The 55,512-nt window shown below is 67.1% G+C and carries 55 protein-coding genes and 1 pseudogene (2 of these 56 only partly in view); 31 read left to right on the plus strand and 25 right to left on the minus strand.

The features are described from left to right. From nikA to BWR60_RS01060, 7 genes are all read left to right on the plus strand, one after another. Positions 1-473, plus strand: the 3' portion of a protein-coding gene (gene nikA / locus BWR60_RS01030) for a nickel ABC transporter substrate-binding protein (RefSeq protein ID WP_088149137.1). Its footprint begins 1,162 nt before the window's first position; only the last 473 of its 1,635 coding nucleotides appear in the window; its start codon lies beyond the left edge, outside the window; the stop codon is at positions 471-473. Then, complete coding sequence (gene nikB, locus BWR60_RS01035; protein ID WP_088149138.1) at positions 470-1,411, plus strand: nickel ABC transporter permease subunit NikB; 942 nt, start codon at positions 470-472, stop codon at positions 1,409-1,411. The genes nikA and nikB overlap by 4 nt, the downstream gene beginning before the upstream one ends. Further along, the gene (nikC, locus tag BWR60_RS01040) at positions 1,408-2,226 is read left to right on the plus strand and encodes a nickel ABC transporter permease subunit NikC (protein ID WP_218823265.1); all 819 of its coding nucleotides are present in this window, start codon (positions 1,408-1,410) and stop codon (positions 2,224-2,226) included. The genes nikB and nikC overlap by 4 nt, the downstream gene beginning before the upstream one ends. Further along, positions 2,223-3,032, plus strand: a complete 810-nt coding sequence (locus BWR60_RS01045) for an ATP-binding cassette domain-containing protein (RefSeq protein ID WP_088149139.1) — start codon at positions 2,223-2,225, stop codon at positions 3,030-3,032. The genes nikC and BWR60_RS01045 overlap by 4 nt, the downstream gene beginning before the upstream one ends. Beyond that, the gene (locus BWR60_RS01050; protein ID WP_088149140.1) at positions 3,029-3,823 is read left to right on the plus strand and encodes an ATP-binding cassette domain-containing protein; all 795 of its coding nucleotides are present in this window, start codon (positions 3,029-3,031) and stop codon (positions 3,821-3,823) included. The genes BWR60_RS01045 and BWR60_RS01050 overlap by 4 nt, the downstream gene beginning before the upstream one ends. A 372-nt stretch (positions 3,824-4,195) precedes the next feature. After that, positions 4,196-5,203, plus strand: a complete 1,008-nt coding sequence (locus BWR60_RS01055) for an NAD-dependent epimerase/dehydratase family protein (protein WP_088149141.1) — start codon at positions 4,196-4,198, stop codon at positions 5,201-5,203. An 18-nt stretch (positions 5,204-5,221) separates the two neighbouring features. Beyond that, positions 5,222-6,001 carry an FkbM family methyltransferase gene (locus BWR60_RS01060; RefSeq protein ID WP_088149142.1) on the plus strand — a complete coding sequence of 260 codons (780 nt, stop codon included), beginning with the start codon at positions 5,222-5,224 and terminating at the stop codon, positions 5,999-6,001. A 3-nt stretch (positions 6,002-6,004) separates the two neighbouring features. Here BWR60_RS01060 and BWR60_RS01065 read toward each other — a convergent pair whose 3' ends face one another. Then, on the minus strand, positions 6,005-7,018 hold the full coding sequence (locus BWR60_RS01065) for a Gfo/Idh/MocA family protein (protein ID WP_088149143.1): 1,014 nt from the start codon (positions 7,016-7,018) through the stop codon (positions 6,005-6,007). Positions 7,019-7,196: 178 nt separating this feature from the next. Here BWR60_RS01065 and BWR60_RS01070 point away from each other — a divergent pair, with 178 nt between their 5' ends. From BWR60_RS01070 to BWR60_RS01085, 4 genes are read left to right on the plus strand one after another with little or no spacing between them, the layout of a single operon-like run. Then, the gene (locus tag BWR60_RS01070; RefSeq protein WP_088149144.1) at positions 7,197-8,003 is read left to right on the plus strand and encodes a glycosyltransferase family 2 protein; all 807 of its coding nucleotides are present in this window, start codon (positions 7,197-7,199) and stop codon (positions 8,001-8,003) included. Continuing rightward, positions 8,000-9,475: a B12-binding domain-containing radical SAM protein gene (locus BWR60_RS01075; RefSeq protein ID WP_088149145.1), complete on the plus strand. Its 1,476-nt coding sequence runs from the start codon at positions 8,000-8,002 to the stop codon at positions 9,473-9,475. Before BWR60_RS01070 ends, BWR60_RS01075 begins: the two co-directional genes overlap by 4 nt. Beyond that, complete coding sequence (locus BWR60_RS01080; protein ID WP_179221578.1) at positions 9,472-10,113, plus strand: sugar transferase; 642 nt, start codon at positions 9,472-9,474, stop codon at positions 10,111-10,113. The genes BWR60_RS01075 and BWR60_RS01080 overlap by 4 nt, the downstream gene beginning before the upstream one ends. Next, positions 10,103-11,149, plus strand: coding sequence for a radical SAM/SPASM domain-containing protein (locus BWR60_RS01085; protein ID WP_088149147.1), 1,047 nt, complete (start codon positions 10,103-10,105; stop codon positions 11,147-11,149). Before BWR60_RS01080 ends, BWR60_RS01085 begins: the two co-directional genes overlap by 11 nt. A gap of 17 nt (positions 11,150-11,166) precedes the next feature. Here BWR60_RS01085 and BWR60_RS01090 read toward each other — a convergent pair whose 3' ends face one another. Both BWR60_RS01090 and BWR60_RS01095 read right to left on the minus strand, forming a co-directional pair. After that, positions 11,167-12,282 (minus strand): DegT/DnrJ/EryC1/StrS family aminotransferase, encoded by a 1,116-nt coding sequence (locus BWR60_RS01090; RefSeq protein WP_230982907.1) that lies wholly within the window; start codon positions 12,280-12,282, stop codon positions 11,167-11,169. 472 nt (positions 12,283-12,754) lie between these two features. Continuing rightward, on the minus strand, positions 12,755-13,636 hold the full coding sequence (locus BWR60_RS01095) for an AraC family transcriptional regulator (RefSeq protein ID WP_088149149.1): 882 nt from the start codon (positions 13,634-13,636) through the stop codon (positions 12,755-12,757). 161 nt (positions 13,637-13,797) lie between these two features. Between BWR60_RS01095 and BWR60_RS01100 the strand changes: the two genes are divergently transcribed. Further along, the gene (locus BWR60_RS01100; RefSeq protein WP_230982908.1) at positions 13,798-14,565 is read left to right on the plus strand and encodes an SDR family NAD(P)-dependent oxidoreductase; all 768 of its coding nucleotides are present in this window, start codon (positions 13,798-13,800) and stop codon (positions 14,563-14,565) included. A gap of 75 nt (positions 14,566-14,640) precedes the next feature. Here BWR60_RS01100 and BWR60_RS38850 read toward each other — a convergent pair whose 3' ends face one another. From BWR60_RS38850 to BWR60_RS01130, 6 genes are all read right to left on the minus strand, one after another. Further along, positions 14,641-14,880, minus strand: a complete 240-nt coding sequence (locus BWR60_RS38850) for an SDR family NAD(P)-dependent oxidoreductase (RefSeq protein WP_218823267.1) — start codon at positions 14,878-14,880, stop codon at positions 14,641-14,643. Between the two features lie 42 nt (positions 14,881-14,922). Then, positions 14,923-15,882 (minus strand): quinone oxidoreductase family protein, encoded by a 960-nt coding sequence (locus BWR60_RS01110; protein WP_088149150.1) that lies wholly within the window; start codon positions 15,880-15,882, stop codon positions 14,923-14,925. A gap of 61 nt (positions 15,883-15,943) precedes the next feature. Then, positions 15,944-17,719, minus strand: a complete 1,776-nt coding sequence (locus BWR60_RS01115; protein ID WP_088149151.1) for a monovalent cation:proton antiporter-2 (CPA2) family protein — start codon at positions 17,717-17,719, stop codon at positions 15,944-15,946. After that, a complete protein-coding gene (locus BWR60_RS01120) occupies positions 17,719-18,771 on the minus strand; it encodes an LLM class flavin-dependent oxidoreductase (RefSeq protein WP_088149152.1) in 1,053 nt (350 codons plus the stop codon). The genes BWR60_RS01115 and BWR60_RS01120 overlap by 1 nt, the downstream gene beginning before the upstream one ends. A 72-nt stretch (positions 18,772-18,843) precedes the next feature. Further along, complete coding sequence (locus BWR60_RS01125) at positions 18,844-20,367, minus strand: alginate export family protein (RefSeq protein ID WP_088149153.1); 1,524 nt, start codon at positions 20,365-20,367, stop codon at positions 18,844-18,846. A 29-nt stretch (positions 20,368-20,396) separates the two neighbouring features. Further along, positions 20,397-21,050, minus strand: coding sequence for a hydrolase (locus BWR60_RS01130; protein WP_088149154.1), 654 nt, complete (start codon positions 21,048-21,050; stop codon positions 20,397-20,399). 152 nt (positions 21,051-21,202) lie between these two features. On the opposite strand from BWR60_RS01130, the gene BWR60_RS01135 reads away from it, so the two are divergent. The 4 genes and pseudogenes from BWR60_RS01135 to BWR60_RS01145 form a co-directional block, all read left to right on the plus strand. Then, complete coding sequence (locus tag BWR60_RS01135) at positions 21,203-22,096, plus strand: LysR family transcriptional regulator (RefSeq protein ID WP_088149155.1); 894 nt, start codon at positions 21,203-21,205, stop codon at positions 22,094-22,096. 208 nt (positions 22,097-22,304) lie between these two features. Further along, entirely contained in the window at positions 22,305-23,240 is a 936-nt protein-coding gene (locus tag BWR60_RS01140; protein WP_088149156.1) for a pirin family protein, read from the plus strand. A gap of 45 nt (positions 23,241-23,285) precedes the next feature. Further along, complete coding sequence (locus BWR60_RS38590) at positions 23,286-23,408, plus strand: hypothetical protein (protein ID WP_275542359.1); 123 nt, start codon at positions 23,286-23,288, stop codon at positions 23,406-23,408. 30 nt (positions 23,409-23,438) lie between these two features. After that, positions 23,439-23,816 (plus strand): annotated as a pseudogene (locus tag BWR60_RS01145) (hypothetical protein); the annotation flags it as partial. Here the strand turns inward: BWR60_RS01145 and BWR60_RS01150 are convergent. Then, entirely contained in the window at positions 23,813-24,802 is a 990-nt protein-coding gene (locus BWR60_RS01150) for a LysR substrate-binding domain-containing protein (RefSeq protein ID WP_179221579.1), read from the minus strand. The pseudogene BWR60_RS01145 and the gene BWR60_RS01150 sit on opposite strands and share 4 nt — an antisense overlap. Before the next feature lie 168 nt (positions 24,803-24,970). Here BWR60_RS01150 and BWR60_RS01155 point away from each other — a divergent pair, with 168 nt between their 5' ends. The 7 genes from BWR60_RS01155 to BWR60_RS01185 are packed head-to-tail and all read left to right on the plus strand — an operon-like array spanning position 24,971 to position 32,010. Continuing rightward, positions 24,971-25,462 carry a tripartite tricarboxylate transporter TctB family protein gene (locus BWR60_RS01155; protein WP_088149158.1) on the plus strand — a complete coding sequence of 164 codons (492 nt, stop codon included), beginning with the start codon at positions 24,971-24,973 and terminating at the stop codon, positions 25,460-25,462. A 15-nt stretch (positions 25,463-25,477) separates the two neighbouring features. Beyond that, complete coding sequence (locus tag BWR60_RS01160; RefSeq protein ID WP_088149159.1) at positions 25,478-26,986, plus strand: tripartite tricarboxylate transporter permease; 1,509 nt, start codon at positions 25,478-25,480, stop codon at positions 26,984-26,986. Between the two features lie 47 nt (positions 26,987-27,033). After that, the gene (locus tag BWR60_RS01165; RefSeq protein ID WP_088149160.1) at positions 27,034-27,873 is read left to right on the plus strand and encodes a TauD/TfdA dioxygenase family protein; all 840 of its coding nucleotides are present in this window, start codon (positions 27,034-27,036) and stop codon (positions 27,871-27,873) included. A gap of 36 nt (positions 27,874-27,909) precedes the next feature. Further along, complete coding sequence (locus BWR60_RS01170) at positions 27,910-28,932, plus strand: Bug family tripartite tricarboxylate transporter substrate binding protein (RefSeq protein ID WP_088149161.1); 1,023 nt, start codon at positions 27,910-27,912, stop codon at positions 28,930-28,932. Positions 28,933-28,974: 42 nt separating this feature from the next. Further along, positions 28,975-29,883: a sulfurtransferase gene (locus tag BWR60_RS01175; RefSeq protein WP_088149162.1), complete on the plus strand. Its 909-nt coding sequence runs from the start codon at positions 28,975-28,977 to the stop codon at positions 29,881-29,883. Continuing rightward, complete coding sequence (locus BWR60_RS01180) at positions 29,880-31,025, plus strand: alpha-hydroxy acid oxidase (protein ID WP_179221580.1); 1,146 nt, start codon at positions 29,880-29,882, stop codon at positions 31,023-31,025. Before BWR60_RS01175 ends, BWR60_RS01180 begins: the two co-directional genes overlap by 4 nt. Before the next feature lie 10 nt (positions 31,026-31,035). After that, the gene (locus BWR60_RS01185) at positions 31,036-32,010 is read left to right on the plus strand and encodes a ketopantoate reductase family protein (protein WP_088149164.1); all 975 of its coding nucleotides are present in this window, start codon (positions 31,036-31,038) and stop codon (positions 32,008-32,010) included. A 105-nt stretch (positions 32,011-32,115) separates the two neighbouring features. Here the strand turns inward: BWR60_RS01185 and BWR60_RS01190 are convergent, their stop codons facing one another. From BWR60_RS01190 to BWR60_RS01215, 6 genes are all read right to left on the minus strand, one after another. Continuing rightward, a complete protein-coding gene (locus BWR60_RS01190; protein WP_088149165.1) occupies positions 32,116-32,799 on the minus strand; it encodes a peroxiredoxin-like family protein in 684 nt (227 codons plus the stop codon). 15 nt (positions 32,800-32,814) lie between these two features. Beyond that, positions 32,815-34,809, minus strand: a complete 1,995-nt coding sequence (locus tag BWR60_RS01195) for an ABC transporter ATP-binding protein (protein WP_088149166.1) — start codon at positions 34,807-34,809, stop codon at positions 32,815-32,817. Positions 34,810-34,814: 5 nt separating this feature from the next. Beyond that, positions 34,815-35,717 carry an ABC transporter permease gene (locus tag BWR60_RS01200; RefSeq protein WP_088149167.1) on the minus strand — a complete coding sequence of 301 codons (903 nt, stop codon included), beginning with the start codon at positions 35,715-35,717 and terminating at the stop codon, positions 34,815-34,817. A gap of 9 nt (positions 35,718-35,726) precedes the next feature. Beyond that, positions 35,727-36,641, minus strand: a complete 915-nt coding sequence (locus BWR60_RS01205; RefSeq protein ID WP_088149168.1) for an ABC transporter permease — start codon at positions 36,639-36,641, stop codon at positions 35,727-35,729. 12 nt (positions 36,642-36,653) lie between these two features. Beyond that, complete coding sequence (locus tag BWR60_RS01210) at positions 36,654-38,258, minus strand: ABC transporter substrate-binding protein (RefSeq protein WP_088149169.1); 1,605 nt, start codon at positions 38,256-38,258, stop codon at positions 36,654-36,656. A gap of 146 nt (positions 38,259-38,404) precedes the next feature. After that, on the minus strand, positions 38,405-39,259 hold the full coding sequence (locus BWR60_RS01215) for a TauD/TfdA dioxygenase family protein (protein ID WP_088149170.1): 855 nt from the start codon (positions 39,257-39,259) through the stop codon (positions 38,405-38,407). A 180-nt stretch (positions 39,260-39,439) separates the two neighbouring features. Between BWR60_RS01215 and gcvA the strand changes: the two genes are divergently transcribed. Beyond that, positions 39,440-40,447, plus strand: coding sequence for a transcriptional regulator GcvA (gcvA, locus tag BWR60_RS01220; protein WP_088149171.1), 1,008 nt, complete (start codon positions 39,440-39,442; stop codon positions 40,445-40,447). Here gcvA and BWR60_RS01225 read toward each other — a convergent pair. Genes BWR60_RS01225 through BWR60_RS01250 form a run of 6 tightly spaced genes read right to left on the minus strand, consistent with a single transcriptional unit; the run spans position 40,384 to position 46,162 of the window. Next, the gene (locus tag BWR60_RS01225) at positions 40,384-41,187 is read right to left on the minus strand and encodes a sulfurtransferase (RefSeq protein ID WP_179221581.1); all 804 of its coding nucleotides are present in this window, start codon (positions 41,185-41,187) and stop codon (positions 40,384-40,386) included. The genes gcvA and BWR60_RS01225 overlap by 64 nt on opposite strands. Positions 41,188-41,201: 14 nt before the next feature. Beyond that, complete coding sequence (locus BWR60_RS01230; RefSeq protein WP_088149173.1) at positions 41,202-42,074, minus strand: TauD/TfdA dioxygenase family protein; 873 nt, start codon at positions 42,072-42,074, stop codon at positions 41,202-41,204. Positions 42,075-42,098: 24 nt separating this feature from the next. Then, a complete protein-coding gene (locus BWR60_RS01235) occupies positions 42,099-43,514 on the minus strand; it encodes an MFS transporter (RefSeq protein WP_088149174.1) in 1,416 nt (471 codons plus the stop codon). Then, positions 43,511-44,284, minus strand: a complete 774-nt coding sequence (locus BWR60_RS01240) for an ABC transporter ATP-binding protein (protein WP_088149175.1) — start codon at positions 44,282-44,284, stop codon at positions 43,511-43,513. The genes BWR60_RS01235 and BWR60_RS01240 overlap by 4 nt, the downstream gene beginning before the upstream one ends. Then, a complete protein-coding gene (locus BWR60_RS01245) occupies positions 44,277-45,134 on the minus strand; it encodes an ABC transporter permease (protein ID WP_088149176.1) in 858 nt (285 codons plus the stop codon). Before BWR60_RS01245 ends, BWR60_RS01240 begins: the two co-directional genes overlap by 8 nt. A gap of 20 nt (positions 45,135-45,154) precedes the next feature. Beyond that, positions 45,155-46,162: an ABC transporter substrate-binding protein gene (locus tag BWR60_RS01250; protein ID WP_179221582.1), complete on the minus strand. Its 1,008-nt coding sequence runs from the start codon at positions 46,160-46,162 to the stop codon at positions 45,155-45,157. Between the two features lie 343 nt (positions 46,163-46,505). Here BWR60_RS01250 and BWR60_RS01255 point away from each other — a divergent pair, with 343 nt between their 5' ends. From BWR60_RS01255 to BWR60_RS01265, 3 genes are all read left to right on the plus strand, one after another. Then, positions 46,506-46,673 carry an amino acid synthesis family protein gene (locus BWR60_RS01255; protein WP_088149178.1) on the plus strand — a complete coding sequence of 56 codons (168 nt, stop codon included), beginning with the start codon at positions 46,506-46,508 and terminating at the stop codon, positions 46,671-46,673. Between the two features lie 344 nt (positions 46,674-47,017). Next, positions 47,018-47,653: a tyrosine-type recombinase/integrase gene (locus BWR60_RS01260; RefSeq protein WP_088149179.1), complete on the plus strand. Its 636-nt coding sequence runs from the start codon at positions 47,018-47,020 to the stop codon at positions 47,651-47,653. 339 nt (positions 47,654-47,992) lie between these two features. Then, complete coding sequence (locus BWR60_RS01265; RefSeq protein ID WP_429912996.1) at positions 47,993-48,985, plus strand: alpha/beta fold hydrolase; 993 nt, start codon at positions 47,993-47,995, stop codon at positions 48,983-48,985. Positions 48,986-49,060: 75 nt separating this feature from the next. Here BWR60_RS01265 and BWR60_RS01270 read toward each other — a convergent pair whose 3' ends face one another. Next, positions 49,061-50,005 (minus strand): GlxA family transcriptional regulator, encoded by a 945-nt coding sequence (locus tag BWR60_RS01270; protein ID WP_088149181.1) that lies wholly within the window; start codon positions 50,003-50,005, stop codon positions 49,061-49,063. Between the two features lie 89 nt (positions 50,006-50,094). Here BWR60_RS01270 and BWR60_RS01275 point away from each other — a divergent pair, with 89 nt between their 5' ends. Next, positions 50,095-50,904, plus strand: coding sequence for an isochorismatase family protein (locus tag BWR60_RS01275; RefSeq protein ID WP_088149254.1), 810 nt, complete (start codon positions 50,095-50,097; stop codon positions 50,902-50,904). Between the two features lie 318 nt (positions 50,905-51,222). Here the strand turns inward: BWR60_RS01275 and BWR60_RS01280 are convergent, their stop codons facing one another. Both BWR60_RS01280 and BWR60_RS01285 read right to left on the minus strand, forming a co-directional pair. Then, the gene (locus BWR60_RS01280) at positions 51,223-51,561 is read right to left on the minus strand and encodes a hypothetical protein (RefSeq protein WP_218823269.1); all 339 of its coding nucleotides are present in this window, start codon (positions 51,559-51,561) and stop codon (positions 51,223-51,225) included. A 175-nt stretch (positions 51,562-51,736) separates the two neighbouring features. Continuing rightward, a complete protein-coding gene (locus BWR60_RS01285; protein ID WP_088149182.1) occupies positions 51,737-53,143 on the minus strand; it encodes a PLP-dependent aminotransferase family protein in 1,407 nt (468 codons plus the stop codon). Positions 53,144-53,232: 89 nt separating this feature from the next. Here BWR60_RS01285 and BWR60_RS01290 point away from each other — a divergent pair, with 89 nt between their 5' ends. The 3 genes from BWR60_RS01290 to BWR60_RS01300 form a co-directional block, all read left to right on the plus strand. Then, positions 53,233-53,637, plus strand: a complete 405-nt coding sequence (locus BWR60_RS01290; RefSeq protein WP_088149183.1) for a cupin domain-containing protein — start codon at positions 53,233-53,235, stop codon at positions 53,635-53,637. A 55-nt stretch (positions 53,638-53,692) separates the two neighbouring features. Further along, positions 53,693-54,661, plus strand: coding sequence for an NADP-dependent oxidoreductase (locus BWR60_RS01295; protein ID WP_088149184.1), 969 nt, complete (start codon positions 53,693-53,695; stop codon positions 54,659-54,661). Between the two features lie 394 nt (positions 54,662-55,055). Further along, positions 55,056-55,512 carry the 5' portion of a MurR/RpiR family transcriptional regulator gene (locus tag BWR60_RS01300; protein WP_088149185.1) on the plus strand. 383 nt of this gene lie beyond the right edge of the window, so only the first 457 of its 840 coding nucleotides appear in the window; its start codon is at positions 55,056-55,058; the stop codon falls past the right edge of the window.

Consider the following 55,512-nt stretch of genomic DNA (forward strand, 5'->3'; position numbering starts at 1 on the left):
TCCCCGGCGCCGATGCGCTGCAGAAGGCGATCGCCGAGGCGGTGCAGGCCGACCTGCGGCCGGTCGGCATCGCCATCCGCCTGCATGGCGAGGAGTCGAACTCGGTCGGCAGCCGCCAGCGCTCCGGCGATTTCGGCATGATCACCAGCGACAGCTGGGGCGCGCCCTACGACCCGCATTCCTTCATGAGCTCGATGCGGGTGCCGTCGCATGCCGACTACCAGGCCCAGCGCGGCCTGGCGATGAAGGCCGAGATCGACGCCCGGATCGGCCAGGTGCTGGTCTCGACCGACGAGGAAGCGCGCCGCGCCGACTATCGCTGGCTGCTGACCACGCTGCACGAACAGGCGGTGTATCTGCCGGTCTCCTACACCACCGTCACCGCGGTGCATCCCATCGGGGTGGCGGTCGACCGGTTCGGCTTCACCGAGAACGAGATCCCGTTCGAGCGCATCACCCGGGCGGCGGGATGATCGGTTTCGTCCTCCGCCGGGTCCTGACCCTGGTACCGCTGCTGCTGCTGGTCTCGATCGGCGTGTTCCTGGTGCTGCGCCTCGGCCATGGCGACCCGGCGCTCGACTATCTGCGGCTGTCGCAGATCCCGCCGACCGACGCCGCCCTGGCGCTGGCCCGCACCGAGCTCGGCCTCGATCGCCCGCTGGCCGAGCAGTACCTGTCCTGGCTGGGCGGCGCCGTGGCGCTCGATTTCGGTACCTCCTGGGTCACCCGCCGCCCGGTGCTGCCGGAGATCCTGCACTACCTTCCGGCGACGCTGCAGCTGGCCGGCGCCGCCCTGGCCCTGACCATCGGGCTCGGCCTGCCGCTGGGCGTCTGGGCGGCGCTGCGCCGGGGCCGCTGGCCGGACCACCTGACCCGCGCCTTCACCGTGCTCGGCGTGTCGCTGCCCAGCTTCTGGCTGGGCTTCCTCCTGATCCTGCTGTTCTCGGTGACGCTGCGCTGGCTGCCGCCGCTCGGCAAGGGTGGGCTGCAGCACCTGCTGATGCCGGCCTTCGCCCTGGCGCTGATGTCGATCTGCATCAACATCCGCCTGGTGCGGTCCAGCGTGCTGGAGCATCTCGGCGAGCGCCATGTCGGCTTCGCCCGCGCCCGCGGCCTGCCGGAACGCGTGGTGGTCGGCCGCCACGTCCTGCTGAACGCGCTGATCCCGCCGGTCACCGCCGTCGGCCTGCATATCGGCGAGCTGCTGGGCGGCGCCATGGTGGTCGAGATCGTGTTCGGCTGGCCGGGCGTCGGCCGCTACGCGCTGCAGGCGATCTCGAACCGCGACTTCCCGGCGCTGCAGTGCTTCATCCTGGTGATGACCACGGTGTTCGTCCTCTGCAACCTCGCGGTCGACATCGTCTACGCCTGGATCGACCCGCGCATCCGGCTGGCGCGGGGGGCCGCGTGACGCGCCGCCCGCTGCTGGCCCTGGCGGTCCTGGTCGTGGCGCTGCTGGTCGGCGCCGCGCTGCTCGCCCCCTGGCTCGGCCCGCCCGACCCGATGGCGGCCGACCTGGAGCAGAAGCTGCTGCCGCCCTCCGCCGCGCATTGGCTGGGCACCGACCATCTCGGCCGCGACATCCTGGCCCGGCTGGTCTGGGGCACGCGGGCCTCGCTGGGTTCGGTGGCGCTGGTCTTCGTGCTGGTGGTCGCCATCGGCGTCGTCGTCGGCTGCATCGCCGGCTATGCCGGCGGCTGGGTCGACGCGGTGCTGATGCGGATCTGCGACGCCTTCATGACCATCCCGACCCTGGTGCTGGCGCTGTTCCTGATCGGGGCGCTGGGCACCGGGCTGACCAATGTCGTGATCGCCATCGTGCTGTCGCACTGGGCCTGGTATGCCCGGCTGGTCCGCGGCCTGACCCTGTCGTTGAAGTCGCGCGACTATGTCACCGCGGCCCGCGTCGCCGGCGGCGGCCGTATCGCCGTGATCCGCCGCCATATGCTGCCGGTGATCGGCGGGCAGCTGGCCGTGCTGGCCAGCCTCGACCTCGGCCACTGGATGCTGCATGTCGCCGGCCTGTCCTTCCTCGGCCTCGGCGTGGCGCCGCCGACGCCGGAATGGGGGATCATGATCAACGACGCCCGGCCGTTCATCTGGACCGCGCCGATGCTGATCGTGCTGCCGGGCGCCGCGATCTTCCTCACCGTGATGGCCTTCAACCTGCTGGGCGACGCGCTGCGCGACCGGCTGGACCCGAACCTGAAGGAGAGTGTGCATTGACCGCGGCGCCATCCTCCCTCTCCGTCCATGGCCTGCGCATCGAGGCCGGCGGCCGGGTCCTGGTCGACGGCGCCGGCTTCGCCGTGCGGCGCGGCGAGGTCCATGCCCTGGTCGGCGCCAGCGGCAGCGGCAAGACGCTGAGCTGCCTGTCGGTGCTGGGGCTGCTGCCGCCGAATCTCCGCCGGGCGGCGGGTGAGATCCGGCTGGACGGCCATCCGCTGGATGCCGCGGCGGTGGCCGGGCTGCGCGGCCGGGTGGCCGGGCTGGTGCAGCAGAACCCGCGCAGCGGCTTCAACCCGATCGTCCGGCTGGACCGGCATTTCCGCGAGAGCCTCGCCTTGGCCGGGCTGCGCGGGCAGGCTGCCACCGACCGGGCGGCGGCGCTGCTGGTCGATGTCGGCTTCGACGATCCCCGGGCGCTGTTGCGGCTGTACCCGTTCCAGATGAGCGGCGGCATGCTGCAGCGGGCGATGATCGCCCTGGCCCTGGTGCACGACCCCGCCTTCCTGATCGCGGACGAGCCGACCACCGATCTCGACCTGGTGTCGCAGCGCCAGCTGCTCGACTTGCTCGACCGGCTGCGGGCTGACCGCGGCCTGGGCATCCTACTGGTGACCCACGACCTGTCCGTCACCGCCCGGATGGCCGACACCGTCACGGTGATGCAGGGCGGCCGGGTGGTCGAGAGCGCGGCTGTGGGCGAGCTGTTCCACGCCCCGCGCTCCCCCGAGGCGGCGGCGCTGCTGGAGGCGCATCGCCGACTCTACCGGGCCGGCACGTCGTCGGGCGGGGCCGAAGCGGCATGACCCTGCTTTCCGTCGACCGCGTCTCGAAATCCTACCGCCAGGGCGGCCTATTCGACCGCCGGCCGCCGCGCCAGGTCCTGCAAGGGGCCGGCCTGTCGATCACGGCCGGGGAATGCGTCGGCCTGCTCGGCCCCAGCGGCTGCGGCAAGAGCACGCTGGCCCGGCTGATCCTCGGGATCGAGGCGCCCGACAGCGGCGCGGTGCTGCTGGACGGGGCGCCCCTGGCCGGTCGCGGCCGGCCAGACGCCGTCCAGGCGCGGCGGGACATCCAGGCGGTGTTCCAGGACCCGTTCGGGGCGACCAATCCGCGCTTCACCGCCTTCGAGGTGGTGGCCGAGCCGCTGCGCAACTTCGACCGGCTCAGCGGTCCGGCGCTGCGGGCGCGGGTCGACGGGCTGCTGCGCCAGGTCGGCCTCGATCCGGCGGAGTCCGGCAAGCCGGCACACCGCTTCAGCGGCGGCCAGTTGCAGCGCCTGTGCATCGCCCGGGCGCTGGCGCCCGGCCCCCGGCTGCTGATCCTGGACGAGGCCGTGTCCAGCCTGGACATGACGACCCAGGGGCGGATCCTCGACCTGCTGGCCGAGCTGCGACGCCGGAGCGGCATCGCCTACCTGTTCATCACCCACGACATCCGGCTGGTGCCGGGCTTCTGCGATCGCGCCGTGGTGATAGAGGACGGCCGCACCGTCGCGGTCGGCGACATCGCCGCACCGGCAGTTCGCTGCGAGACGCTGGAGCTGCTGCGGGACGCGGTCTTGCCGCCAATGCCCGTTGCTCGAACGGCGAGCTGAGCCGATACGCTCGGCTCGACTGCGGGTCCGCTGGGGGCGCGATGGCGCCACAAGCGGCCATCTACACGGACTGCCCAAACCGGACTCAGCCCGACTTGGCCGGGAAAGCCCTTCCCCGATCGACCGAGCGTCCTGAAGGGCGCCCGAAACCGGTCGTCGAATTCGGTTCCCCAAAGCGGACATGGCCCCTTGGGCTCGTTGTACACCACTCCCGAGGACACGATCGTCACCACACCGGACCGGGCTTCAGGCGCAGAGGGAGCCCAGGTTGCAATCAGCGTTCCCGTGCACTAGCCTCAAGTAGATCAAGCACAGCCGAGTTGATTGAGGCTGTGAATCAGGTCGGACGAGGCGCGTCGGGGGAGGTGCCAGGTGACCGACAGGATTTTCATCAGCGGTGTCGCCGGCTTCCTGGGAAGCCATCTGGCCGATGCGTTCCTGAGCCGCGGAGCCCGGGTCGCCGGCATCGACAACCTGCTGGGCGGCAGCGCCGAGAACGTGCCGGCGGGGGTCGATTTTCGCGTGGCCGACTGCAATGACCGGCCCGGCTATTCCGACATGCTGCAGGGCACCCGCGTCGCCTATCACTGCGCCGCCCTGGCCCATGAGGGCCTAAGCGTGTTCTCGCCGCACCTGATCAGCACGCATGGCATCAACGCGACGGCGGGGCTGATCAGCGCCGCCATCGCCGCCGGCGTCGGGCGGATCGTCTATTGCTCGTCGATGGCGCGCTACGGCCGCAACGCCCCGCCCTTCGCCGAGCACCAGGATCCCCGGCCGGCGGATCCCTACGCCATATCGAAGGTGGCCGGCGAGCAGATGCTGCGCACGCTGTGCGACGCGCATGGCGTTGCGTTCAACATCGCGGTCCCGCACAACATCATCGGCCCGCGCCAGCGCTACGACGACCCCTACCGCAACGTCGCCAGCATCATGATCAACCGGATGCTGCGCGGCCTGCAGCCGATCGTCTATGGCGACGGCAGCCAGCGACGTTGCTTCAGCTTCGTCGCCGACGTCGTGCCCTCGCTGGTCCGTCTCGGCGTCGATCCCGACATCCGGTCCGAGGTCTTCAACCTCGGCCCCGACGAGCAGGTGGTGACCATCCTGGAGCTGGCGCGCGAGATCGCCGGCCAGCTGGAGTTCGAGCTGGCGCCGATCTTCATGGCGCCGCGGCCGCTGGAGGTGCAGGACGCGTTCTGCGCCTCCGACAAGGCGCGGCGCCTGCTGGGATACCGGACGACCTACACGCTGCGGGACGGCCTGGCCGGGATGATCGCCTGGATCCGCGCCAAGGGGCCGCGGCCGTTCCGCTATGATTGCGAGATCGAGATCCGCAACGAGCGGACACCCAGGACCTGGGCGGAGTCGATCATCTAGGGCGGCGGAGACGACGCGGTGGGCCGAGCGCATCAGCTGTTCCGCAAGGCCGCCCGCACGGCGCAGGTCCACATCCCGCTGCTGCGCGAGCTGGGCAAATCCACCGAGCACCGCTGGCGCCGGTTGACGCGCTCGGCGCATGACCGGGAGCTGGACGGGCTGCGGCTGATCGAGGTGCCGGACGGGGCGCTGTTCCTTGATGTCGGCGCCAATCGCGGCTGGGCCACCCACTCGATCCGGACCCTGTGCCCGCAAGCGCGGACCGAGGGGTTCGAGCCGAACCCCGAGATGGCGCGCCGCATCGCCCGCCTGTACCGCCCGCCGGACGCCCTGCACCGGGTGGCCCTGTCGGACCGGGCCGGGGAGGTCGCGCTCCACGTGCCGACCTATCGCGGGCTGGCCTTCGATGGCCTGGCCTCGCTGAGCGAGGCGGAGGCGCGCCGGTGGCTGAGCCCGGACACGCTGTTCGGCTTCGATCCCGGCTGCGTCGGGATCCGCCGGATCGCCGTCCGGGCCGCCACGCTGGACAGCTTCGGGACCGACCCGTTCTTCATCAAGATCGACGTGCAGGGGCACGAGCACGAGGTGATCGCCGGCGGCTTGGGCACGATCGCGTCGTCCCGGCCGATCATCTTCGCCGAAAGCCAGGTGCTGGACATCGCCAGGGTGCTCGGGCTGCTGTCGCCCTGGGGCTATCGGGTCTGGCGCTTCGACGGCGCGTTCCGGGCGGGCGAGGTCTCCGAGGAGAACGTCTATCTGGTGCCGGAGTCGAAGGCCGGCCTGATCAGGCCACCCTAGGCTTCAGGCGGCGGTCATCGCCGGGATCCACCGTCCGCCGGCCCGGCCGGAGGACAGGCAGGCCTCGACGATGGTGGCAAGCCGCACGCCCTGCCAGCCGTCGGACACCGGCCGCTCCCCCGTCCGGATGCAGTGCAGGAAGCATTCGACGGCGTTCGCCAGGGTTTCCTTCTGGCGGTGCAGCGGCAACACCCTGGCCTTGTGTCGATCGGCGTCGAGGTCGTGGAACCCGTCGCCGCCGGGCGCCTCGGCGAAGGGAAATTCGTGGAGCCTGACCTTGTGGTGCTGCTCCAGGTCGTCGAACTCGACCGCCTGCCGGTCCGAGCTGACGACGATGCGCCTGGCCTTGGCCGCGGCGGACCAGTTGACGCGGATATCGGCCCTGACCCCCGACGCGTAGGACAGCATGATGTGCTGGTCGCCCGGCACGGCGGCGCCCGGCGCCGGCAGCGCCCTGGTGGAGACGGCGAGCGGGCTCTCGCCGACCAGGAAATCCAGGATGGCGAGGTCGTGGATCGCTAGGTCGTGGAAGATCGACGCGTCCTGGCGCGACCGGCCGTTGTTGGTGCGCACCGATTCATAGCGGCACAGCCCGGCGAAATCCCGGCGCACCAGCATCCGTTTGATCAGCCGGATGCTGTCGCTGTAGAGAAAGGTGTGGTCGATGAACAGGGTGCGCCGCCGCTGCTGCGCCAGCATCACCAGCGCCCGCGCCTGGTCCGCCGTCTCCGCCACCGGCTTCTCGATCCAGACATGCTTGCCGGCATCGAGGGCCGCCCTGGCGAGGTCGTAATGGGTGTTGGCCGGGGTGGCGATGGCCACGGCGTCCAGCGGGCCGCTGCCCCACAGCTCGGCCGGCCCGGTGGCGAGCCCGGCATCCGGGAAGCGGCGGCGGGCCTCCTCGCGCCGCACAGGGTCGATGTCGGCGATCAAGGACAGATCGAGCCCCGGCACTCCCGACAGACACCGGGACAGTATCTTCCCCCAGTATCCGAATCCGATCACGGCAATTCGCATGCAGCGCTCTCCCCCCGAAGCCACGACCTGCCTGCTTCCCGCAAATTATCACCCTTGATCGCCGAGTTCTATCCGTCGGCATCGAGAATTTATCGAAGGCCGAATAAATAATCGGCCGTGCGGTTGCGCCGCCGACTGCCTCTGCTAGACTGAATTTCGGGTGGGGAGCCTGAATCGCATGACCGACATATCGGTTGTGGTCATCTCGACGAATGAAGGCGTGGAGTTGGATCCATGCTTGGCGTCGGTGCTGGCCAGCACGGCGGATTTTGAGGTGATCGCGTTCGACAACGCATCGACCGATCACACCGCGGACCTGCTGGCCCGCACATACCGCGACAGCCGGGTGACGGTCGTCACCAACCCCGCCAAGCTGGGCTTCATCGAGAACAACAACCGGGGCATCGAGCTGGCGAAGGGCCGTTACGTCCTGCTGCTCAATGCCGACACGGTGGTGAAGCCCGACACGCTGGCGGCCATGGTGGCGTTCATGGACGGCCATGCGAATGCGGCGGTCGCGACCTGCCGCCTGCTGTATCCCGACGGCGCGCCGCAGGCCCATGTCCGGCGCTTTCCGACACTGGGATCTTATTTCTGGCGCATCACCCATCTGGACCGCCTGTTCCCACGCCTGCGGTCGGTCGAGCGCTATCTGATGAACGACCTGCGGCACGACCGGCCGGTCGAGGTCGACTGGTTCATCACCGCCTTCTTCTGCATGCGCCGGGAGGCCATCGACCGGATCGGCGCGCTGGACCGGACCCTGCTGCAGCCATTCTATTGCGAGGACCTGGAGTGGTGCTATCGCGCCCGCCTCGCCGGCTACAGGAACTACTACGTGCCGGATGTCGCGATCACCCATGTCTACCGCCAGAGCAGCAGCAAGCGGTTCGGCCGCCTGTCGATGGTCCATCTCTGCAACATCGCGATCTTCGTCTGGAAGCACCGGTTCGCGCTGATGACCGGAAAGGTCGCCTCGACATGAGCGTGCTGCTGCTGAACCAGCCCTGGATCGACAGCGCCGAGGAATACGGCCTGCGCGCGGGCGTCCGCTGGGCGCAGATCCGCAAGCGCGACCGGTCTATGCCGTTCCATGCCTTTCCCTACGCGCTGGCCTGCGCCACCAGCTACCTCAGGGCCCATGGCGTCGAGGCCGAGCTGCGCGACAGCATCGCCCTGGGGGAGAAGAAGGACCAGGCGCTGCGGCACATCGCGGACCGGGCCCATGACGTCGTGGTGCTGGAGACCTCCACCGCCTCGATCGCCTGCGACCTCGAATTCTGCGACGCGATCAAGGTGCTGCGCCCGACAACGACGGTCTGCCTGGCCGGGCAGCACGCCACGGCGATGCCGGAGCATGTGCTGCGCTCCAGCCCCGCCGATTTCGTGCTGATCGGCGAATACGAGCAGACCCTGCTGGAGCTCTGCCGTGGCCTGGCGGCCGGCCGGGCGCCCGCCGCCCGGACGAAGGGGCTGGCTTTCCTTCGGGACGGGCAGGTCGTCGACGGCGGCCGGCACGCCCCCCTGGACCTCCGCGAGCTGCCGCCGCCCCACCGCGACCCGGCGACGGTCCAGACCTATAACGAGCCGTCCGCCGGGTTCTTCCCCAACGCCACGGTGATGACGTCGCGCGGCTGTTCGTTCCAATGCACCTTCTGCGTCGAGGCGTCCCTCAACTACGGACCGTCCTCGCGGTTCCGCTACCGGCCGCTGGAGAATGTGCGCGAGGAGATCCTGGCCCTGGTGACCGATCATGGCGTCAGGGAGATCTTCTTCGACGACGCCTTCTTCACCGAGAAGCGCGCACTCGAGATCTCGGAGCTGATGGAGGGCCTGCCGGTGCGGCTGCACTGGTCGTGCTGGATCGACCGCGGCCTGTCCGAAGCGACGCTGCGGCGCATGAAGAAGGCCGGCTGCTCCGGGGTCAAGTTCGGGGTCGAGACCTTCGATCCGGAAATCGGGCTGGCGGCCAAGAAGCGGGTGCGCCGCAGCGCGGTGGAGGCGCTGGTACGGCGCTGCCGCAAGGCCGGCCTGCTGACCCATGCCAGCTACGTCTTCGGGCTGCCGGGCGAGACCCGGCAGACGCTGGAGCGGACCCTGGAGGCGGCCGCCGCGCTGAGGACCACCTCCTTCCAGGCATCCATCGCCATCCCGATCCCGGGGACCGAGCTGTTCGACCAGGCGCAGCGGAACGGCTGGCTGCGCACCACCAAATGGAGCGAATACGAGGGGCAGGGATCCTCCGTCCTGCGATACGAGGATCTGGACGAGGCCGACCTGCTGTGGGCGATGACCCGGGCGCGGCGACTGAAGATCCGCCGGCTGCTGCAGAACCCGGTGGCGCTGTCGCTGTACGCGATCAAGCTGCTGCGAATGATGGGGCCGCGGGAGTTCCTGCGCGACATGCAGCGGAAGGCCGGGTTCCTGCTGGCGCGGCAGGCGCAGCCGCGGCGATGACGGCGCCACCGCCCAGCGCGTCCCGCGTCCCGGTCTCGGGCAAGCGCGTCTTCGACGTGGCTGTCTCGGCGAGCCTGCTGCTGGTGCTGGCGCTGCCGCTCGCCGTCGTCGCTCTGCTGGTCGCCCTGGACCTGCGGGGCACCCCGTTCTTCCGCCAGCGGCGGCTCGGCTGGCAGGGCCGGCCCTTCACCATCTACAAGTTCCGCAGCATGCGGCAAGGCAGCCCGCCCGCGGACACCACCGGCGGCGCCGAGGTGCCGTTCCTCTATCTGCCGCGGCAGGATCCCCGCATCACCCGGCTGGGCCGGTTCCTGCGGCGCTACAGCATCGACGAGACGCCGCAGCTGCTGAACGTGCTGCTGGGCGACATGAGCCTGGTCGGGCCGAGGCCGTTCGACGTCCGCGATTTCGAGCAGGGCCCGTTCCCGCAGGCCGGCTACGACGAATGGGTGCGCAAGCGCCATTGGACCCGGCCCGGCATCACCGGCCTGTGGCAGGTGTCGGGGCGCAACACTACCAGCTTCGCCGAGCTGATCGCCCTCGACCTGCGATACGTGCTGGACTGGACGCCTGGCGTCGAGCTCCTGATCGTCCGCCGGACCTTCCGGGCGGTGATGGGCGGCAGCGGTGCCTATTGAGCCCATCGCCCGCGCCCGGCAGGCCCTAGGCCGCACCCTGCGCTATGCCCGGGCGGGGCTGTCCTGGAAGGTGCGCGGCGACACCGTGCTGGGCTATCCGCCCGAGGAAGTCTCGCTGGAGCTGACCAACAGCTGCAACTTCAAATGCGCCTTCTGCCCGCAATCGGATCCGCGCCACTTCGACCATGTCCCGCGGTCCATGCTGGCGCCCGACACGGCGGAGCTGATCCTGACCCGGCTGCGCGAGGGCGGCGTCCGGACCGATGTGATGCATTGGACGCTGGATGGCGAGCCGTTCCTGAACCGCAGCTTCGACGACATCTGCGGCCGGGCGGTCCGGCTGGGCTGGCGGCACTTCATCTTCGCGACCAACGGCTTCTACTGCACCCCGGCACGGCTGGCCACGCTGCCGCGGCAGGAGGGGGTGCGCTACGTCCTGCATGTCGATTTCTGCGCGGACCAGGCGCTGTTTGAGACGCATCGCGGCCAGGCCGGGTCCTGGGACCGTATCCGGCGCAACATCCTGGGCTTGGCCGGCGACGAGGCCCTGGCCCATATCGCCATCCAGCTGACCGACATCTCGTCCTTCGCCGTCGACGATGCCGGGGCGCTGGCGGCGCGGTTCGCCGAGCTGAAGCGGATGTTCGCCGGAGCCCGCGGCCTGACCTTCAGGACCCGGATCTTCCACAACGCCGGCGGGCATGTCCCCGAAATGGCCGAGCGCAAGAAGGCGGCCAGCCGCGGCTACAACCTGTGCCCCTATCCGTGGATGTCGCTGTATGTGGCGTCGAACGGCGATGTCGTCGCCTGCTGCCGCGACCTGCGGCACAAGACGGTGCTGGGCAACCTGGTCAGCGACAGCCTGCCCTCGATCTGGAACGGGGCAAAGTACCGGCAGATGCGCGCGGCCCTGCTGGCGCGGCAGCCGGACCGCGTCGCCGCATGCCGCGGCTGCGACCTGCCCTACGACGCCAGCAAATTCGCCTTCGGCCACCTGGTCCATATCGCACTGAACCGGTTCGGCATGCTGCGGTAGCGGGACGGAGCGGGCGCCTACACGGCGTCGCTGGTGCCGATCGCCTGCCGCGTCGCGCGGCAGACCTCGTCGACCTGCTGCTCCGTCATCTCCGCGAACATCGGCAGGGACAGGGTCCGGACGGCGATGCGCTCGGCGACCGGAAAATCGCCCGGCCGGTAGCCGAGGCCGGCATAGGCGGGCTGCAGATGCACCGGCCGCGGATAGTGGATCCCGGTCTCGATCCCCGCCGCCGCCAGCGCCGCGCGCACCCGGTCGCGCTCGGGAACTTCGATGGCGAAGACGTGGTGGACGTCGCTGCAGCCGGCCTGCGCCACCGGGTGGCCGGCGATGCCGTCCCCAAGCCCGTCCCTGTACCGCCGGGCATGCCCGGCCCGCGCCGCCGACCAGCGGTCGACATGGTCCAGCTTCACCCGCAGCATCGCCGCCTGCACGGCATCCATCCGCATGTTGAAGCCGGCGAGGCTGTGGATGTTCTGCTGGGCCTGCCCCCAATGGCGCAGCAGGCGGACGCGTTCGGCCAGGCCGGCATCGCCGGTGACGACGGCGCCGCCCTCCCCCAGCGCGCCGAGCGGCTTCGACGGGTAGAAGCTGAAGGTGCCGATGTCGCCGATCGCGCCAACCCGGCGCCCGTCATGCAGGGCGCCATGGGCCTGCGACGCGTCCTCGATCAGCCGGAGGCCGTGCGCCTTGGCCAGGGGCGCCAGGGCCGTCATGTCCGCCGGGCGGCCGTGCAGGTGGACGGGAACGATCGCCTTGGTGCACGGCGTGATCGCCGCCGCGACGGCCGCGGCGTCGATCGTCCACGCCCGGGGCTCGATGTCGACCAGGACCGGGCGCGCGCCGGTGTACTGGATCGCGGCGACGGTCGCCACGAAGGTGAAGGCCACGGTGATGACCTCGTCGCCCGCCCCGATGCCGCAGGCCAGCAGCGCCAGTTGCAGCGCGGAGGTCCCAGAGTTGACCGCCACGGCATAGGACGTGCCGCAATAGGCCGCGAAGGCATCCTGGAAGGCCTCCACCTCGTCGCCCAGCCCATACCGGCCGGACCTGAGAACCCGCAGCGCCGCCTCTTCCAGCGGTTCGCGCAGCGAGGCGTTCTGTGCCTTCAGGTCGGCAAGGGTTATCGTCACGCGATCTGCTCCGCAACCATTGACGGCAAGCACGACCATTGCCTGGCTCACGCGGGCACCGTTACCAGGCAAGCTCGACATCAGGCTAAACCGCCTAAAGTGAAGTCGGCAATGCGATCGACCCACTCGGTCAGAGCAACCTGGCTCGATTGCGCCATATGCGGTCATTCCGCCCTCGCCCCGGCACCGGACATCACTCGAGCCCACGGAATTCGGCCCTTCTTGGTCAGCTCCGGGCCGCTGAGTGAGCCCGAGACCGGCCGTCGCAACCACCGATACGAAGCGGACACGGCCGGACGCGATCCAAAGCGGCCGACTAGGGCGACTTGCTCACTTTGTGAAAGCTGCCGCTGACGAACGTGTTCAACAGGTTCTGTATCAGGTTGGTCGAGCAGAATAGCCGCACAGTCACCTGGCTTTAAGTTGAAGCTTTGAATAATATTTGTGCCGGGACGATATTGTACGTCAAAGGTCAGCGCTGCAGATCTGCCTTGGGCGAGCTGCCAAACATGCTTTTGTACTCTCGGCTGAATTGCGAGGGACTAAGGTAACCCACCTCATAGGCCACTCGCGACACGCTGGCGCTACCGGCGGCCAGCAGCTTTCGAGCTTGCAAAAGGCGCATATGACGTTGAAATGCCAGCGGGCTGTGTCCTGTGACCGCCTTGAAGTGCCTGTGGAACGAGGTGACGCTCATACCTGCCGAGGCCGCGAGATCGGGAATTACAACGGGTTCGCTATAGTGGGAGGCGAGCCAATCGGCCGCCGCCTTCAGCTGTTGAAACCGTCCGTTCCGTTGACCGATCTGACGGAGCGTATCGCCCATCGGGCTCTGCAGAAGACGATAGTAAAGCTCGGTCTCGTAATGAGGCGCGAGCATGCCAACATCGTCAGGAGTGCTCACGAGCCCGACGAGATGAGCAAACGCTTCCCCGACCGGACCGCTCAGATCGCCTGCGGCCACAGCGCATGTCCAGCGATGGTCGCTTTTGGGCATATCAAGCATGACGCGCGTTAGCATGCCGATATCGAGATGAAGGCTCATCCCGACGTAAGGAAGGTTCGGCGTAGCGCCGATCAACTGGTGGGTATAGGGCAGACCGAAGGACGATGCCGCGCAGGCGCCAGCCAACAGCTCGAAGCGATTGGCGCCCATGATCAACACTTTGGTGCCCCGTAACACGGCGTAAAACATGGGTTCGAACAACGCCGGCGTAGGAAGCGTGGCGCATGTGCTTGTCCACACCGTCAGGCGGGGAACGGGCGTCGGAAGGCCCACGGTCTCGGGCTGTCCCGCTATGAAGGGGGCAACGTCGCCCAAAAGGCGAGTGGTTGGATTCGGAGAATCTAGCATCGCCCAGAAATAGTTATTTGGCAGGATCGTGCAAGACTTTGGTGCGATCGGCGATGTTGTCTTTCGCGCCTCGGCTTATTTTCAGGGCCAGAAGGAGGACATACCGCCTTCCTCGCGACCATTTTGAAAGCAGCTGTTCATGGACCCGAATGCGGCCTTCCATGGACATGGAGCAAAAAGGGAAAAACATGATTGATCTCAAGGGCAAGCGCGCCCTCGTAACCGGAGGATCCAGGGGTATCGGCGCCGCAATCGCGCTGGCGTTGGCCGAAAACGGGGCGGACGTCGTGATTACCTATCAGAATTCGGTCGGGCGCGCGGACAGCGTCGTATCTTCGATCAAAAAGCTGGGCCGCCGTGGATTGGCCGTCCAGGCCGACAGTGCCGATCCGGACGCCATCAAGCGGGCCGTCAACGAGACCGTCGAAACGCTCGGTGGCCTCGATATTCTGGTCAATAGTGCAGCCATCGGACTGGTCGGAGCAATTGCGGATCTCGATCTTACAAGATTCCAGGAATTGATGGACGTCAACGTGCGCGGGCCGCTCGCCTTTGCACAAGCCGCGATACCGCACCTGCCCGAGGGCGGCCGCATCATTTCGATTGGATCGGGGCTCGGAGATCGCGTCCCGTTCCCGGGTGTGACAGCCTACGCGATGTCGAAGTCGGCGCTCCTCTCTTTCACGCGCGGCTTGTCACGCGAACTTGGCCCGCAAGGCATCACCGTGAACCTCGTGTCGCCCGGGTCAACCGACACCGAGGCAAACCCGGCAGGCGGCGAAAGTGCTGATTTCCAGCGGAGCCTCTCGTCAATCGGGCGTTTTGCGGAGCCGCGTGAAATCGCTGATGTTGTCGCATTTCTTGCAAGTCCTGCTGCAAACATGGTGACCGGCACGGTAGTTGCCGTAGATGGAGGCGCGAACGCGTAAACCGGTCACGCCGGCAAAGGCGATTGCTTGGTCTCGAAGTGAATGCAGTCGCCCTGTGAGATCATTGGGTCGCCATCAACACAAGCATGCCAATGACCTCGCGCTGGACGCCGACACTGTGAGTGTTCTCAGCAAGATCAGCGCATCGCGGTGCCTGAACGGCAGGCCTAGACGATCGGCAAGATCGCGGAGACGCTGAGCGCGTCGAGCCACCAACACGAAATCATAGCCGCGCTGGGCGAGGCGGTCGGCGAATACGGCTCCGATCCCGGAGGAGGCGCCGGTCACGAGGGCAACTTGTCTTATGGCAGACATCCGGTTCTCCAACGCTTTCGCCGAAATCCTACGTGCCGAACGTCATGGAACGAGAACGACACGTCCAAGGCGAGCGTTTCCCTCTGCATAGGCATGTGCTTCTGCAGCGGCAGCGAGAGGGAATGAGCGGTCCACGACCACGTTAAGCTCGCCTTTCGCCGACTGCTGCAGCATTCGGGAGACCGTTTGATAGACCTCCGGCTTCTCGAACTGCGTCCCCATGTAGACGCCGAAGAGCGACTGGTTTCCTTGGAGCGCAGGCCACAGATCGAGCTGCAGGTTTGAGCCACCGGCGTTGCCGACGAACACGAGTCGCCCCTCCGGCCGCAGCGCAGCCAAGGAGGTCGGCAGGGTCGCGCCGACCGGGTCTACAACGAGATCGACGCCGCGGCCTTCCGTCAGGCGCAAAACTGTTTCGATGACGTCTACCGAGCGATGATCGATCGCGTGATCGAGACCTTGCGAGAGCAAAGGTTCGACTCTTGCAGCGCCGGAGACCGTCGCCAGAACCGTAGCTCCCGCGCGATGGGCGAGCTGTATGGCGGCGATACCAACGCCGCCGGCTCCAGCCTGGATCAGTACGGTTTCGCCGCTCTTCAGCTCACCCCGGGCGAAGAGGCAATGATGGGCCGTCCCGAATGCAATCGGCAGCGCTGCGGCGGCAGGCATGTCGAGACCTTCCGGCACCAGCCAGGTCCGGCGGGCAGCCACGGTGCGGAGCTCCGCGTGGGATCCCGCAAGATCGAAGCTCGTGACCTTTTGCCCGACGTGACGATCGCTGACATCCGATCCCACAGCGACGATCTCGCCAGCAGCCGCATAGCCGACGACGTAGCCCTGATGCGGTGGAGGTGAGGATGCACGGTTGATCAAGTCCCCGCCTTCGATGGCAATGGCTTCATGGCGGACGACGACGCCGTCGGCTGGGCATGCCGGATCAGGAACGTCCTCATAACGGAGAACCTCGGGGCCACCGTTACGATCGTAGACAGCCGCTTTCATGGCTACCTCCTTGCTTCATGGTGTCGGCGCAGGTTGCCATCGGCTTTCCGACGTGGGGCCGCTATCGCCGAGGCACACTTTGGCCCGAGGTTCTACTGAGTGGCTCCGGAACGGGCCGAATGTGCAGTCGGTCAATCCCCGACATGGCGTCACCTTGCACCTGCTCGGCCAGCCGCTCACGATCCCGCCGGCGGATGTCCTCGGCTGCTTCTTCGATATCGACCTCGGCAAAGCCCAAAGCTCGCAGGCCCTCCGCGCCCATCCGATAGGCGGATTCGACCGTCTCGCGGATCTGATAGTCGACACCTGCGCGGATCAGTTCGACCGCATGTCCGCGGTCATAGCTTCGCACCAGGAGCTTAGCCTGCGGAAATTCGTGCTGAGCCAGTTCCACAATCTGCATCGCGGACTTCGGGTCATCGATGCAGATCATGATCGCATCGGCTTGTCGCGCGCCGGAGTGGTGCAGGACGTCGAGGCGGGCGCCGTCCCCGAAGAAGACCTTGAACTCGTATCGTCCAGCGTCGCGGATCCTGTCGGGGTCCTTGTCGATGACAGCGAGGTCGACGCCCCGGGACAGCAGCGCCTGCGACGCGATCTGGCCGAAGCGGCCGAAGCCGATGATGAGGATCCGCCCCTTCAGGTCGCGGGCGACGTCGACGCCGTCCATCGATGCTTCGGCGCGAAGCATCCTGTCTGCCGCGATCATGAGCAGAGGAGTCAGCGCCATGGACAGGATCACGACGGTGGAGAACAGCGCGTTCTCTCGCGCATCGATCACGCCGCCCGACGTCGCCGCAGCGTAGAGCACGAAGGCGAACTCGCCGCCCTGCAGGAACATGGAGGTTCGGTGCAGTGCCTGGTAGGTGGAGCCGCCGAACAGCCGGGCGACCGCATAGACCACGGCGCCCTTCGCGACTGTGAAGGCGGCCAGCATGGACAGAAGAGGCCGCCATTCGGCCGCGACGACGGCGAGATCGAGCGACATGCCGACGGCCAGGAAGAACAATCCCATGAGCAGGCCGCGAAACGGCTCGATGTCGCTTTCGATCTGGTGCCGGTAGCTCGAACTCGACAGCATCACCCCGGCAAGGAACGCGCCCATCGCCATCGACAGCCCGGCGACCTCCATCAGCAGAGCCGCCCCAAGGACCACCAGCAGCGCACCGGCCGTCAGAACTTCGCGCGTCCGCGCCCGCGCCAGCAGCGCGAAGAACGGGTTCAGACCCCAGCGCGACACCACCAGGAGCACCAGCAGCGCCGCAACCGCCACCAGAATACCGGTCCATCCCGCCTGCCCTTGCGACAGCGGCGACAGAAAGGCGACCACCGCCAGAAGCGGCACGATCGTCAGATCCTCAAACAGAAGGATCGCGACCGACTTCTGGCCCTCCGCGCCCGACATCTCGCCGCGGTCCTGCAGCACCGACATGATGACAGCGGTCGAGGACAGGACGAAGCCCGCCCCGGCGATGAAAGCGACCGGACCGGACAGCCCGAACACCACCGCGCCCGTCAACGCAAGGGACGCGATCGCAGCGGCGACCTGGGCAAGGCCCAGCCCGAAGATCTGGCCACGCATCGCCCACAGCTTGGGCGGCCGCAGTTCCAGTCCGATCACGAACAGGAACATCACCACCCCGAGCTCCGAGAAATGCAGAATGGACTGGGCATCGGTGAACAGCCCGAGCACCGATGGCCCCACCAGCGCGCCGGCGGCGAAGTAACCGAGGACCGAGCCGAGGCCGAGCCGCCGGAACAGCGGCACGGCAACGACGGCCGCTCCCATCAGCACTACCGCAGGAGCGATGGTCTGCCCCAGGCTCGCTTCAGCCATCAGGTCGCCTTTCTCGTGTCGTGGGTGGCCGCCCGGACGATCGGCGCAACCTCGGTGCCCAGAAGTTCGATCGAACGCTTCATCGCCGCTGTTTCGAGCGAGGCGGTGCTCATCTGGAAGGTGATGCGCGAGACACCCCCGAGCACCTCGCCGGCATAAAGCATCTTGGCCGCGACCGTCTTTGGATCGCCGATCAGGAACGCGCCTTCCGGACTGGCCATGGCGTCGAACTGCTCCCGCGACGGCGGCGGCCAGCCGCGCTCGCGGCCGATCCTTCCGGTCAGATGCGCCCAGCCGGGGAAGAACGCCTCCCTGGCCGCCGCGCCGGTTTCGCCGACGAAGCCCATTGCATGGACGCCCACCTTGAGCTTGTCAGGGCTATGCCCGGCACTCGTGCCGGCCTCGCGATAGAGATCGACGAGCGGGCGGAAGCGCTCGAAGGTGCCGCCGATGATCGCGACCATCAACGGCAAGCCGAGCGTGCCGGCGCGAGCGAAGGATTGCGGCGTGCCGCCGACGCCAATCCAGAGCGGCAGGCGCGGCTGATGGGGACGCGGATAGACGCCCTGTCCCTCCAGTGCCGCGCGGAAGCGACCCTTCCAGATCGGATAGGTCGTCTCGTTCAGCTTCAGGAGCAGATCGAGCTTCTCGGCGAAGAGCTCGTCATAGTCCCGCGGGTCCGCGCCGAACAGCGGATAGGCTTCGCCGAACGAGCCTCGGCCGACGACGATCTCAGCGCGGCCCCCGGCGATCAGGTCCAGCGTCGCGAACTCCTGGAAGATCCGGACCGGGTCGGCGGCGCTCAACACCGTCACGGCGCTCGTCAGTCGGATCTGGCTGGTGCGGGCCGCGGCGGCGGCGAGGATGATCGCCGGCGCGGAATCGAGAAACTCGGCGCGATGGTGCTCGCCGATGCCGAAGACATCGAGCCCGGCCCGGTCGGCGACCTCGACCTCATCGAGGAGATCGGCCAGGCGATCGGTCGCGGGAGGGAGCTTGCCCGTCGCCGGATCGAGGAGGATTGCGGCGAAGCTATCGATTCCGATGTCCATGGATGATCCTTGCAAGCTCATTCGGCGGCGCGAAGCGGTGACACGGGTTGGGAGCGGCGAACGATCACGTCGTCAGAACCGATAGTTCGCCGTGACGCCGATGAGCTTTATGACCTGCGACGGCCCCGTCTCTTGAATGAACGTTCCTGGGTCGAAGACGCCGGCCGAGGCCGACAGATTCAGCTCAGGCGTCACCTGCCAGGCTGCGGCGAGTTCGACTTGCGTCCCGATGAAGCGCGCATTGCTGTCTTTGCCGCTGCGGACGAGCGCGCCTGAGATTGCATAGATGCCGTCGCCGGCGCTCTGTCGCCAATAAGCTGTACCCGACAGCGACAGCTCGACATCCTTGTGCGGGCGGATCGTGATGGAAGGCCGCACGTGAATGAGGTTCCGCTGTCCGATCGGCGACTGGGAGGCAAAGTACTTGCCCCTGGGAAACAGGGGGTTGAGCGTTCCCAACCTCGGATCATTCGCATCGTCGTCGCCCGAGATGACATCGGCCGTGAGCCTGACGTCAGGCTGCATCGGAGTTTCAAGAAACCGATAGCCGATTTCGCCGCCGATCCCCCATCCGGACCTGCGGTGACCCTTGAAGGTTCCGCCCTGAAGAGCGGCCTCGAGGTTCCAGTATGAGGAGCCGGTGTCTCCGAATATGCGGGCGCCGAAAGTATGCACCAACTCCTTTCCGGTGCCCTGGTCGTAAACCGCGTTGCGATCTTGCAGGCCGAGATAGAAGACATCGAAGCCGTTCGCGCGGTTCTCGCTCAGCCACTGCGTCGCGTAGATGCCCCAGAGCGTCTTCTGGTGCGAGGTCCGATCATCGAAATCGCCCAGCTTGTTGTCGACCGGGCGAAAATAGAGCGCTGTGACCTGACGGGTCCGGCCGGCCAGTGTTGCCTCGAAGCCGTCAAAAGCTTGCGGGACGTTCGGGCCGTAACGCGTGTCGACGAAGCGTCCCGCGCCCAGCGAAACCAGTTTGCGGCCCGCCGAGAGCCTCAGCGTTGCGCCCTCCGCAATATCGGCGTCCACCTCGACGAACGCCTGCAGCATATCGGCACCGGTCGTGTCGACTGGTCGCTCGGCGCGGCGAACGCCTGAAATTCCAGAAAGGATCGGTTGCACGAACAGCCGCAGCCTGCCCGCATGAAAGTCGGCATAGGGCATCAACCGATGCCAGACGTAACGGTCATCCGGCGCTGCCCCCCAGGCGACGTTGGTATAGCCCTCGTAACGCGAGCGAATTTCGACCCCCGTCGAGAGATAAGTCGATCCATCCGCACTCAACGGGATGTACTTGAACCGTTCAGTCCAATGACCCGTTCGTCTGGAGGAGTCCGCGAGATAGGACCAATCCTCTGGATAACGCTCGATGGTGAGCGTCGGCGCGCGCCCGATATCGGTCGCAACCTGTGCTTGCGCGGCAGCAGACATCGCAGCGACTGCCGTCGCGAGGACAAGGCCCCGCACAGCGGTCAGCGACCGCTGCGGGCCATTCCAAACGGAGCGACGCGGTTGATGGCGGACGTGGGCTTTTTCAGCGGCTCGTCGAGGCGGGATGACGAGGCCCGGCCAGCACTCGGCGCTTGCGGAATGCATCGTTCAGGATTCTCGTCACCCCGCCCGCATCAGCCTGCGTTGCCCGGCACCGGCGTGTTGAGCAACTGCTGCTCCCACAAATACGCGATGCCGCTGCCGCCGAGGTGATCGATCAGGATCTGTGTCAGTTCTTCGGCATGCTCGGTGCGCGCCCAGTCGCGCTGCCACTCGCCGGCCAGCGCCATCCAGGTCATCGGGTTCGCGCCGGCCGCGATCATCCGCTGGATGGCAACCTCGTGCGACTCGGTCGAAACGCCGCCCGACGCGTCGGTGATCACGGTCACGTCCCAGCCTTCGCCGGCGGCCTGGATGACGGGCATGGCGACGCAGACTTCGGTCCACAGGCCCGCGATGATCAGCTGCTTGCGGCCGGTTGCCTTGACGAGGTCGACCACCTTCTTGTCCTCCCAGGTGTTCACCCAGGTACGGTCGATCACCTCTTGGTCCGGGAAGACGTCCGTGATCTGCTTGAAAAGCAGGCCGCCACGCGCCGCAAGCACGCTCGTGAGGATAGTCGGAACGTTGAAAGCTTTCGCAAGCTTCGCGAGCGCGGTCACATTATTGACCACGGCCTGCGGATCATGGCTGTTCACGTTCGTAAGCTGAAAGGCCTGATGATCGATCAGAACGAGGACCGAATCTTCGGGACGAAGAAGCGAGGCCAGGCCGTTACGGAAGGTCATTATTGCGTCCTTTGCTGCCGCTTTGCGCGGCACTGGTTTTGCGGAGACATGCGCCAGCGGGCGACGCTTGCCGGGCGCAATTTGCCGTTCCGTCAGGTGATGAGGTAGTGCCAAGGTCCGGCACGCTGTGTCGCGAAACGAGGAACGCCGAATTGGACATCGAGGATCTACAGACATTCGTCGCAGCGGCCGATGCCGGGGGCGTATCGGCCGCCGCGCGCCGGCTCGGCGTCTCCAAGTCGATCGTCAGCCGGCGGCTTCTGCGGATCGAAGCGGAGCTCGGCGTCCAGCTTCTCGCGCGAACGACGCGCGGCGCCGCGCTTACGGAGGCGGGGATCACGTTCAGGGATCATGCGGCGCGGGCCGGTGCCGAGATCGACGCGGCCAGGGAGGCGATCCTCCCCACCGGTGAGTTGCGCGGCCGCCTGAGGGTCGCCATGCCGCTCACCTTCGGCCCGACCCACTTCGCCCCCGTGCTCGCGGAGATGGCACGCCGGCACCCGCAGCTTCACATCCACGCCTCCTACAGCGATCGCTTCGTCGATCTCGTCGCGGAGGGTTTCGATTGCGCGATCCGGGGCGCCTATCTTCAGGACTCCAACCTGATCGCGAAGCGCATCGGGCCGATCCATGGCAAGCTTGTCGCAAGCCCGGCCTATATCGAGATGCACGGGTCACCCGAGACCCTGAACGAACTCGCCGCCCATCAGGCCCTCATGCAGGGAACGGAAGCCTGGCAGTTCATGGATGGCGACAGGATCGTCACGGTCCAGCCGCAGGGCAGGTTCAAGGCCGACAGCGCCACGGCGCTCGCCGCGGCGGCGGCGGCGGGTCTCGGCATCGCCTGGCTCCCCGATTGCATCACATATGAACATGTGGCCTCCGGCGTGCTGGTGCCGATCATGACACGCTATCCGGTCCCTCCGGGGGCCGCGTATGTCGTCCGCCCGCCGGGCCAGCATCCCACGCGGAAAGTGCGGGTGCTCACCGAAATGCTGATCGAGTATTTCGCACGAAACCCGGATATCTGGGGTCTCGACCGCTGAAACGAACGGGACGAAGGCTTGTTGAGGAACTGCGCTCGACGGTCGCTCCGCCGCGGGCCGCTGGGCTCGACGAGTGCCCGCACGTTCCACTTGCCGCGACACAGCTTGACGCATCGCAGGGCTAGTCGGGCATATGGTGGCTCGCCAGTTTGGGCATTCGCATCGGCAAGGGCGGGGCCTCCGGGAAGCCCAGGAAAGGATGAGGCGCATGAGTTGGAATCCGGCAATCGAACCGGGCTGTCCCGATGAGGTCGGCCTGGACGCGATCGAGACCCTCATCGTCCCGCGCGCCCGCGATCTCGGCGGCTTCGAGGTCCGGCGCGCCCTGCCGGCGCCGAAGCGGCAGATGGTCGGACCGTTCATCTTCTTCGATCAGGCCGGGCCGGCCGAGTTCTTGACCGGACAGGGCGTCGACGTTCGGCCGCATCCGCATATCGGTCTCGGCACCGTCACCTATCTCTATCGCGGCGACTTCCATCACCGGGACAGCACCGGGGCCGACCAGACGATCCGTCCCGGCGAGCTGAACTGGATGGTCGCCGGGCGCGGCGTGACACATTCCGAGCGCACGTCCGCGGCGGCCCGAAGGGGTCCGAACAGTCTGTTCGGAATCCAGACCTGGCTGGCGCTGCCCGAGCGTCACGAGGATATGGCGCCGATGTTCGAGCATCATGGCAAGGAGGCCCTGCCGGTGATCGAGGACTGCGGCGTCTCGGTCCGGCTCATCCTCGGGAACGCCTATGGCGAGAAGGCCCCCGCGACCATGTACTCGGAGACCTTCTACGCCGACGTGACGCTCGAGGCGGGAGGCCGGCTGCCGATGCCGCAGGATCACGAGGACCGGGGCATCTACATCGTCGAAGGCTCGATCTCGATCGCCGGCCAGGATTTCGAGGCTGGCCGGATGATGGTCTTCCGCCCCGGCGACAGGATCACGGTCGCCGCCGGCGCAAAAGGCGCTCGCCTGATGATTCTCGGCGGCGCGACCCTTTCGAACCCCCGCTACATCTGGTGGAATTTCGTCGCGTCTTCGCAGGAGCGCATCGAAGAGGCCAAAGCCGAATGGCGCGCGCAGAACTGGGGCAAGGGGCGCTTCGATCTCCCGGTCGATGACCGGGATGAGCACATTCCTCTTCCGGACTGACCGGCGCAGGTGACTCAACCACGCCAGTTAGAAGGAGCAATTCCCATGAAGGTTCGCAAGTTCACTATCACCGACGCAGTGCCGGAACGTTCCCCGGGACAGGACGGGGACGTGTTTGTGGGCAATCTGGTCGACCAGCGCCATGCCTCCCCGATCACCATCGGCTAGGGGCGCTATCGGCCGAACCAGACACTCGAGGAGACAATGGCCGTCGATGATGTGATGATCGTCCTCGAGGGGCGGCTGTCGGTGTCCGGAAACTCAGACAGCGTTACCGCAGGGCCGGGCGAAATCGTCCATATGCCCAAAGGCCAGAAGGTCACGATCCGGTCGCACGAGCAAGGCGCGGTCACCGCCTATGTCACCTATCCCCACTGGCAGGAGGCACGGGAGCAAGTCCTCCGGGGCGACGCCGCAGGCTCGACGTCCACGCGGATCATGCTCATTCGAGCGATTTCGGTGGACTCAATCCTGGCTTCGTGCCGGCCGCATCTTAGGCAGGATCTTGCCGCGCCGATAGGCTTCGATCTAAAGCATGTTGCGCTGGCGCGGCACAATTTTCGATCCGCCACTTAGGTTTGCGTGACTTCGGAGCATCGGCCAGAGCCACGTGAATGACGACGCTGTGCCGCTGTCGGGACTTGAAGCTCCAGTCCCATGACATAGCAATGAAAGCCCTCAACTAGGGCTTCCATCAGAGACCGTGGCCGTTTGCGCCTGGCTGGGCCGGGGACAATGGCTGCGCCGTCGCTACGCCTCAACGCTTGAAAGCCCGCTTCGATCGACGGTTCGAAGGGGCGCACCACCAGACTCCGCCCCGCCTGCTCATAGGCAGCCATCGGATCGACCAATGCGATCCCGGCTCCAGCGGCAACCATCGAGCAGACCGCATGAGACGTGCGGGCCGTGAACGCTACGGTGCGAGGAATGCCGTCAAGGGCAACATCGACGAGAGCGGCAAACAACGATCCTGGCCGCAGCGATACGAAGGTTTCGTTCACGAGATCGCCGGGCCGGATGCAGTCTCGCTCGGCGAGCCTGTGACCGGTCGGAAGGACGGCGACCGCGGCGAGCGGTGTCGGATGGACGACGAAGCCCGATCGGCTGATCGTGGCGCCGGCATAGCCGAGATCGACCCCACCACCGGCGACCGCCTCGATCACCAGATCGGATGTCATCGATGCCAAGGACACCCGAACGCCGGGCCGGGTCTTCATGAAATCGACTAGAAACCGCGCCAGGAGACCGTCAGCGAGCGTCGGAATGGCGGCGATCCGCAGGGTGCCGAGGGTCGCGTGCTTCAGCCCGTCGGCAAACGCGGCAATACTACCGAGACCGACGAATGAGCGCTCTACCTCCTCGGCCAACGCCACCGCAGCCCGGGTCGGCTGGAGATGCGTGCCGCGTCGCTCGAACAGGGTGAGGCCGGTCTCCGCCTCGAAATCCCGGATGAGACGCGTTACGGCCGGCTGCGACACGAACAGGAGTTCGGCCGCGGCGGTCATCGAACCCGCCAGCATCACGGCGCGAAACGCCTCGACTTGCCTTTGGGTGATGCGCATAGAACACCATAACATTGCCGCATAAGAGCATATATTTTTCATATTTGACTGTTAATAATAAAATTGTCCATTCATGAATGTAAATTTGGTTGAGGCACTTGATCCGAGTGCCGATGGGCACCGGCGCATGCCGGCGGCCTCGCATCCTCCAAAAACGAGATCCAACCCATGACCTCGCCTCTCGCGACTTCACGCTCTCTGACACTGTGCCTATCGAAGAATCTGTGGAGCGGCGCGCTCTTCGTCGCGGCCGGGCTGATCGGGCTCGTGCTGTCCCAGGGCTATGCCCTCGGCACCGCGTCGAAAATGGGTCCCGGCTACTTCCCGACCCTATTGTCGGGTGTCCTGACCGCCCTCGGCGCGGCGATCGCCGCCAAAGGCGTCGGCGCCCGGGGACGGGATCGTGAGGCGGTGACGATCGATCTCGCCGGTCTCTGCTGGATCGCCGGCAGCATCGTGGTGTTCGCGACGCTGTTTCAGCCTCTCGGGCTGATCGTCGCCTCGTTTCTGGCGACGCTGGTGGCAAGCCGGGCGGCCCGGGATGCCACCTGGCGCGGCGCCATTGTCGAGGCCGCCCTGCTCTCTGCCGTCGCCTGGCTCCTGTTCATCGAGGTGCTGCACCTGCCGTTCGAAGCATGGCCGCCCGTCCTGGCGCACTGAAACGGAAGCGCCCCCGTGGATCTTCTCGCGCATCTCTCCATCGGTCTCACGACGGCTCTGACGGTGGCGAATCTGTCCTACGCGTTCCTCGGCGTGCTGATCGGCACGCTGATCGGCGTGCTGCCAGGCCTCGGCCCCGTCGCGACGATAGCGATGCTGCTGCCGGCGACCTACGCCCTGGAGCCAGAGTCCGCCATCATCATGCTCGCGGGCATCTACTATGGAGCCCAATACGGCGGCTCGACCACGGCGATCCTGGTCAATCTCCCCGGCGAGTCCTCGTCGATCGTCACCTGCCTCGACGGCTATGCCATGGCGCGGCGCGGACGGGCGGGCGCAGCGCTGGCCATCGCGGCCATCGGTTCGTTCTTCGCCGGCACGGTGGCGACCCTGCTCATCGCCGCCTTCGCCGCGCCGCTGTCCAGGATCGCCCTCAGCTTCGGCCCGGCGGAATACTTCTCGCTCATGGTGCTCGGGTTGATCGGTGCTGTGGTCCTTGCCCATGGCTCGCTCCTCAAGGCCATCGCCGTCGTGGCCCTGGGATTGCTGCTCGGCATGATCGGGCCGGATCTCGAATACGGCATCACCCGCTTCGGCTTCGGCGTGCCCGAGCTGGCAGACGGCCTCGGCTTCATCGGCCTGTCCATGGGCCTGTTCGCCTTCCGCGAGATCGTCGCCAACCTCGAGGGCGGCACCGACCGCGAGGTCTTCACCCGCAAGATGGACGGGCTGTGGCTGACCCGGAGCGAGGCCCGCCAGGCAGCGCCCGCGGTGCTGCGTGGTACCGCGATTGGTGCGGTGCTCGGCGTTCTGCCCGGCGGCGGGGCGCTTTTGTCCTCCTTCGCCTCCTATACCCTGGAGAAAAGGATCGCACGCGATCCCTCCCGCTTCGGCGAAGGCGCGATCGAGGGCGTGGCCGGGCCGGAATCGGCCAACAACGCCGGAGCGCAGACCTCGTTCGTGCCGATGCTGACGCTCGGCATTCCCACCAATCCGACGATGGCGATGATGATCGGCGCCCTCGCGCTGCACAACATCCAGCCGGGACCGCGCTCGATGACGGCGAACCCCGAGCTGTTTTGGGGTCTGATCGCCTCGATGTGGATCGGCAACCTGCTGCTCGTGATCCTCAATCTTCCGCTGGTCGGCATCTGGGTTCGGCTCCTGTCGGTGCCGTACCGGATGCTCTATCCAGCCATCATCCTGTTCTGCCTGATCGGCGTCTATACGGTGGCCGGCTCCGCCTTCGACGTCTGGATGCTCGTTCCTTTCGCGCTGTTCGGCGTCCTCCTCCACAAGCTCGGCTGCGAGCCGGCCCCGCTGCTCCTCGGCTTCACCCTCGGTCCGACGATGGAGGAGAACCTTCGCCGCGCGCTGCTGCTGTCGCGCGGCGACCCGAGCGTGCTGGTGACACGCCCAATCTCGGCGCTCCTGCTGGCCGTCACGGCCGCGCTCGTGGTCGTGGTCGCCGTGCCGGCGATCCGCCGGACCCGCGCCCAGGTGTTCAACGAGGCCGATGCCTGAAGCGCCGCCAACCTTCCCCAAAGCCGCTCGATCCCGGAGAATCCGCGATGTCCACCGTCCCGGCGCCAACCCACGCCCTTGAACAGCCGGAGCTGCCGTTCGAGGCCGCACCGCTGTCGCCCTACACCGGAACCCGCATTGCCGAAATCGGCAACTTGCGCAGCATCGACGATGCGGCCTTCGCGGCGATCGCCCGCATCCTCTATGAGCGCGGCGTGGTGGTGATCCCCGGACAGGGCCTCGACGCCGTCGAGCTCGAGACGTTCGGCCGGCGCTTCGGCGAGCTCTGGATCGGTCCGCTGCAGAGGCCGGTGCCGGGGGCGACCTTCGCGATCCCGATCTCCAACAAGGGCAAGTCGAAGGCCATTTCCGAGCGCTGGCACTCCGACAGCCCCTTCGTCCCCGCCCCGGCCAAGATCACCATCCTGTCGGCCCAAGAGGTGCCGCCCGTCGGCGGCGACACCATGTGGTGCAACCAGTACGCCGTCTATGACGCCCTCCCGGAGGGGTACAAGTCCACCCTCGCCCATTTGAAGGCGGTTCATTATGGCCGCGCCCAGGACATCGTCCTCAACGGGATCGACCGCGACCTGCCGGGCTGGGCCCATCCGGTGATCCGTACCCATCCGGAGACCGGCAGGAAGCTGCTGTTCGTCAGCGCGCACGCCGAGCATTTCGAGAATGTAAGCCGCGAGGACAGCCGGCCGCTGCTGTCGTACCTGCAGTCGCTTCTTGGCAGGCCCGAATTCAGCTACCGCCATCGCTGGACCAAAGGCGACCTGGTGATCTGGGACAACCGGGCCACCACACACTACGCGATCCACGACTACGGCGACTATCCGCGCCTGCTCTATCGCGTGACCGTCCAAGGCGAAGTCCCTGCCTGATCTCCGTCCGCCATCCCTTGAACGGAAGCCAAGACCATGTCGATACCGCAGATGCACCTTCCGGCGATGTTCGCCCTGAGAGCGGCCGTGCAGCGCACATTGCTGGCCGTCGTCGTTCCCGCTACGCTGGCTTTCTGGACCGTTCCGGCAATCGCCGAGGACAGCTATCCCAATCGCCCCATCCACCTCGTCGTGCCATTCGCGGGCGGCGTGACCGACAAGGTGTCCCGGGTGTTCGGCGAGCGGCTCGAGGCGATCCTGAAGCAGCCGATCGTCGTAGAGACCAAGGCCGGAGGCAGCGGGGTCGTCGGCACGCGCTGGGCCGCCCAGCAGCCGGCGGACGGATACACCCTGCTCGTCGGCTCCGACGGGCTGTCGCTCAACGCGGCGCTCGCCTCCGACGACACGTTCGATCCGGCGCGGGACCTCACGCCGATCGCCCCGATCGTGTCCTTCCCCTTCCTTCTGGTGACCAGCGTCAACAAGCCCTATCGCGATTTGCGCGATCTGGTGACAACGGCGAAAGCCGCTCCCGGCAGGCTGAACTACGCCACCAACGGCGTTTCCACCGGCTCATCCCTGATGGGCGAGGCGCTGAAGAGCGAAACCGGCACCGATATCGTGCCGATCCCCTACAAGGGTGGATCCGAACAGGCGTTGGCGTTGATCTCGGGCGATGTCGACTACGCGTTCCTGACGACCGCCTTCGTGCAGCCCTATATCCGTGACGGCGCCCTGAAGCCGCTGGCCATTGCGACCCATGAGCGGTCGGCGGCATTCACGGATGTGCCGACGGTGTCGGAGCTCGGGTATACGACGCTCGGCAAGGGCTTCACCTGGTTCGCCCTGTTCGCCCCGAAGGGTCTCCCCGATGCCATCCGGGCCAGGCTCGAAGCGGCGTCGGGCCAGATCCTCGCGGATCCCTCCTTCCGGAAAACCCTGGCCGAGTGGGACGGCAGCCCGATCGGCACGACGTCCCAAGACCTTGCCGAGCTGCTGCGGTCGCAGACCGACCTCTACGTCAAGCAGCTCGCCGAGTTGCCGGCCAAGCAGAACTGAGCACACTCCACTTCCCCTGCAATCCAACACGCAAGGACTGCCATGTCCGGACAACATGCGGATTTCGATCGCTTTCTGGTGAGCACACCATGGCTCGCCGCCCATCTGGACGAGCCGGACCTCCTCGTCTTCGACGTCACTTCCGGCGTGGCCTCCGTTCGCGAGCCGGACGGGCCTCTGGTGCCGGCCCGCGACGCGTATGAAGCCGGGCACATCCCGGGCGCCCGCCATCTCGACCTCAAGGCGGATTTCTCGGATCCCGACAGCCCGTTCGACTTCATGATGCCGTCGCTCGACCGATTTGCCGCTGCCCTCGGTGCATCCGGCATCGGCAACGACAGCCGGGTCGTGCTGTACTCCATCGGAAGCTACGGCTTTGCGGCACGGTTGTGGTGGATGCTGCGCCACGTCGGCTTCGACAGGGCCGCGATCCTCGACGGCGGACGCAGACGCTGGGTGGCCGAAGGACGGACCCTCGAGAGTGGAAGCGCAGCCCCGTTCGCGCCCGCCCGCTTCGAGATCCAGACGGTGCGGCATGGCTTTGTCGGCCGCGATGACGTGCTGGCGGCCTTATCCGATTCCACCGTCAGGGTCGTCAACGCTCTGTCGCCGGCCGCTCACTCTGGAGAGGCGGAATCCAGGCACGGCCGACGCGGCCACATCACCGGGAGCGTGAACGTGCCCCAAGGCGATCTGGTCGATCCTGCGACAAACCGCTTCCGCGCACCGCCCGAGATCGAGGCTCGCTTCGCCTCGGCGGGCATCGGGCCGGGCGAACGGGCCATCACCTATTGCGGCGCAGGCATCGCTGCCGCGGTGGACGCCTTTGCGCTCGCCCGCATCGGCCACGACGACGTCGCGGTCTACGACGCCTCGCTGGCCGAATGGGCGCGAGATCCTGCGCTTCCGATGTCGGCTCCGGCGCTTCCGGCATCGGATGGGACGGCATGAGACGACGCTTTCCATCGCCGACGGGCTCGGCGGAGACCTTTGTCACCTCCACCGAGATCATTGCGGCCGCCCGGCGGCGTCTGGCCGACGATGTCTGGGCCTATCTCGTCGGCGGGGCGGAGACGGAGACCACTCTCGCCCGCGACCGCGACGCGTTCGATCGAATTGCTCTGCGTCAACGGGTGCTGACGGGCATCGAGACGACCGACGTCGCAGCGGACGCGTTCGGACGGAGGAGCCGGCTTCCCGTAATCCTGTCGAGCATCGGCTCGCTCGACCAATTGCACCCCGACGGAATCGAGGGCGCGGCGAAGGCCGCAGAGGCCTTCGGCGTGCCGATCGCCGTCTCCTCGGTGCTGAAAGACGGATTGGTGCGGGGAGCGCGGGCCGCACCGTCCGGCATCCGCTGGTTCCAGCTTTACATCGACGGTGACGCTACGTGGGCAACGGCCGCGGCCGACCGTGCCGAGGCCGCCGGCTATCAGGCACTCGTCGTCACGGTCGACCTGCCGGTCATGGGCTTGCGCGAGCGGCCGCCCTCTCCCGACCTCCCGCGTTTCGAACGTCCGGACGGGCGCCATCGCGCCCGGCTTTCGTGGGACGATCTCGGAGCCCTCGTTCGGCGCACGCCGCTTCCGGTGGTGATCAAGGGCATCACGGCCGCGGAAGACGCTGCCCGCGCCTGCGAGATCGGCGCCGCAGGAATCTGGGTGTCCACCCATGGCGGACGGCAGCTTGACCAAGGCCTCGGGGCGCTGGACTGCCTGCCGGAGGTATCGGCGTCAGTCGACGGCAGGGCCCGGATCATCCTCGACGGCGGTGTTCGCCGGGGCACCGACGTCATCAAGGCGATCGCACTCGGGGCCGATCTCGTCGCCATCGGCCGCCTCTACGGCTTCGGCCTCGCCGCCGCCGGACAATTCGGTGTCGAGAGAATCCTCACGCTCCTCGAGGAAGAGATCCGTACAACCCTCGTCCTGCTCGGTGTCGGATGTCTGGCCGCCCTCGGCCCTCATATGCTGCGCGCCGCCCACCCGGCATATCCGGCACAGGATCCGTTGCACCGCGCCTTTCCCCATCTTGCTGTGCTCCTTGAGCAGGCATCGGCCACAGCCGCGGAGTCCGGGGCCATCACCCGATGAGGGCAGCCTCATGAGGCTCGCGGTGTTCGGGGCCGGCGCAGTCGGCTGCCATATCGCCGCGCGGCTTGCCCGCGCGGGCATCGATCCCGTGCTTGTCGGACGCCCGCCGACGGTGGCGGCCATCCGCACGGGGGGCCTTCGGCTCGTCTCGGATGCCGAGGATTTCACCGTTCCGGTCTCTGCCGAAGACGACACGTGCCGCCTCGGTACCCAAGACGCCGTGATCGTGGCGCTCAAGGCTCACACGCTTGGTGCGGCGCTCGACGATCTCGTCCCGCTCGTCGGTCCGGACACCGTCGTCACGTTCGCCGTCAACGGCATTCCCTGGTGGTACGGCGAAAGCTTGGCCATGCCGGTCGCCGCGCTGGCACGGCTCGACCCAGGCGGCCGGCTGAAGCGTAAGATCGGCGCGGCACGCACCGTCGGCTGCGTGGTTCATTCGGCGAATGCGATCATAGCGCCGGGGGTGGTGCGCAACGTCTCGAGCCGCAACCGCTTCCTGCTTGGCGCCGCCGCGGGCTCGCCCCACCCCCGGCAGGCGGAGCTCGCCGCCATACTGGCCGCGGGTCTCGACGAGGTGGGGATCACCGACAACATCCGCGCTGCGGTCTGGGAAAAGCTGCTGCACAATCTCGCCGCGTCATCGATCGGCTGCCTGACCTTGAGCCGGGCCGACCAGATCGCCTCCAACCCCGGCCTCGCCGTTCTCTATCGGCAGGTTCTGGCGGAAGCGCGCGCCATCGCGGCCGCCCTCGGGATCACGCTCCCAGACGACGCCTCGGAACGGCTCGCCCACATGGCGGGACTGCCCCATCGCTCCTCGATGCAGCAGGATCTCATCGCGGGACGGCCGCTCGAACTGGATGCCCAGATCCTGGTGGTGCGGGATCTTGCCCGCGCGCTGTCCTGCCCTGCGCCGGTGCTCGAAATCCTATCGATCCTGCTGGAGGCACGCACTCGCAGTTCACAAGGGAGCTCGACGTGATGCTGATGGCCAAGCAAGGCCAGTCGGATGGTCGCGGCGCGTGCTATTGCAATAGGCCTGTCACTGCACGCCAAACACCTCGTCGAGTCCGCGCCTTCCAACGCTTTAAGCAGCCACGCCGGATGACCGCGCCAGGGCACGAACAGCGGCCAGGATGTCCTCGGCCTCCGTCCGCGCGAGCCAGTCCGGGCTGACGTCGGCGAAGCGCACCACCCGCCTCGGATCGATGACGATGGCCGTGGGCATCGGCAGCTCCCAGGTGCCGGTCCCGGTGACCTCACCGATCGGCCGGCCTTGGGCCAGCGCGGCCCGACGGGACGGCTCGTCATAGCTGTAGAGGATGCCGAAGCGGCGGCCGAGCGCGTTGTCCGGATCCGATGCGACCAGGAAGTCGAGCTGGTGCCGGCGTTTGATCTCGACCAGTCGCTCCGGCACCTGGGGACTGAGCGCGAGCAGCGTGGCGCCCAGCTCGCGCAGACCAGGGGCCAGTTGGTCGCGATAGTAGGGCAGCGCAATGTTGCAGGCCGGGCAGCCGGCAAAGCGGAAGAAGACCAGCACGAGCGGCCCGGACGCCAGCAACGTGCCGAGCGAGAGGGTCGCGCCGTCGACCTCCGGCACCTGGAAATCAGCAACGGTGTCGCCGGCCTGCACGAAGGCCGCGTGCTTCGCCCGCTCCACCAGCGCCGCGCGCTGATCGATGTTGACCTGCAGCGCCGCCGGATCCCAGGTGGCGACGCGGTGGGCATGAAGGGCGGCGAGCTGCGCGCGCAGCGTCGGGCCTCGGGTCATGGAACCTCCTCGATGTCAGAGGGGATGATGGCAGGCCACCACCCGCTGCGAGCCGATGGCGACCGGAGGCGGCTCCTCCTGCCGGCAGCGCGCGGTGGCGGCGGGGCAGCGCGTGTGGAAGCGGCAGCCGGGCGGCGGCCGGGTCGGCGACGGGATCTCGCCCGGAAGAGGCACGAAGCTGCGCCGGGCCTGCGGGTCGGGCTCGGGGATCGCCGACACCAGCGCCCGTGTGTAGTGGTGGGCCGGATGGCGGAACAGCGCGTCGGCCGGCCCGATCTCGACGAGGCGGCCGAGATACATCACGCCGATGCGGTCGGAGACATGCCGCACCAGATGCAGCCCGTGGCCGATGAACAGATAGGTCAGCCCCAGCCGTTCCTTCAGGTCCTGCAGCAGGTTGACGACCTGCGCCTGGACCGAGACGTCCAGCGCCGACACCGCCTCGTCGGCCAGGACGAAGCGGGGCTGCAGCGCGATCGCGCGGGCGATGGCGACGCGCTGGCGCTGCCCGCCGGACAGCTGGTGCGGATGGCGGCTGTGCCAGGCAGGGTCGAGGCCGACCTGCTCGAGCAGCGCCTGCACGCGCTCGCGGCGCTGCGCCGAGGCGAGGCGCTCATGGACGGCCAGCGGTTCGCCGATGATGCCGCCCACGGTCCAGCGCGGATCGATCGATCCGTAGGGATCCTGGAACACCATCTGCATGTGGCGCCGCATCTGCCGCACGCCATGGCGGTCGAGTCCCGCGAGATCCCTGCCGTCGAAGGCGACCCGGCCGCCCGTGGCCGGTTCGAGCTGGAGCAGCAGGCGTGCGAGCGTCGACTTGCCGCTCCCCGACTCCCCCACCAGCCCGAAGGTCTCGCCCTCGTGGATCTGGAACGACACGCCGTCGACCGCGCGCACCACCGGCCGCGTGACGCCGGGCCAGGCGATGCCCAGCGGATAGTGCTTGTGCAGGTCGACGACGTCGAACAGCGGCTTCCGGACCGCTGCGGGGACCGGCGAGGCCGCCACGGCCTCCCCCGGCGCCGGTCGCGGCATCGGGTCGTCATGCGGATGCCAGCACGCCACCCGACGGGCGCCCTCCGGCCGCAGCGGCGGCGCCTCGGCCGCGCATTGCCGTGTCGCGCGCGGGCATCGCGGATGGAAGCGGCAGCCCGACGGCGGATGCGACAGGCTCGGGATCGTGCCGCGGATCGAATGCAGCCGCCGGCCGCGGTCGACCCGGGCCCCGACCACCGACTGCAGCAATCCGCGGGCATAGGGATGGGCCGGCCGCGCGAACAGTTCGGCCACCGGCGCGTCCTCGACGACACGGCCGGCATACATCACGACCACGCGGTCCGCCACCTCGGCGGCGATGCCGAGATCATGCGTGATCAGCAGGATCGCCATGCCGGTCTCGGCCTGCAACTCCTTCAGCAGCGTCAGGATCTGGGCCTGGATGGTGACGTCGAGGGCGGTGGTCGGCTCATCGGCGATCAGCAGCCGCGGGCTGCAGGCCAGCGCCATGGCGATCATCGCCCGCTGGCGCATCCCCCCGGACAGCTGGTGCGGGTATTGGTCGACGCGCAGATGGGGATCCGGAATCTTCACGCGCTGCAGCAGGCCGATCGCCTCTTTCCGGGCCGCGGCGCGGCCGAGCCCCCGGTGCCGCACGATGACCTCGGCGATCTGCGTGCCGATGGTGAACACCGGGTCGAAGGCGGTCATCGGTTCCTGGAACACGATGCCGATGGCGCGCCCGCGCAGGTCGCTCATCTCGCGCTGCGACAGCCGGGCCAGGTTGCGGCCGTCCAGCCGCACCTCGCCGCGGGCGAGCCTGCCGCCCTTGTGGTCGATCAACCGCATGATCGACAGGGCGGTCAAGGTCTTGCCGCTGCCCGATTCGCCGACGAGGCAGACCGTCTCCCCGGCGCCGATCCGCAGGTCGATCGCATCGACCGCCTTGAGCATCCCCGCTTGCGTCGGCAATTCGACGGACAAGGCCTTGATGTCGAGAAGCGCGTCCATGGCTCTCAGCCCGCACGCAGACGCGGATCGAACCGGTTGCGCAGCGCGTCGCCCAGCAGGTTCACCGAGATCACCAGCGCGGTGATCGCCAGGCCGGGAAAGGTGGCGAACCACCAGGCGACGGTCAGGTAGCTGCGCCCCTGGCTCAGCAGGAAGCCCCAGTCCGGCCGGTCGTCGATGACGCCGAGGCCGATGAAGCTGAGGCTGGCCCCGATCAGGATCGCATTGGCGATGCCGAGCGTGGCCATCACCAGCATCGACGACAGCGTGTGCGGCAGGATGTGGCGCAGGAGGATCAGACCGTGGGAGCTGCCGATCGAGCGCGACGCCTCGATGAAGGGCCGGCCTCTGACGGCGATGACCTGCGCCCGCATCACCCGCGCATAGCGCGGCACGGTCACCAGCCCGACCGCCAGGATCGTGTTGCCGAGGCTGGCGCCGAGCGCGGCCGCGATGACGATCGCCAGCAGGATGTCGGGCACCGCCATCCAGATGTCGACGAAGCGCATCAGCACCATGTCGACCACGCGTCCGGCATAGCCCGAGACGAGGCCGATGATCCCGCCGATCAGCCCGCCGAGGCCGACCGCGCAGGCCCCCATCAGCAGGGATTGCCGCGCGCCGTGGATCACGAGGCTCAGCACGTCCCGGCCGAAATGATCGGTGCCCAGCCAATGCACCGGGCCCGGCGCCTGCAGGATCGCCTCCGCGTCCATGTCGGTCGGATCGAACGGCGCGATCCAGGCCGGCGCCAGCGCACAGGCGACGATGGCCGCCACCACCAGGGCGGGCAGCGCGATGCGCGGCCTCAGCGCCGGCGGCAGCCGCGGCCGGCGTCGGGGCTGAATCGCGGCGCCTCGCGGCAGCGTCAGGTCGAGGGCGGGCTCTGCCGCCTGGCCACTCACCATGTCAGATCCTCAGGGCCGGACCCGCCGGTCGATCCAGCCGTAGGAGAGGTCGACCAGCAGGTTGATGAGCACGTAGATGACCGATACGAACAGGATCACGCCCTGCACCACCGGGATGTCCTTGACGCCGACCGCCTCGACCAGGATGCGGCCCACGCCCTGGCGGGCGAACAGCGTCTCCGTGACCACGGCGCCCGACAGCAGTTCGCCTGTCAGGATGCCGAGCAGGGTCACGACGGGGATCAGTGCGTTGCGCAGCACGTGCCGGTACAATACCTGCCGTTCCCGCAGCCCCTTGCCGCGCAGCGTCGTGACGAAGGGTTCGTCGAGCACGTCGAGCACGCTGTCGCGTACCATCCGCGCCAGCTTCCCGGCGGCGATCAGCCCGAGGCAGGCGACCGGCAGCACGAGCTGCTTCAGGCTGCCGCTGCCGATGGCCGGCAGCCACTGCAGGGTCACCGAGAAGACCAGGATCAGCAGGATGCCGAGCCAGAAGGACGGCATCGAGGTGAGGAACAGGGTCGCGGCCTGGATGGCTTGGTCGACCCAGCCGTCCCTGTTGACCGCAGCCGTCACGCCCGCGCCGATGCCGACGACGATCGCCACCGCGCAGGACAGGCAGGTCAGGACCAGCGTTGACGGAACCTGCGCCCACAACCGGCCGAACACCGGCTCGCCGGTGGAGAACGACGTCCCCAGATCGCCGCGGGCCAGCCCCTGCAGATAGGCGGCGTATTGCTCCCACAGCGGGCGGTCGGTGCCGAGGCGGTCGCGAATCCGCTCGATCGTCTCGGCCGAGGCGTCCTCGCCGGCGATCAAGGCCGCCGGGTCGCCGGGCAGCCAGAACAGGACCAGGAACACCACGGTGAGCGCGCCGAAGACGACGAGCGCCGCGCCGAGCAGCCTTCGCAGGAAGTAGGGCATGGATCCGTCCCGCTACGCGCTGAGCCAGGCGCCCTGGAACTCCGGGAAGCCGTGCGTATCGATCGTGAGGCCGTTCACGTCTTCCGAGGCCGCGATGGTGTAGAGCAGCACATAGACCGGGATCGCGTAGGCCTTCGCGACCAGCTTGCGCTGGACCTGCCGGTACAGCTCGGCGCGCCTGTCCGGGTCTGCCTCGCGGAAGCCGGCCTTCAGCCACTGGCTGATCTCGGGATCGTCGACCTTGGAGACCGAGGATCTGGCGCGCCCCTCGGGCAGGTGGAGGCGGCGCAGCACATCCGGATCGGGCGCGAACTGGCTTGCGCCGGAGAGGTCGTAGTCGCCGGAGGCGAGCTTGGCGGTGTAGGTCCCGGCCGGCTGGCTGTCGATGGTCAGTTCGATGCCGCTCTTCGCCAGCTGCCGCCGCGCCAGTTGGATCACGTCGAGGCGCTTTTCGCGATTGCCCTGGGTGTCGACGAAGCTGATGGTGAGGCGCTTGCCGTCCTTCTGACGAATGCCGCCCTCGCCCGGGATCCAGCCCTTCTGGTCGAGGATCTGCGCCGCCCGGCCGGGATCGTGGCTCCAGGACTTGGCGAGATCCTTGTCGTTCGATGCGAAGATCGACGGCGAGAGCGGCGACCAGGCACGCGGCTGCGTGCCCAGATGGATCACGCGCACGATGGTGTCGATGTCGAGCGAAAGCTGGACCGCCTGCCGGATCTCCTCGTCGTCCCACGGCGCCTTCGCGACGTTCAGGTAGAGCGTGTAGTTGTTGTTCAGCAGCTCCTTCTGCAGGACGCGGAAGCCGGCGTCGGATTGCAGCGCGACGATGTTCTGCGGCGGAATCCCGTCGGCGGCGTGCACCTGCCCGCTCTGCAGCGCGGCGACCCGGGTCGCCTCCTCCGGGACGTTCTTGAAGGTCAGCTGGTCCAGATAGGCAGGTCCGGGATGCGTGGCCGTCGGCGGCGCCCAACGGTAGTCGTCGTTCCGGGCCAGCCGGATCTCGGTGCCCTGGGTCAGGCCGGCGAAGCGGAACGGGCCCGTGCCGACCGGGTTCTGGCCGAAGGTCTCGCCATATGTCGCGACGGCGGCGGGCGAGACGATGCCCAGGGTCGTCTTGGTGAGATTGCGGAGCAACGGGGCGAAAGGTTCCGACAGCGTGATCCGCACCGTGTCGTCGCCCAGCGCCTCCGAGCCTGCATAGGGGCCGATGTCCGGCAGGGCGACGAGGGCGTTCTTCGGGTCCTTGATCCGGTCGAGATTGGCCTTCACCGCCGCCGCATCGAAGCGCGTTCCGTCATGGAAGGTGACGTCCGTCCGCAGCTTGAAGGTGTAGGACGTCTGGTCGGGCGAGACCTCCCACGCGGTTGCCAGCCAGGGTCCGACCGACTGATCGGGCAGCAGCACCAGAAGACTGTCGAAGATCGATCGGAAGACGCGGTTGTGCGGCGCGAAGCCCGAATTGTGGGGGTCGAGCACGAACTTGACGACCGCCGCCCCGTCAAGGCCGAACACCAGCTCTCCGCCGGATTTCGGGGCGGCGGGCGCCTGGCCGCGCGCACCGGAGACCGCGAGGACGGAGCCCGCGACAAGCAGGCCGAACTGACGTCTGGTGGGCATGTCTGTCTGCCTCTATGAGCCGCCTGGGGCGAGAGCGCGGAGTGCCGGCATCGGGGGATGCGAACCGCGCGGCCTCCTCCCGACCACGGAAGCCCGCCGCGCGGCCGCGGGAGCGGGCCGTCGCCGGGCCCGCCCCTCCCTCCTCGTCAGAGATCGGCGTGGAGCCGCTCGTCGGCGATCAGCACCCGCTCCATCAGCCGCGGGAAATCGCCGTAGTTGCGGACCGCGTAGTGGACGGCCGCACGGTTGTCCCAGAAGGCGATGGAGCCCGGACGCCAGCTGAACCGGACCTGGAATTCCGGCCGGCGATACTGGTCGAGGACCCGCGTCAGGAGCTCATGCCCCTCGGCGCGGTCGAGCCCGACGATGGACGGGCTCTGGCTGAAGTTCACCCAGAGGATCTTCTCGCCGGTCTCGCGATGCGTCCGCACGATCGGATGGGCGACGATCGGGTAGTCGTGCCCGGCCCGGTTCAGGGACGACCGGAAATCATGGGTCACGTGCAGGCCGTCCAGGCGCTGCTTGAGCTCGTCCGACAGCTCGCGATAGGCCAGGCCCGCATCCACCCAGATGGTGTCGCCGCCGACCGGGGGCAGGTTCACGGCGCGGAGCACGGCCCCCCAGGCCGGCACGAGGCGCCAGCTGGTGTCGGTGTGATAGCCGTCGCGGAAGGCCGCCTTCGGATCGGCGATCACCGGCTTCACCTCGTGCGGCACGATCTGGTGGATCGCCGGGACCTGCGCCACCGACGTGGTGCTCGGATGGGTGTAGAGCGGACCGAACTGCTTCGCGAACGCCTCGTGCTGTTCGCGTATCAGGTCCTGGTCGCGGAAGAAGACGACCTTGTGCTTCAGGACGGCCGCCCGGATCTCGTCGCGCACCGCATCCGACAGCGGCTGACGCAGGTCGACGCCGGCGATCTCGGCGCCGATCGTCGGTTGCAGCGGCCGGATGTCCAGCGACGCCTCGGATCTCTCCTGCAATTGCACTGCTGCGCTCATGCTCTGCTCCTTCCGATGAGGGTCAAGGGGCGGCAAGCCAGTGGCGGCGGAGTTCGAAGGCGTGCCATCGATTCTGCTGACTATGTTCGTGATTCTTTTAGAGAATGTCAATTCATACTGTTATATATTTTAAAATATGCACAGATGATTTGTTATTAAGATCCTGCTGACAGGCCCACCATGGACTCGACCTATCTCGCTCCCCAGTCGCCGCCAAACTGGCGCCGCCTCCCGTCCCTCACCACCTTGCGGGCGCTGGAGGCGGTCAGCCGCCATCAGAGCCTGAGCCGGGCTGCCGACGAGCTCTGCGTCACCCCGGCCGCAGTCAACCACCAGATCCGTCAGCTGGAGGATCATCTCGGCGTGCCGCTGCTGCGCCGGATCGGCCGCAACGTTGTGGTCACCGAGGCCGGCGAGGCCTGCCTGCCGGGGGTCCGAGAGGCACTCGACAGGCTGGTGGCGGCGCTCGCGGCAGCCGAGTCCTTCGAGGACAAGGATCACGCCATCACCGTCAGCGTGCCCTCCTCCTTTGCAAGCAAATGGCTGCTGCCCCGTCTTGGCCGCTTTCAGCAGGCGCATCCGGGCATCGATCTGCGGATCATTGCCAGCAGCCTGCTCTCCAATTTCCAGAATGACGGTGTCGACATCGCAATCCGCTACGGGCCGGGACGGTATCCGGACCTGACGGCGGAACTGCTGATGTCCGAAACGATGTTCCCGGTCGCCAGCCCCGCCCTGCTCAAGAACAAGCCGGTGAAGACCCCGACGGACCTGCGGGACCACGTGCTGCTGCACAGCGATAGCCTCCTGCGGGACCATGCCGGACCAACCTGGCCCATGTGGCTGCGGGCAGCAGGAGAAGGAGACGCCAATCCCGGCCTGCGCGGACCGCGCTTCACCCTCTCCGCTCTCGCTATCGAGGCTGCCGCGCAAGGCGAAGGCATCGCTCTCGCCAAGTCGGCGCTCGCCGAGAACGACCTGCGCACCGGCCGGCTGGTCCGACTGTTCGATCAGGCGACGCCGACCGAGTTCGCCTATTACATCGTCGGCCCGGCGCGCAACTTCCGCCGCCCCAGGATCAAGATGCTGATCGACTGGCTCCATGCCGAGGCCGACGCGTCGCGTCAATCATCCGTCGCCACCGGCCGGGAGGGATCCGCGCTCCAGGCCGACCAGGATCCGGGATAGAGCGCCGCCTCGATCCCCAGGCTCGCCAGCACCGCCACGGCATGGGCCGACGCGATGCCGGCCCCGCAATAGGCCGCCACCGGCCGCGAGCCGTCGACGCCGGCATCGGCGAACCGAGCCCGCAGATCCTCGACCGCCTTGAAGACGCCGCCGGTCCCGAGGCTCTCGGCGCTCGGCACGTTGACCGCGCCAGGGATATGGCCGGCGAGATAGGCGTCGCGTGCCCGCGCATCCAGCAGAATACCCTGGCCGGCGACCGCCGCGGCCCCGGCGGCATCCACCACCGGCAGGTGGCCGGCAGACAGCGTGACCGTGCCGGTCGCCGGGACCTTGACCGTGACCATCGTCGGCCGCCCTTCGCCCGTCCAGGCGCCGAATCCGCCGTTCAGCAGGCGGACATCCTTCACCCCGGCCCACCGCAGCACCCACCAGACCCGCGCCGCCTGTATGTTCCTGTTCTCATCGTAGACGACGACGATGCTGTCGGGATCGATGCCCCAGCGCCGGGCGTCGCGCTGCAGGTCGCGGATCTGCGGCAGCGGCCGTCGCCCGGAAAGTGCCGTCGGATCGCCCGCCAGCTCTGTGGCGACGTCGACATAGAGCGCGCCGGGAATGTGCGGGGTCTCGACGGCCGGGCGGATGTCCTGCCGGGCGACGTCGAAGCGAGCATCGAGGATCACCAGAGGTGCGCCGGTGTCCTGCAGGCGCCCCAGTTCGGCGGCGGAGATGAGAACTGGCATGGGCTCTTGCATCCTCACGCTATGGTCGCGCGATAGAGCACGCGGTTGCCGGCCGCATAGTCCTTGAGGCCCTTGTGCTGGACGACGCGGTTGTCCCAGATCGCCAGCAGGCCGGGCTGCCAGGTCAGCCGGAGCTGCACCTCCGGTGCTTTGATGGCGTCGAAGAGGATGCCGAGGATGTTCTGGCTGACGACGCGGGTCTGGCCCTTGATGTAGTTGGTGTAGGACTCGTTGACGTTGATGCGCTTGCGTCCCGTTTCGGGATGGGTTGCGATCAGCGGCACCTCGAAGGCCGGCAGCCTGGCACGCTGCCGGGCTAGCTCCTCGGGATCGAAATAGCGGTCGGCGAGATGACCGGTCGCGTCGGAATAGGTGATGGCGGTCAGCGACTCGAGATAGGCGCGGAACAGCGGATCGAACAGCTCAAGGGCTCGCGCGGCATTGGCGAAGATCGTGTCGCCACCGGACTCTGGCAGTTCCTTGGCATAGAGCGCCGTGAAACGCGGCGGGTTCGGGGAATAGCCGCCGTCGACATGCCAGATGTGGTTGCGCAGATACTTGTTGCGCTCGGAATCGATGGTCAGCGCCGCCGGGTTCTCGGCGGCCTTGGGCGTGTGCGGCCCGCCATAGTTCAGGGGCTCACCCAGAAAGCGGATGAAGTCGGTGAAGTTCCGCGCGGTCACGGTCCCCGGCTCGAACACCAGCACGCCGTGATTGTAGAGCGCATGCAAAAGGGCGGCGCGGACCGCCTCCGGCACCTCGCCCTTCTCATAGCGATAGTCCGAGACGCGGGCGCCGATGGCCGGCGACCAGGGCTTGATGGTGACGCCGGCGTAGCCCGATGGATCGGCGGCGTGTTCTTCATAGACGTGCAGCTTAGCGGTCATGATGGCCTCTTCTGGAGGAAAGGGTCAGCGGCGCGCGAGCCGGGACGCGGCATAGCCGCTGACCTCGTCGCCCGCCGTGCGTTCGAGCAGGAAGGAAAAGCCGACGCTGACGAAGCAGATCGCCGCCAGCAGCGCGAAGGCGCCGGAGAAATGCGCGACGGGTGCGGCCTCTGGCGCCAGCCCCTGGGCCAGCCGGACGGCGAGCGCAGCCACCGCCACGCCGAAGCCGGTCGACAGGTTCTGGAAGGTGAGGAACAGGCTGGTCGCCGCCGCCATCCGCGGCGTTTCGACATCGGCGTAGGAGACGGTGCCATAGGCATTCATGTTCAAGGACCGGCACAGGCCGAAGACCAGCAGCACCGCCGCGATCGCCGGCAGGGGCCAGTTGACCGTCATCGCGGCGTAGCCGACCAGCAGTACGCCGCAGACGAACCCGCTGACGATCAGGGACGAGCGGAAGCCGTAGGTCTTGAGAATGCGCGTGCTGAAGGCCTTCATGGCGAGGCCGCCGACTGCCGGCACCAGCACGATGAGACCGCCTTCCAGCGCCGAGTAGCCGAAGCCGAGCTGGAAGGCGACGGGCAGCAGGAACGGCAGACCGCCGACCGACAGACGGAAGACCGACCCGCCGACCAAGGACCAGCGGAAGGTCGGGACCGTCAGCAGGCTCAGGTCCAGCACCGGTTGCGGCCGGCGGCGGGCATGCAGCAGGTAGGCGACCATCGCCGCCCCCGAGACCGCGAAGATGCCGAGCGCCAAGTTAAGTCCGCCAAGGCCGTGAGCGATCGCCTCCACCCCTGCCGCCGCCGAGGCGAAGCAAAGGGCGGTCAGCAGGAAGCCGGGAATGTCGAACCGCACCGGCTCCTCCTGCCGGAATTGCTCGATCCTGGTCAGGATCAGGACCAGGGCGACGAGACCCAGCGGGATGTTGATGAAGAAGACCCAGCGCCAGGAGGCATAGGTGGTGATGAGGCCGCCAAGGGCCGGGCCGATCACCGGCGCCACCATGGCGGGCAGCAGCACCCAGGCCATGGCCTCCACCATCTCGGATTTGGAGACGCTGCGCAGCACGATCAGCCGCCCGATCGGGGCCATCATCGCGCCGCCGAGGCCTTGCAGCACCCGGGCGGCGACCAGCGCCTCCAGACTGTCCGCGATGCCGCAGAGGAAAGACGCCGCGGTGAAGATGAGCGTCGCCGCCGCAAAGACCGTGCGGGTGCCGAACCGGTCGGCGATCTTGCCGCTGATCGGCACAAAGGCGGCGAGGCTGAGGATATAGGCCGTCATCGCGAGATTGAGCGACAACGGCTCGACGGCGAGCGCGCGTGCGATCTCCGGCACCGCCGTCGCAATGATGGTCGTGTCGAGTTGCTCCATGAAGAAGGCACCCGCGACGATCAAGGCGATGGTGCGCGAACGGGGGGAAAGCGCCGTGCTCATATCGCCATGCCCCGGACTTCGGCGGTCTCCGCATCCTCGATGCGGGCACGGATCGCCTCGCGCAGCCGGGAGCGCCCCCCCGCCCCCGCGAAATCCACGACGTCGAAGTCGGCCGCGACATGGCCGGGACGTCCGAAGACCAGGATGCGGTTGGCGAGCGCCAGGGCCTCATCGATCGAATGGGTGATCTGGAGGACGGTCTTGCCGGTCTCCCGCGCGATCTCCTTGAAGGCGGCGCGCAGCGTATGGGCCGTCACCTCGTCGAGATGGCCGAAGGCCTCGTCGGCAACCAGGATATCGGGGTCGCTGACCAGCGCCCGGGCCAGCGCCACCCGCTGCCGCATCCCGCCCGAAAGCTCGTGCGGGAAGGCATCCTCGTATCCGGCCAACCCTACCTTGGCCAGGCACTCCTCCGCGCTGGGGGCCTCGGGACCGCGTGGGCCGATGATCTCCAGCGGCACCCGGACATTGCCGACGGCCGTGCGCCAAGGTAGCAGCCGGTCGGACTGGAAGACGCAGCCGATGCGCCCCCGCAGCGCCCGAAAATCACGAGCGGGATCGTGCCCGAAGACAGTGATCTTCCCCGAGGTTGGCCGGTCGAGGCCGAGGAGCAGGTTGACCGTTGTCGACTTGCCGCAGCCGGTGCGGCCGAGGATGCAGACGTAGTCCCCACGCTCGACTGCGAATTGCAGCCCCAGCACCGCGGGGCGCCGCACCGGCCGCGGAAAGATTCTGGTCACGTCCGAGAAGCGGATGGCGATCTCAACCATGGGACGTCTCGTTCCTCGGGCGCCATCTGAGGACGCGCCTTTCGATGGCGGACAGGACGAGGTTGCCCAGGATCACGAAGGCGACGAGCGCGGCGGTCCAGACGATCACCTGGTCCATGCGGAATAATTCCTGCGACAGCCGAAGCTGATGTCCAATGCCAGTGATGCCGCCCAGAAGCTCGGCCATGATGGTGACGCGGGTGCCGTTGCCGATATTGACCCGCCAGACGGTGAGCAGCGACGGCAGGGTGGATGGAACCACCAGGATGCGCAGGACCTGGAGCAGGTTCGGTCGCAGGGCCCGTACCATGTCCCAGAGGTCCCGCGGGATCGACCGCACCGCGTCCCGGGCCTGGTAGAAGAAGCTCGGCAAGGCCGCCGTCACCACCACGAAGGCGATGCGGGTCTCCATGTCGCGGAACCACAGGATCGCGAAGATGATCCAGCAGACTGCTGGAATCCCCTGCTTCAACTCGACCAGCGGCACGAGGAACCGCTCGATCCGCCGGTTGAGCGCCGCCCCCACCCCCAACGCCGAAGCGATGAAGAAGGACCCGATCAAGGATAGCGTGATGCGGAGATAGGTCGTCCCGATGGACAGGAGGGTCGAAGGCGTCTCGAAGGTCTGCACGGCCGTCGCCCAGATCTTCTGCAGCGGCGGGAAGAACATCGGCGGATAGTTTGCGGATGCGATCTGCCACAGCACCAGCAGCCCGACGAGGGCAATCGTCCCCTCGACATTGACGCCTCTCAGCCGGCGGCCGAGCCGTCCAAGCAACGCGGGCCGCCCGTCTTCCGCGTATCCTCGGCGCCGGGGCTTTTCGCCGACGAGTGCAGCATCCTCCGTCATGACCTCATTCCCGGTCGGGCTCAGGGCCGGAAATCCGACACGTAGAGCTTCAGCTCCTCATCGGTCAGCGGCCGCTCCAGCTGCTCCGCCTCGGGCAGAAGCTTCTGGGTCAGTTCGGCAATAGCCGACCGGTAGTCGGCGATTGGTCGGATGTTGATGAGGTGCGGGAAGCGGGTGAAGACATCGTTGAGGGCCGCCTCCGGCACCTGGGCGTCCGCCGCAACGAGTGCGGCGGCCTTCGCCGGATTCTGGCGCACATAATCGGCGGCCTCGACGTTCGCTGCATAGAAGCGGCGGGCCAGGGCGGCATTCTCCGGCTCGTCATACCAGGTTTTCCACACCCCGAAGGCGATGCTCGGCATCGCCGGCGCGTCGGATGTCCTGGCCCAAAGCGCTTTGTCGAAGATCGAGAAGGCTTTGAGGTCTGGACCGCCTTCTGAAAGAAGCGTCGCGGTCTCGGTCGGATTGGCCGCAAGCGCGTCGACCCGGCCAGTGGTCAGCTCAGCGAGCGCCGCCGCCCCCCGGCCAGAGGTCGAACGGATTTGCACCGAGGATAAATCCAGCCCCGACTGCGACAGCAGCCAGGCCGCGCTCGCCCAGGAGCCGGTGACCGTATCGGCCAGCAGGGTGCGCCCCGCGAGGTCCTTGGCTGTCTTAATCTCGGAATTGGTGGTGACGATATAATAGTCATAGTCGAAAATGTTCCAGAGCAGCGAGATCTGCGATCCTTGTTCGACAAAGCGCGCCACCGCCGAGATCGAGGAGCAGTAGCAGACCGGATCTGCGCCGGTCGCAAAATCGGCATAGGCGACGCGGGATGGCTTGGCCGTCACCTCCAGCTTGAAGCCGTGCTTCGTGTCGAGACCCAGCTGCTGGATCAGCACGGGAAGCCAGATGCTTTGCGAGGGTGGCGCGAAGACCGTAACGTCGAGCCTCGGAAGTTCCTGAGCTGCAGCAGCCCCCGGAGCCAAGGCCGCGACAGAGATCGCAGCGGTGACCACGGTGGCGTGAGAGAGGCTGCGGAACATTGGACAGTGTCTCCTCGAAGAACATGGCATACGCGCCGGCACAGCGTCGAAACCACTCGATCCTTGAGTTACTCACCTCCAAACACACACATCGGACAATTGAAATATTTTAATTAACATTAAATATTCGATATATTGGATTGAGCTCACTGACACCAAACTCACCGAATCCGGCCTTCCGCAGCTCCGCTTGTGCGAGGCATCGAGAGCCCTGAGGCGCAGGCGGAGTTCAGGCAAGTGTGCTGCCTACGGTCCGATCACCGAGGCTGCCTGGCCGGTGATCGGCGACGCGCTCTTCCTGGACGAGGCCCGGTCACGGCCGAGGCGACTGAGAACCGCTGCAATGGCCGAGACGCTGCTCGTCCGGCTGCTGGCGCTGATCGCGGCCGACCAGATCGAGGCCTACGGCAAGGCCGCGGTAGCGGGGTTGAACGATGAGGTCGACCACGCCTCGGCCCCGATCCACACGCTGCACTTCGGCACCGTGTTCTGCGATGCCGTGGGCGGCTGAACTTCAGCAACACCCGCGGGCTGGCCGGCATCTCCGTGACCGTGCCGATGCTCGGCCATTTCGAGGAGGTCGACGAGGCGCGCAGGATCTTCGATGCGCAGAGCTTGCCGGGTTTCCAGGTGGACGTTCGGACATCCATCCCGACGGCATCCTGAATCTACTGGAACCCGCATCGGCATCGTTTCGCCTGCCGCATTGGTCTGCCCATTCACTCGGCTCGAAGGCGCCACAAGCGGAAGCCGCCGACGCACTTCTGAAGCAGACACAACCGTCGTTCGTGGTAAAATTGCGCCGCTCATGTTGATGTTCGCTGTGGTGGGAGGGTGGCCTTGGAGTGTTAGGCGATGCCCATCACCACCGATGATCCGAACGCCCCGACAGATCGGCGCGTCCCATGGAACAAGGGTCAGCTCGTCGGACAGAAGCGGCCGCTGAGGCCAAAGGATGCCTGGTCCATCCGAGCACGGCTCGAAATCGATGATCGTGAGCGCGATCTGGCGCTGTTCAATCTCGCGATCGACAGCAAGCTCCGGGCCAGCGACCTGGTCAGCTTGAAGATCGAGGACGTCCAGATCGGGGGACGCGTCCGGGACCGGGCGACCATTGTCCAGCAAAAGACCGCCCGGCCGGTTCAGTTCGAACTGACCGACAACACTCGTAAATCATTGCAGGCTTGGCTGGCCCATCGCGGATCGACGGCCGGCTTCCTGTTTCCCAGCTGCGTCCGAAGCCAGGCTCATCTCTCCACACGTCAGTACGCTCGCCTTGTCCATGGATGGGTGACTGAAGCCGGCCTCGACAGCCCATCCTACGGGACACATTCGATGCGGCGCACCAAGGCGACACAGATCTACCGCAAGACCGGAAATCTGAGAGCGGTCCAGCTCCTACTCGGTCATAGGAAGCTCGAGAGCACTGTCCGCTATCTCGGCATCGAGGTCGACGACGCCCTCAGCATCTCCGAGCAGCTCGATCTATGACGGCGCTGTGACACGCGCCACGCGACCTCTATCGATCTCGACGGTCGGGGTAGCTCGCCTACCCTGACCGTCCCACGCCAAAAGCGATCATCCCGCTGCCGGCCCGATTCCGGACATCGCTCGAGCCGGTAGAAGCCGGCATGTCTCGATCAGCCCAGGTCTCAAACCGCGCTCAAAACCGGCCGTCACAACCGGTTCACGAATTGCCCTGGACTTTGCGTCCGTCAGGTCGGCCTCACCCTCGGCACTCCATGGCTGAAATCCCCGGACCTATGTCCTTTCCGCCATAAGAAGTGGTCCGTACTGTCGCGGTTGCTTCAGCAAACGACGGAGCCTTCGATGGCCGAACTTACGACCGCTGGACCGGTCGTCCCGGCTCCCCGTGATGTTCTCGCGCTCGGCCCCAGCGCCGCGGCCTTCGCGGCTCTACCGCATTGGCTAGCCATTGCGCAGAGCCTTCTTCCCCTCACTCCTGCACCCGGAGAATCCGAAAACATGGGAACGGTTACGACGAGCGACGGTGTCGAGATCTACTTCAAGGACTGGGGTTCCAAGGATGCTCAGCCTCTGGTTTTCCATCATGGCTGGCCGCTCAGCGCCGACGACTGGGACACCCAACTCCTCTACTTCGTTGACAAGGGCTACCGTGTCGTGGCCCACGACCGACGCGGCCACGGGCGTTCAAGCCAGGTCGCTGACGACCACGATATGGATCACTACGCGAGCGATGCCGCCGCCGTCGTCGAGCATCTCGACCTCAGGAATGCCGTTCATATCGGTCATTCGACCGGTGGCGGCGAGGCGACCCGCTACGTCGCCCGCCATGGCCAGCCGCAGGGTCGTGTCGCCAAGCTCGTACTGATCGGCGCAGTGCCGCCGATCATGGTGAAGACGACGGCCAACCCCGGCGGACTTCCCGTCGAGGTCTTCGATGGCTTGCGGCAGCAGCTTGCCGCCAATCGCGCCCAATTCTACCTCGATCTAGCAAGCGGGCCCTTCTACAGCTTCAATCGGCCCAACGCGAAGCCGTCCCCAGGTGTGATCCAGAATTGGTGGCGACAGGGCATGATCGGTGGGGCCAAGGCGCACTATGATGGTATCAAGGCCTTCTCAGAAACCGACTTCACCGAAGACCTCAAGGTCATCGACGTGCCGACGCTCGTCATGCATGGGGATGACGACCAGATCGTACCGGTTGCCGATTCCGCGCCGCTGTCCTCCAAGCTGCTGAGGAAGGCGACGCTGAAGGTCTACGAGGGACTTCCGCACGGCATGTGCACGACGCATGCCGAGATAATCAATCCCGATCTGCTCGCCTTCATCAAGGCCTAAGCAGTCCGAGCCGCGCCGGTCCCCGCATCGGGGATCGGCGCGACCGCTGCCGGTCTTCGCCTCCTTTCCGAGCGTTTAACTGTCCCGGCCTGCGCGCCGCGCCGCCTGCGGCGTCAGCCCCAGGATGCGAATGAAGCTTTGGCGCATTCTCTCCGCATCCCCGAACCCGGTCGCTCGCGCAATCTGGTCGAGCGTCTCTCGCCCTTCCTCGACTCTTGGTCGGGCAGCTTCCACCCTCAGGCGTTCGACCGCCTTCGCAGGGGTCGTCCCTGTTGACGCGAGAAACACGCGGTTGAACTGACGAACGCTCAGCCTGGCCGCTTCAGCCAGCCTCTCTACCGGGAGAGGCTCGGACAGATGCTCCCGCGCGAAGGACAGGGCATCGCGAATTCGGCCAGGCTCGGGATCAAGTTCGAGCAGCGACGAGTACTGGAACTGTCCGCCGGGGCGCCGGTAGTACACCACCAGCATCCTGGCGACGGCGCGGGATATCTCCCGGCCGAGATCCTCTTCGATCAACGCCAGAGTCATGTCGATGCCGGCGGTCATGCCCGCAGACGTCCATACGCCGCGATCATGAATGAAGATCCGGTCGCCATCGACCCGGACGGCCGGATGGGATGCCTGCAGCTTCGCCGCGTAGCGCCAATGGGTGGTCGCCTTGTGTCCATCCAGGAGCCCGCTTGCTGCCAGCATGAAAGCTCCCATGCAGACACTCGCGGTACGGCAGGCCCGCAAGGATGCGGCGCGCAGAATATCGATACTCTCACCAGTGATCGGACGGTCGGCCAGCGCAAAGTTCCCCACCGCGATCACGGTGTCTATCCCTGCCGGAAGCTCGCCCTCTGTCATGACTATCGCTCCGGTCGAACTCCCGACAGCTCCGCCGGCCGACGACACGACGTGCAGCCGGTAGCTGCCAGGCGCCATCTCTTCGGCCGAGGTCAGGGCTTCGAGTGGACCGCTCAAATCCAGCAGCACGAATCCGGGGCAGACGAAGAAAACGATCTCGCGGGCCATGTCCGAATTTCGCCGAAATACGTCATTTCAGCCAAGACTGGTGATCCGTATCGTCGCCGTCAATGCAATTCCGAATGGAGGGCAATGAGATGCATGACGATGATTGCTGCAAGCCGCAGCGGCGTTCTTTCCTGACGGCGATGGCTGGCATCACGGCGGCGACGGCATTCGCGGCGACGGGGGCCAAACCGGCGCAGGCGGCGGCAGACGCCTATGCTGATCCGGCCCACCCCGCCCTTCAAAAAGGAAACATGAGGTTGGATCCTTCCAGGGCTGCTCTGGTGGTCATCGACCCCCAGATCGACTTCATGAGCCCCGAAGGCAAAGCATGGCCGGTGGTCGGGGAAAGCGTGACCGAGCACAATGTCGTCCAGAATCTAGACCGCCTGTTCCAGGCAGCCAAGGCCGCCGGGATCGCCGTTGCGATCTCACCGCACCATTACTATCACTGGGATCATACTTGGAAGGTTCAGGGGCCTCTTGAAATCTTCCAGCACGAGATCGGGATCTTCGATCGAAAGGGACCCTACGCGCTGGATGGCTTCGAGAATTCAGGCGCTGATTTCCTCCCGCAATTCAAGAAGTACATCGAGGACGGGCAGACGATCATCTGCTCCCCGCACAAGCTCTATGGGCCACAGGTGAATGATCTGCCTTTCCAGCTTCGCAAGCAGCGCGTCGACCAGATCGTCCTCGCCGGCATGCTCGCGAACATGTGCGTCGAGTCCCATCTCAGGGAATTCCTGGAACTCGGGTTTGAAGTTGCGGTGGTGCGCGATGCGGTGGCCGCGCCGAAGATCCCCGAGGGAGACGGCTATCTGGCCGCTCTTATAAATTTCCGATACATGGCGAACGGTCTCTGGACGACGAACGAGACCATCCGGATGCTGAAGGCATAGTGCCGCAACGAAGCGTGCCTGATAGTTGGATGTGCCAGAGCGGAAAGGCCGTCCTGATCCAACCTGAACTCGAACGGCCGCGCCTCAGGCGCGGCCGTTCGCAACGGGGCACACTTTCGCCAGTTCTCTCTGATCCAGGCTCGAACGCGCCAAGAACTGCCGTCACGAAGGCAACTTCAAACCGGACACAGCCCAACCTCGCAGGTTCCCACATGTCCTAGCGGAGAGCCCTGCAATTGGCTCCCGGTCAGGAGGCATCACACGCGGCCCGGAAGCGGACCTGCTCGGTGCCCGGTTACGCCGGCACCGCCAGCAAGCTTAGCCGTAGATTAAACGGTCAATCTGGTCCGTGTGAGCCCAAGATGATGCTGCAGAGATCCCCACGCCGGAAGTTTGGGTCCTTGAACGCGAGGATATCGTCGTTGAAGGTGCCGAACGTGCTGTCAGGCCGATGTCGTGGAACATGGCCGCGACGTAGAACAGCTCCGGATCGAACACCAGGTCCTTCCGCTTCTCGGCCAGGGCGCCCCAGAGATAGACCCGGGAGGAATGCCGAAACAGCAGGTCGCTCTCGGTGTCGCGCACGAGCTGCGTCGCCTCGCGGGCCATCCTGCTGTCGCGAATCCTGACACCCGCGATGGGCTTCGATGTCGCCACGTCGTCCTCCGTTGCGGGGCCTCCAATGCGCGATCGCGCAGACAGCGGCCCCGGCTGATGATCGTGGCGAAGAGATGCGCCCCTCCCTCCCCCGGAACAGGACCAAGACCGGCGTTTCCGATTGCACCATGGGCGATGGCTCTTCCCATCGGCCGCGAAAGGCGCTCAAGGACCGTCACGTGAAGCGAGCGACGACCTGACGGAGCCGGTCGCACGACCTCTCGAGATGCCTTTGCGGCGCGGTCGCGATGCCCAGCACCAGCCCGGACCGCGCGGCGGTCGGCGAGGCATACCAGAGCGACAAGGGGACGGGGGCCAGGCCGAACGCCTGCGCTTCCCTGGCAATGGACAGGTCCGGCGCGCCGTCCGGAAGCCACATCACCGCGGCGAGCCCGGCGACCGTGATGCTTTCGGCGCGCGGCTGCAGGCATTTGAGCAACGCGTCTCGCTGGGCGGAGTAGACGCGCTTGGTGCGGCGGAGATGGCGCATGTAGTGCCCTTCCCGCATGAACGCCGCGGTCGCGAGCTGCAGCGATGGTCCCGGCGCCGGGGCGAGGCAGGCGGCGGCTTCGGCAAACTGGGAGGCCAGCGCCGCGGGGGCGACGACGAAGCCCAGGCGCAGCGTCGGGCTGATGGTCTTGCTGAAGGAGCCGATGTGGATGACCCGCCCGGCGCGGTCGAGCGAGGCGAGCGCTGGCGTGGCCCGCCCCTTCAGCTGCAGCTCGCTCAGGTAGTCGTCCTCGATCACCCAGGCACCAGCCTGAGCGGCCCAGTCGAGCAGGCGCAGGCGCCTGGCCAGCGACAGCGTCGACCCGAGGGGCGCCTGCTGGCCCGGGGTCACGACGGCCACCGCCGCATCCGGGGCATGCCGCAGGCCATCGTCGACATCGATGCCGTCGTCATCGACCGGGATCGGCACCAGCGACAATCGCGCGAGCTCCAGACCACGCCGGGTGAAGAAGAAGCCGGGATCCTCCATCCAGGCCCTCCGCCCCTCGACGCCGAGCACACGGAGCGCCAGGCCGAGGCCGCCGCCGAAACCGCCGGTGACGATGATCTGGGAGGGCGAGCACTCGACCCCGCGCGCGATGGCGAGGTAGGCGGCGATTTCCCGCCGCAGCTCTAGCTCTCCCCGGGGATCGGGATACATCGCCGGCGCGCTCGATTCCGCGCGGACGGCATGGGAGCGGATCCGGGCGAAGAGCTTGGCGGGAAAGGTCGACTGAGCCGGCACGCCCATCTGGAAGACCGCCGGTCCGGCGGTGAGCTCCCGGTACATCTCCATAAACGACCCGGGGTCGAGCGGCGCGTCCTGCCGAATGGCAAGGGGCGGCCGGTCCGCCACATGGGTTCCGGCGGCGCGGGAGGCGGTGATCAGCTGAGCGGCGGACAGCTTCTCATAGGCCGACCGCACCGTGCCCCGGGCGACGCCGAGCTGCGCCGCGAGGTCGATCCAGGACGGCAGGCGTGCCCCCGGCGCCAGCGCACCGTTCTCGATCGCTGCGCTGATGCCCTTGCGGATCTGCTCGGCCAGCGGCGTCTTGGCAGAGCGGTCGAGGTCCAGCGGCAGGAGCTTGGTCATGCCCCGTGGTACACGACTTTTGTCGGTTTCTGGTGCTAATCTTTGAACCATCGAACGATCAATTAGACGGTCGAAGGAGAACGACCGCCATGATCATCAAGTCTGCCATCGCAGCCGCCTGCATCGCCGTCGCGATGCCGGCTGCAGCCCATGACCCGGGTGAGACTGTCACGCCGAATTTCGAGCATGCGATCCCCAACATTCCGGGCAAGTCGCTGATCGCCGTCGTCGTCGACTATCCGCCGGGCGCGGCTTCGCCCTCACACAGCCATGCGAAATCGGCGTTCATCTACGCCTATGTCGTCTCGGGTACCATTGAATCGCAGGTGAACGACGGACCCAAGCGGGTCTACCGCGCGGGTGAGAGCTTCTACGAGGCACCCGGATCCCGCCATACCGTCAGCCGGAATGCGAGCGCGACCGAGCCCGCACGGCTGCTGGCGGTGTTTGTCGTCGATTCCGACCACGACGCCCTAACCACCCCCGTCCATTGACCATCTCCCGATGCGATCTCGCGAGCATCGCCGCGCACCGCCAAGGAATCGTGCAATGACTTCCACCGCTTCCCCCGCATCACTGCCCCGCACCATCAAGGCCGCGCGCGTCCACCGCTTCGGCCCGCCCGAGGCGATCGTCATCGAGGACGTCGAGCGGCCCGAACCGGGCGAAGGCCAGGTGCTGATCCGCGTCGCCGCGGCCGGCGTCGGCCCCTGGGACGGATGGATCCGGGCCGGCAGGAGCGTCTTGCCGCAGCCCCTACCGCTGACCCTCGGCTCGGATCTCTCCGGCACCGTCGCAGCGGTCGGCCCGGGCGTGACCGGCTTTGCCCCGGGCGACGAGGTGTTCGGCGTCACCAACACCCGCTTCACGGACGCTTATGCCCAATACGCGATCGCCGCCGCCGGCATGATCGCCCGCAAGCCTGCCCGGATCGGCCATATCGACGCCGCCTCCCTGCCGGTGGTGGCGGTCACCGCCTGGCAGACGCTGTTCGGGCAGGCCCGGATCTGCCAGGGGCAGACCGTGCTCATCCTCGGCGGCGCCGGCAATGTCGGCACTTACGCGGTGCAGATCGCCCACCGCGCCGGGGCCCGGGTGATCGCCACCGCCAGCACCGGCGACCTCGACTATGTCCGCAGCCTAGGCGCCGACGAGGCGGTGGACCGCAAGGAGCGGCTCGAGGACCGGGTCAAGGCGGTCGACGCCGTGGTCGACCTGGTCGGCGGCGAAGCGCAGGCCAGCGCCTTCGCAGTGCTCAAGCGCGGCGGTGTTCTGGTTTCGGCGGTGTCGGAGCCGGATCAGGCGGAAGCGGCGCGCCGCGACGTGGAGGCAGGCTTCTTCCTGGTGCAGGTGAACACCGTGGACCTGGAGCGGATCGCCGCCATGGTCGAAACCGGGGAATTGCTCAGCCGGATCGGTACGGTCCTGCCGCTGGCGGAGGCACGGACCGCGCATGAGATGCTGGACGGCACCCGGCCGCACCCTCGTGGCAAGATCGTGCTGCGCATCGGCTCATAGACAGCAGGGAGCAGACCTGCGATCAGTGCGGCCGCAGGGCGCCATATCCGGCCATTGCTGTGGCAGCCCGAAACCGGACATCAGCCGAACCCAACTCATCCGGCCCGACCTGGACAATCCGGCCGGCCGCGAGTGCGCCACAAGCGGTCGTAGCCCGGCTCTCGGAAGCGGACGTTCACTGAATGGCAATGTCTAGGGCCTATGCATGCTTTCCCAGATGATGCCGAGCACCATTGGTGATAGTGCGATCCAAATGACCCAGCGTATCGCTCTGCCCTCGTCTTCGGTGCGGTCCAAGCGATGTTGCGGCTCAGCGGCACGATGCGGTTGGGGGCGTCGCCAAGCCGGAGGATTTGGTTAAGACAGGTCTCAGGCGGCGTCGAGGGGTGATGACATGGCGAGTGACAATGAGCTCCGAACGGCGGCGGCGCCGGACCTGCCGGAGGCGGAGCTGCGGCCGCTGGCCTTCATGGAGCGCAACCTGGACAGCTTCCCGCCGGCGCTGGCCCGGGCCGCCAAGTACCTGCTGGAGAATCCGGAGAAGGTCGTCCAGTACACGCTGCGCGAGCTCAGCGGCTTCTCGCGGGCCGGCGAGGCCAGCATCGTCCGCCTCTGCCACATCGCCGGGGCGCCGGGCTTCTCGCAGCTGAAGATCGCCGTCGCCCGCGAGCTGGCGCTGCGCAACGCCACCGGGCGGACCCGCGGCGAAGCCGGGCAGGACGCGCTGGCGGCGCTGGCCGTCGACCTCGCCGCCTCGATCACCGACACCGGCGCCGCGCTGGACGCCCGCGCGCTGGACGCGGTGGCCCAGGCGCTGCAGGGCAGCACCCGCATCGACCTGTTCGGCTCCG

This window comes from Inquilinus limosus, assembly GCF_002195995.1.
Taxonomy (GTDB): Bacteria; Pseudomonadota; Alphaproteobacteria; order DSM-16000; family Inquilinaceae; genus Inquilinus; species Inquilinus limosus_C.

What these genes read in the sequence shown, in the direction of transcription:
- nikB (WP_088149138.1), top strand. Translation starts at nt 470, where the DNA reads ATGATCGGTTTCGTCCTCCGCCGGGTCCTGACCCTGGTACCGCTGCTG.
- BWR60_RS01050 (WP_088149140.1), top strand. Translation starts at nt 3,029, where the DNA reads ATGACCCTGCTTTCCGTCGACCGCGTCTCGAAATCCTACCGCCAGGGC.
- BWR60_RS01065 (WP_088149143.1), bottom strand. Translation starts at nt 7,018, where the DNA reads ATGCGAATTGCCGTGATCGGATTCGGATACTGGGGGAAGATACTGTCC.
- BWR60_RS01070 (WP_088149144.1), top strand. Translation starts at nt 7,197, where the DNA reads ATGACCGACATATCGGTTGTGGTCATCTCGACGAATGAAGGCGTGGAG.
- BWR60_RS01075 (WP_088149145.1), top strand. Translation starts at nt 8,000, where the DNA reads ATGAGCGTGCTGCTGCTGAACCAGCCCTGGATCGACAGCGCCGAGGAA.
- BWR60_RS01080 (WP_179221578.1), top strand. Translation starts at nt 9,472, where the DNA reads ATGACGGCGCCACCGCCCAGCGCGTCCCGCGTCCCGGTCTCGGGCAAG.
- BWR60_RS01095 (WP_088149149.1), bottom strand. Translation starts at nt 13,636, where the DNA reads ATGCTAGATTCTCCGAATCCAACCACTCGCCTTTTGGGCGACGTTGCC.
- BWR60_RS01100 (WP_230982908.1), top strand. Translation starts at nt 13,798, where the DNA reads ATGGACATGGAGCAAAAAGGGAAAAACATGATTGATCTCAAGGGCAAG.
- BWR60_RS38850 (WP_218823267.1), bottom strand. Translation starts at nt 14,880, where the DNA reads ATGTCTGCCATAAGACAAGTTGCCCTCGTGACCGGCGCCTCCTCCGGG.
- BWR60_RS01110 (WP_088149150.1), bottom strand. Translation starts at nt 15,882, where the DNA reads ATGAAAGCGGCTGTCTACGATCGTAACGGTGGCCCCGAGGTTCTCCGT.
- BWR60_RS01115 (WP_088149151.1), bottom strand. Translation starts at nt 17,719, where the DNA reads ATGGCTGAAGCGAGCCTGGGGCAGACCATCGCTCCTGCGGTAGTGCTG.
- BWR60_RS01120 (WP_088149152.1), bottom strand. Translation starts at nt 18,771, where the DNA reads ATGGACATCGGAATCGATAGCTTCGCCGCAATCCTCCTCGATCCGGCG.
- BWR60_RS01125 (WP_088149153.1), bottom strand. Translation starts at nt 20,367, where the DNA reads ATGCATTCCGCAAGCGCCGAGTGCTGGCCGGGCCTCGTCATCCCGCCT.
- BWR60_RS01130 (WP_088149154.1), bottom strand. Translation starts at nt 21,050, where the DNA reads ATGACCTTCCGTAACGGCCTGGCCTCGCTTCTTCGTCCCGAAGATTCG.
- BWR60_RS01140 (WP_088149156.1), top strand. Translation starts at nt 22,305, where the DNA reads ATGAGTTGGAATCCGGCAATCGAACCGGGCTGTCCCGATGAGGTCGGC.
- BWR60_RS38590 (WP_275542359.1), top strand. Translation starts at nt 23,286, where the DNA reads ATGAAGGTTCGCAAGTTCACTATCACCGACGCAGTGCCGGAACGTTCC.
- BWR60_RS01150 (WP_179221579.1), bottom strand. Translation starts at nt 24,802, where the DNA reads ATGCGCATCACCCAAAGGCAAGTCGAGGCGTTTCGCGCCGTGATGCTG.
- BWR60_RS01155 (WP_088149158.1), top strand. Translation starts at nt 24,971, where the DNA reads ATGACCTCGCCTCTCGCGACTTCACGCTCTCTGACACTGTGCCTATCG.
- BWR60_RS01165 (WP_088149160.1), top strand. Translation starts at nt 27,034, where the DNA reads ATGTCCACCGTCCCGGCGCCAACCCACGCCCTTGAACAGCCGGAGCTG.
- BWR60_RS01170 (WP_088149161.1), top strand. Translation starts at nt 27,910, where the DNA reads ATGTCGATACCGCAGATGCACCTTCCGGCGATGTTCGCCCTGAGAGCG.
- BWR60_RS01175 (WP_088149162.1), top strand. Translation starts at nt 28,975, where the DNA reads ATGTCCGGACAACATGCGGATTTCGATCGCTTTCTGGTGAGCACACCA.
- BWR60_RS01180 (WP_179221580.1), top strand. Translation starts at nt 29,880, where the DNA reads ATGAGACGACGCTTTCCATCGCCGACGGGCTCGGCGGAGACCTTTGTC.
- BWR60_RS01185 (WP_088149164.1), top strand. Translation starts at nt 31,036, where the DNA reads ATGAGGCTCGCGGTGTTCGGGGCCGGCGCAGTCGGCTGCCATATCGCC.
- BWR60_RS01190 (WP_088149165.1), bottom strand. Translation starts at nt 32,799, where the DNA reads ATGACCCGAGGCCCGACGCTGCGCGCGCAGCTCGCCGCCCTTCATGCC.
- BWR60_RS01195 (WP_088149166.1), bottom strand. Translation starts at nt 34,809, where the DNA reads ATGGACGCGCTTCTCGACATCAAGGCCTTGTCCGTCGAATTGCCGACG.
- BWR60_RS01200 (WP_088149167.1), bottom strand. Translation starts at nt 35,717, where the DNA reads ATGGTGAGTGGCCAGGCGGCAGAGCCCGCCCTCGACCTGACGCTGCCG.
- BWR60_RS01205 (WP_088149168.1), bottom strand. Translation starts at nt 36,641, where the DNA reads ATGCCCTACTTCCTGCGAAGGCTGCTCGGCGCGGCGCTCGTCGTCTTC.
- BWR60_RS01210 (WP_088149169.1), bottom strand. Translation starts at nt 38,258, where the DNA reads ATGCCCACCAGACGTCAGTTCGGCCTGCTTGTCGCGGGCTCCGTCCTC.
- BWR60_RS01215 (WP_088149170.1), bottom strand. Translation starts at nt 39,259, where the DNA reads ATGAGCGCAGCAGTGCAATTGCAGGAGAGATCCGAGGCGTCGCTGGAC.
- gcvA (WP_088149171.1), top strand. Translation starts at nt 39,440, where the DNA reads ATGGACTCGACCTATCTCGCTCCCCAGTCGCCGCCAAACTGGCGCCGC.
- BWR60_RS01225 (WP_179221581.1), bottom strand. Translation starts at nt 41,187, where the DNA reads ATGCCAGTTCTCATCTCCGCCGCCGAACTGGGGCGCCTGCAGGACACC.
- BWR60_RS01230 (WP_088149173.1), bottom strand. Translation starts at nt 42,074, where the DNA reads ATGACCGCTAAGCTGCACGTCTATGAAGAACACGCCGCCGATCCATCG.
- BWR60_RS01235 (WP_088149174.1), bottom strand. Translation starts at nt 43,514, where the DNA reads ATGAGCACGGCGCTTTCCCCCCGTTCGCGCACCATCGCCTTGATCGTC.
- BWR60_RS01240 (WP_088149175.1), bottom strand. Translation starts at nt 44,284, where the DNA reads ATGGTTGAGATCGCCATCCGCTTCTCGGACGTGACCAGAATCTTTCCG.
- BWR60_RS01245 (WP_088149176.1), bottom strand. Translation starts at nt 45,134, where the DNA reads ATGACGGAGGATGCTGCACTCGTCGGCGAAAAGCCCCGGCGCCGAGGA.
- BWR60_RS01250 (WP_179221582.1), bottom strand. Translation starts at nt 46,162, where the DNA reads ATGTTCCGCAGCCTCTCTCACGCCACCGTGGTCACCGCTGCGATCTCT.
- BWR60_RS01255 (WP_088149178.1), top strand. Translation starts at nt 46,506, where the DNA reads ATGGCCGAGACGCTGCTCGTCCGGCTGCTGGCGCTGATCGCGGCCGAC.
- BWR60_RS01260 (WP_088149179.1), top strand. Translation starts at nt 47,018, where the DNA reads ATGCCCATCACCACCGATGATCCGAACGCCCCGACAGATCGGCGCGTC.
- BWR60_RS01265 (WP_429912996.1), top strand. Translation starts at nt 47,993, where the DNA reads ATGGCCGAACTTACGACCGCTGGACCGGTCGTCCCGGCTCCCCGTGAT.
- BWR60_RS01270 (WP_088149181.1), bottom strand. Translation starts at nt 50,005, where the DNA reads ATGGCCCGCGAGATCGTTTTCTTCGTCTGCCCCGGATTCGTGCTGCTG.
- BWR60_RS01275 (WP_088149254.1), top strand. Translation starts at nt 50,095, where the DNA reads ATGCATGACGATGATTGCTGCAAGCCGCAGCGGCGTTCTTTCCTGACG.
- BWR60_RS01285 (WP_088149182.1), bottom strand. Translation starts at nt 53,143, where the DNA reads ATGACCAAGCTCCTGCCGCTGGACCTCGACCGCTCTGCCAAGACGCCG.
- BWR60_RS01290 (WP_088149183.1), top strand. Translation starts at nt 53,233, where the DNA reads ATGATCATCAAGTCTGCCATCGCAGCCGCCTGCATCGCCGTCGCGATG.
- BWR60_RS01295 (WP_088149184.1), top strand. Translation starts at nt 53,693, where the DNA reads ATGACTTCCACCGCTTCCCCCGCATCACTGCCCCGCACCATCAAGGCC.